The organism is Pseudoalteromonas sp. Ps84H-4 (assembly GCF_024124645.1).
In the GTDB taxonomy this organism is placed as follows: Bacteria; Pseudomonadota; Gammaproteobacteria; order Enterobacterales; family Alteromonadaceae; genus Pseudoalteromonas; species Pseudoalteromonas lipolytica_C.
The window spans coordinates 57,672-115,342 of sequence record NZ_JAMXSK010000015.1 but is presented as its reverse complement, the minus strand read 5'-3'; the positions used below and the strand labels follow the sequence as shown (position 1 = coordinate 115,342).

Sequence of the window (57,671 nt, the reverse complement as noted above, 5' to 3'; positions counted from 1 at the left end):
CGCGAAGGTCAACTTTGAGAACACACAATTGATGGAGTCACGATGAAAGTCCTCGTTCCAATTAAAAGAGTAATTGACTACAACGTCAAAGCACGCGTTAAAGCCGATAAAACGGATGTTGATCTAGCTAATGTAAAAATGGCGATGAACCCGTTTTGTGAAATTGCAATTGAAGAAGCTATTCGTTTAAAAGAAGCAGGGACGGCCACTGAGGTTGTTGCTGTGACTATTGGTAATAAATCATCTCAAGAGCAATTACGTACGGCCTTAGCACTCGGTGCCGATAAAGCCATTCATATTGAAACAGAAGAAAAGCTCGAGTCTTTACATGTTGCTAAATTACTGAGCAAGATTGTAGAGCAAGAATCACCTGAGCTAGTTATTTTAGGTAAGCAATCGATTGACTCTGACAACAATCAAACCGGTCAAATGCTTGCTGCTTTAACAGGTCGTGGCCAAGGTACCTTTGCATCTAAAGTAGATGTACAAGCGGGTACAGTTAATGTTACGCGTGAAGTGGACGGTGGTTTACAAACAGTCGCTCTTAAACTACCTGCTATCGTAACGACAGATTTACGTTTAAATGAACCACGTTACGCTTCATTGCCAAATATTATGAAGGCAAAACGTAAACCACTTGATGTAATTGCTGCTGATAGCTTAGGTGTAGACCTTACGCCTCGCGTGCAGCTGGTTGAAGTAAACGAGCCAGAAAAACGCAGTGGTGGCATTATCGTTGAAGATGTTGCGACATTGGTAGAAAAGTTAAAAACAGAAGCGAAGGTGATCTAAATGAAAACATTAGTGATAGCTGAACACGACAAAGGTGTTCTAAAGCCTGAAACCAATAAAACGATTACTGCTGCTGTAAAACTAGGTTTTGATGTAGATTTACTACTTGCAGGCGAAAACTTATCTGCAATGAGTGAGCAAGCAGCATCTATTGCAGGTGTTAGCAGCGTCCTGATTGCTGATGATGCCGCTTACGCACATCAGCTTGCTGAAAACCTAGCGGATCTGGTTTTATCTTTAGCAGATAACTATTCACACATTGTCGCGAGCGCTACAACAACGGGTAAAAACTTTATGCCACGTGTTGCAGCACTTTTAGATGTTGCGCAAATCTCTGAAATCATCGATGTGATTGATGCTGATACATTTAAACGTCCTATTTATGCAGGTAATGCGATTGCCACAGTTAAATCTCTGGATAGCAAAAAAGTAATCACTGTTCGTGCTAGTAGCTTTGATATTGCATCAGAGCAAGCACCGGTAGCTGTAACAAGCGTTACAGGTAAAGGCTCTGTTGGTTTGAGTGAGTTTGTATCAGAAGAACAAACTGAATCAGAACGCCCAGAGCTGACTGCTGCACCTGTGGTTATTTCTGGTGGTCGTGGTATGCAAAATGGTGAAAACTTTGCGTTATTGAATGGTATTGCTGACAAACTAGGCGCAGCAATTGGTGCTTCACGCGCTGCTGTTGATGCGGGTTTTGTGCCAAACGATATGCAGGTTGGTCAAACCGGTAAAATTGTTGCCCCAGACTTATATATTGCTGTAGGTATCAGTGGTGCGATTCAACACTTAGCGGGTATGAAAGACTCTAAAGTGATTGTTGCCATCAACAAAGACCCTGATGCGCCAATTTTCCAAGTCGCTGACTATGGTTTAGTTGCTGATTTATTTGATGTGTTACCTGAGCTTGAAAGCGCTCTGTAATTCATAACGATTCTGGTTGTTAAAAGCTGTTCACCTTTTAGGTGCGCAGCTTTTTTTATGATAATTTAAAAACACGAGCTGGAAAGGACGTTATACATAAACCGTTTTTCAATAAACCGATAGTTTAGAAGTTTTCATGCTTGCTTCATCTAACCTTTCGGATATTGGCTAAAGGGATTTTACATTCTAAAATTAAACTATAACTTCATAATCCAGAATCACATTTCAATGTTATTTTAAGGCAAGAACCATGTTCAAAAACCTTTTATTTTTATGTTTTTTATTCTGTCCTTTACTAGCCTTTGCTGGCAGCAGTTTTAGGTTATCTGATGGAGATCTTGTACTTAAAGATATGAGCAAAATCGAAGTTTTAGATAAATTAGGCACTCCCTTACTCAAAGACGTGCAAAGTTTAGGTATTGATACAGGCGGTAATATAAAGCCAGGTCAAAAGGTAGAAACTTGGTCTTATAAGCTTAAAGGCTCAATTGGCGGTGAGTATTTAGTATCTATCACCTTTGAAGGAGATAGAGTTGTCGATATTACATCTGTACAAAAGAAAAACTAAAAAGCCGCTCGAGAGCGGCTTTTTATTTGCTAGGCGATACTGATTAGTATGTCGCGCTGCCTTTAGTACGAGGGAAGGCGATAACGTCACGAACGTTGCCCATACCTGTTACATAAGCAACTAAACGCTCAAAACCTAGACCAAAACCAGAGTGAGGTACAGTACCGTATTTACGTAGATCACGGTACCAGCTGTAGTCTTCTTTGTTTAAGCCCATTTCTTCTAAGCGCTTATCTAATACATCTAGTCGTTCTTCACGTTGAGAACCACCGATGATTTCACCAATACCTGGTGCAACTACGTCCATCGCTGCCACTGTTTTGCCGTCTTCGTTTTGACGCATGTAGAACGCTTTGATATCACGTGGGTAGTTTTTGATAACTACAGGCGCGTTAAAGTGTTCTTCAGCAAGGTAACGTTCGTGCTCAGATTGTAAATCCACACCCCATTCAACAGGGAACTCAAACTTTTTACCACATGCTTTTAAAATTTCGATAGCATCAGTGTAATCAACTTGTGCGAAATCTTTAGTCACGAATTCTTCTAAACGAGAGATAGCTGTTTTCTCAACACGTTGTGCAAAGAATTCCATATCATCACGACGCTCAGTTAATACTGCTTTGAAAACATATTTAAGCATGTTTTCAGCAAGTTTCGCGATGTCTTCTAAATCTGCGAATGCAACTTCAGGTTCAACCATCCAAAACTCAGCTAAGTGACGAGATGTATTTGAGTTTTCAGCACGGAAAGTAGGGCCAAAAGTATAGATTTTTGACATTGCCGATGCGTATGTCTCACCATTCAACTGGCCAGATACAGTTAAGAACGCTTCTTTACCGAAGAAATCTTCACTGTAGTCAATCTCACCTTTATCTGTACGCGGTAAGTTTTCCATATCTAAAGTTGATACACGGAACATCTCACCAGCGCCTTCACAGTCACTTGCAGTGATGATAGGTGTGCTGATCCAGTAGAAACCTTGCTCGTGATAAAAACGGTGAATCGCTTGAGCTAAACAGTTACGTACGCGTGTTACCGCGCCCATAATGTTAGTACGAGGGCGAAGGTGTGCGTGTTCACGTAAATACTCAATGCTATGACGTTTAGCCGACATAGGGTAGGTGTCTGGATTCTCAACCCAACCTAATACTTCAACAGAGTTAGCTTGAATTTCGAAAGACTGACCTTGACCCGCTGAAGGCACAAGAATACCCGTGACAGATACTGAACAACCAGCAGTTAAACGTGTTACTTCATCATAATTATTGAGTGAATTAGGTACTACCGCTTGAATAGGATCAAAACACGAACCGTCATGAACGGCTAAAAATGAAATTCCTGCTTTTGAATCGCGGCGTGTACGGATCCAGCCTTTTACTGTTACTTGGCTGTCAACCGCAACCTTGCCTTCTAATAGCTCTGAAATCGCTAAATGGCTCATCTTCACTCCAATGATATAAGTTGCCTAATATAATAATGCTGTGCATTGCACTTGAATCGACTATCTTACCTTCGTAAATCAAATAAAAAAACTATTCAGACATACTCTTTACTAGTTTTTCTTCAATTGAACAAAATAACAGCGGTTTTTTGCGTAAAATTCGTGATAATTTAATTTCTCACTGCGCTAATTGGTTATTTTGTGGCATTATTAACAATTCTCAACAGGATAACTGTCCTTTAGTTTTTATTTTTTATTGTATTACAGGTGCTATGAAACAAGTTTTTATTCTTCGCGGCTTACCCGGCTCGGGTAAATCATATTATGCGCAAAGCCTAGCTGATGAGTTAGTTGCTGGTAACGAAAGTGAGTATGTCGTTTGCGCAACAGATGATTATTTTTATAACAGCGAAGGTGTGTATCAATTTGATAAATACAAGCTTCCTGAGTATCACAACTTAAACCTTGCGCGGTTTATTAATGCTTTAGCAGAAGAAATCCCATTGGTAATTGTTGATAACACCAATATTAAAAAGTGGGAGTTTATCGCCTACGCGCAAGCAGCTACAGCCCTTGGTTATCAAGTAAAAGAAGTGATTGTTGGTGAAATTAAAGATAAATCATTGCAGCATCTTTATGCTAAACGTTGTGAACACAATGTTCCTTTACGAACCATAAGTAAAATGGCGTATATGTTTGAATGGTAAAGTATGAATAAGAAAGGAAGCATTGGCTTCCTTTTTTAATGTCTTGTTTACTAGCGCGTGTTTGGCATTGATGCTGCGTTATCGCCTATTTATGTGGAACAACCACACTACATAGGCTCTGCCTTGCCTAAATACCAAACACACTGCTGCAAAATTAATCACAAAGGGTCAACACGCCCTAATACGCCTGTTGATCAATAGCTGCGAATATAGCATCACATAACTTAGTTAGGCATTGCAGATCACTTATATAAGGTGGCATTAGGTAGATAAGTTTACCGAATGGACGGATCCACACTCCTTGCTCTATAAAAAAGCGTTGAATTTTTGCTACATCAACATTACGTTTTAGCTCTACAACACCAATTGCACCTAGGGTACGAACATCTGCTACGTCATCAAGTTGTTTGCATTTAGCAAGCTGCTCTGTGAGTACATGGTTAATATGTGCTATTTGTTCTTGCCAAGGTTGTTCGAGCAGTAAATCAATACTGGCGCAGGCAGTTGCGCATGCTAATGGATTACCCATAAAAGTAGGGCCATGCATAAGCACTCCGGCTTCACCTTCACTAATACCAATAGCAACTTTGCTGGTGGTTAAGGTTGCAGAAAGTGTCATCATGCCACCCGTTAATGCTTTACCAATACACAAAATGTCTGGTTCTATGTCGGCGTGCTCAACAGCAAACAAGGTACCTGTGCGGCCAAAGCCTGTGGCGATTTCATCACAAATAAGTAAAACATCATACTTATCGCAAAGTATGCGTAGATGTTTTAAGTAATCGGGATGGTAAAAATTCATACCCCCAGCATTTTGCACAATGGGTTCAATTATAAATGCCGCAACGTGTTGGTGGTGAGCTGCAAAGTAGTTTTCTAGGTTTTCAGCCTCTGTAGAACTAAACTCACCGTTAAACTTAGCACTTGGAGCAGGAACAAAAACATGCTCAGGTAAAAAACCAGAGTACATACTGTGCATTGAATTTACAGGGTCGCAGACACTCATAGCAGCAAAGGTGTCACCATGATAGCCCTTAAGCGGCGTCATTAGTTTTTGTTTACCAGTATGTCCTTTACTCAGCCAGTATTGAAGAGCCATTTTTATTGCTACTTCAACACTGACAGAACCGCTGTCGGCTAAGAACACTTTTTCAAGTGAGGGTGGCGTCATACTAACGAGCTTTTTACACAGTTCAACAGCGGGCTGATGTGTTAGGCCACCGAACATAACATGGCTCATTTTGTTTAGTTGTGTGGCTATTGCTTCATTTAAAACCGGATGGCAATAACCATGAATAGCACTCCACCAAGATGCCATTCCGTCAATTAATACTTCACCGGTTTCTAAAAAAATGCGGTTAGCACGAGCATGACTTACCGGATAAACAGGCAAAGGATTAGTCATTGATGTATAAGGGTGCCAAATATGTTCGCGGTCAAAATTTAGATCGGTAGATTGTTTTTTGTTCATATGTAAACTTTAGTAGCCTCCTGTTCGTTGACAATGTTACGTCAACTCGTAGACTTAGCCAATCATACCGTCCCATTAATTTAAGAAAAGAGACTATTATGGAGCACGCTGTTGTCCGTCACGATTGGACCCACCAAGAAGTAAAAGCATTATTCGAAATGCCGTTCAATGATTTATTATTCAAAGCGGCCAGTGTTCATCGTGAAAACTTCAACCCAAATGAAGTACAAATTTCTACTTTATTATCGATTAAAACGGGTGCTTGCCCAGAAGACTGTAAATATTGTCCTCAGTCTGGTCATTATAAAACGGATTTAGAGCGTGAACGCCTAATGGAAGTTGAAAAAGTGGTAGAGCAAGCACGTGCAGCTAAAGAAAAGGGTGCAACGCGCTTTTGTATGGGGGCCGCTTGGTCTGATCCAAAAGATCGCGACATGCCATATATCGAGAAAATGGTAAAAGAAGTCAAAGAGTTAGGGCTTGAAACCTGTATGACCCTTGGCATGCTTGATAATGAAAAAGCCCATGCATTAAAAGACGCGGGTCTTGATTACTACAACCATAACCTTGATACATCACCAGAATATTATCAACAGATTATTACTACTCGTACTTACCAAGACCGATTAAACACCATAGATAACGTGCGTGATGCTGGCATGAAAGTGTGTTCAGGCGGTATTGTTGGTATGGGCGAGCAGGCAGCTGATCGTTTTGGTTTATTAATGCAATTAGCTAATTTGCCGCAACAGCCTGAAAGTGTGCCAATCAATATGTTGGTGAAGGTAAAAGGTACGCCACTTGAAGATGTTGAAGATTTAGATCATTTTGAGTTTATTCGTACCATTGCTGTAGCACGTATTATGATGCCAAAAAGCTATGTCCGTTTATCTGCTGGTCGCACGGCGATGAATGAACAAATGCAATCAATGTGTTTCTTTGCTGGTGCTAATTCAATTTTCTACGGTGATAAACTACTGACTACAGAAAACCCAGAAGCAGATGCTGACATGATGCTGATTAAAAAATTAGGCATGAACCCAGAAAGGCGTGAAGATTATTCTGATGAAGCAGTAGAGGCATCACTTTCATCAAAAGTTGCTGATAAAGCAACATCAGAACTATTTTACGAAGCGTAATATTTAAATGGCTTTTGATTTTATTGCCGAGCATCTTCTTAAGCGAGAAGCTGATGCATTACTGAGAAAGCGTCAGCTTGTTGAGCAAGCAAGCGGGCGCTATATAGAAGTTGCTGGTAAAAAGTATTTAAATTTTGCCAGTAATGACTACCTTGGCTTTGCTGATGATTTTATTGAAATACAAGCGCAGCAGCTAGGTAGCCACAGTTCTGCGCTAGTGAATGGTTATAATAAACCACAGCAACAGCTTGAACAGCGTTTATGCGAGTTATTAGGCTTTGAAAGCGCCATGTTATTTAATAGCGGATTTAGTGCTAATAGCAGTGTATTAAAAGCGTTGTTTCAAGATAAAAGCGTGGCGCAATCATCGGCAATCTTCCAAGATAAGCTTAATCATGCCAGCTTAATTGATGGCGGCCTTCATTCTTGTGCTGCTATGGTGCGGTTTAATCATAACGACCTTAAGCATTTAGAATCTCGGTTACAAAAATCAAAGGCAAAGCATAAGCTCATAGTAAGCGAGGGGGTATTTTCGATGGATGGCGATCAAGCCCCCATTGAAGCACTCTGTAAACTCGCTAAACAATACAATGCCTGGCTGATGATTGACGACGCCCATGGCTTTGGCGTATTGGGTGAGCAAGGTTTAGGCAGTTGTGAGGCAATCAAGCCTGATTTACTGATCATCACCTTTGGCAAGGCACTGGCAAGTAGTGGTGCTTGCCTGCTTGCATCAAAGCAAATGATTGATTACATGCTGCAGTTTAATCGTGAATACATTTATTCAACAGCAATGTCTCCGCTGATGGCTAGTTGTACTCTTGAACGACTCGAAAAGTTACTAAAAGCAGATAAGAGACGCTCTCAGCTTACAGATAATATTGCCTACTTTAGAGCGCTTGCCAAAGAGCATAACTTAGCATTAATGGAATCAACAACGGCTATTCAGCCTTTGGTATTGGGCGATGCAGAACACACGCTTGCCGTTGCTAATAAGCTTAAAGAAAAAGGCGTGTGGTTAACCGCTATTAGACCGCCCACGGTGCCTTTTAATACGGCACGACTTAGGGTAACCCTAAGTAGCGCGCATCAAGCTGACGATATAAAAAAACTGGTTGATTCGCTAGTGGAGTGTTTATGAGTGTTCAACTGCAAGTACCTTTAAGCTTTCAGGACAGTAATAAGCTAACAACACAAACTAAGTTCTCTAAAGCGGCTGCAAATTACGCGAGCCATGCTAATGTTCAAAAACAAGCGGCTGCGCACTTATTTAAAATGATGGCAAGTAAACATCAGCAGGGTACTTGCCTTGATCTAGGGGCTGGGCCTTTAGTTAACACGGCAATGCTTAAAACACATTTTGATACTGTATTGGCAATGGATTTAAGTCATTCCATGCTAAGCACAGAGCAAAACCCGCGTTGTTTAAAAGTATGTGCTGATATGGATAACCTACCGCTACAGCAAAACTCCCTTGATTGTGTGTTTAGTAATTTTGCAATGCAATGGTCTGCTGATTTAGAGGCACTACTTAAAAATCTTTTTTCCGCATTAAAAGCGGGCGGTAAGCTTTATTTAAGCTGCGTGGTAGATGGATCGCTCAAAGAGATCAAACAGGCTTTTGCTTGTTTAGACGAGCAAAACCATATTAATCAGTTTCATTGTGCTAGTCACATTATTGAGTATGCAAAATTGGCGGGGTTTAAACTGAATTTTGCAGCCGATAGATGTTATATAGACGCCTATAAGTCTCCCTTAGAAGCACTGCGCTCGATAAAAGCGATTGGTGCTACCTCATTGCAAACTAAGCAAAAGCGCCATGGGTTATTAACAAGGCAGGCACTTAATAGTGTTTGTAAGGCATACCCTCTGGTTGATGGGCATGCTAGAGTGAGCTATCAAGTTGTCCTTTTAGAACTAGAAAAATAGAATTAACTCAAAAATGAAAGAATTTTTTATTACAGGTACAGACACCGATGCCGGAAAAACCCATGTCACCAGTTTATTATTAAACTTACTAGCGCAACATAAACAGCGTGCGGTTGGTTTTAAACCCATTGCCGCAGGTGCAGAAGAAGCGTTTGGGCAACTAGTTAATGATGATGCATTAACCTTAATGGAAAGCTCATCAATTGGGGTTAAATATAACATTGTTAACCCCTTTACCTATGAGCCACCCATTGCACCACATATTGCTGCAGCCCAAGTAGGCGACAGGCTGACATTTGATAAGCTTGATGCTGCTTATGCGAACGTAAAAGCACTCAATACCGATTATATTCTTACAGAAGGTGCAGGTGGTTGGTGTTTACCTATCAACGAAACCGATTTACTCTGTGATTGGGTTAAATCACAAAATCTTAATGTAATTTTAGTGGTTGGCATGAAACTAGGTTGCCTAAATCACGCATTACTGACAGCAGCTCATTTTAAAGCGCTCGGTGTAAATTGTGTGGGTTGGATTGCAAATCATGTAGATCCAAATATGCGTGAACAAGACGCCAATTTAGAAACCTTAAAATCAGCATTACCTTTCCCGCTTTTAGCGATTAGTCCTTATACAGATGGCACCCCTAAATTAAAAATTTACAAAACCTTACTTGAAATTTTATCTATTAACCCATAATAATTGAGTTGTTACTTTTGACATACTCTGTCACAATTGGTTGCAATTAGTTCCTTGCAACCAATTGCATTAGCCCTAAACTAAGTTGGTAGTACGCCCAGATAATTTTATTAACTAACGATTTTTAACCATGTCGTTAGTTAATACAATTGGTATGTTTATTCTGAGGTTTTTATGAAGCGTGTATTTTTGTTTCTACTAACTAACTTAGCGGTAATGCTAGTGTTAGGTATTGTGTTGTCTATTGTGATGAGCGTACTGGGTATTAGCCATCGCAGTTTAGGCGGCATTTTAGTTATTTCAACCGTATTTGGTTTTGGTGGCTCGTTTATTTCGTTATTTATGTCGAAATGGATGGCAAAAAAATCAACCGGTGCACATGTTATTGAACAGCCTCGTTCTGAAACAGAGCAATGGTTAGTTTCTACGGTAGCAGCGCAAGCGAAAAAAGCAGGTATCGCGATGCCAGAAGTGGCTATTTACGATAGCCCTGAAATGAACGCATTTGCGACAGGCCCAAGTAAGAACAACTCGCTGGTGGCTGTGAGCACAGGTTTATTACACAACATGAACCAAGATCAAGCCGAGGCGGTATTGGCACATGAGGTGTCTCATATTGCAAATGGTGACATGGTTACGCTTACTCTTATTCAAGGTGTAGTGAATACCTTTGTTATCTTTATAGCGAAAGTATTAGCAGGTATTGTTGATAACTTCTTAAATAGTGATGAAGAAGAGGGTGGTAGTAGCTGGACTTACTTCTTATTCGATATGATTTTCCAAATGTTATTTGGTGTTCTAGCGAGTATGATAGTTGCTTACTATAGCCGTAAACGCGAGTTCTCTGCGGATGCGGGTGCAGCTAAGCTAGTAGGTGCAGATAAAATGCGAAGCGCCCTTGAGCGTTTAAAACAAAACCACCCATCACAACTAGAAGGTTCAATGATGGCGTTTGGTATTGCAAGCGGTAAAGGTGTTGCTGAGTTATTTTCATCGCACCCACCACTTGATGAGCGTATTAACGCATTACGCTAATTTTAAACACGAAAAAGCCAGCTTGATGCTGGCTTTTTTTATTGTTGGTTTTTCTCTCGCTCGAGCTGTTGCGGTAATAATACCTCAACAATTTCACGGGCTGGTAATGTATACCTTACGCCATCGAACATCACAGAAGTATGCTCATCAATGCTGGTGATCCCTGTTAAAGTCCAGCCTTCGCCGCGTTCTTTACAATACACTGTAGTGGTAGGTTGAATTACTTTAAACTCTTCACTCATCGAACTTAACCTAATTGCTTGTATTTGCCCTTATAGTAAGACAATAATGTCAGCTCATAAAGAAAAAGAAGTAATTACCGTGTCAAGCCACAATGACTTAGCCTTTGACTTACGCCCAATTCGACACAAAGATTGCCAAGCAATTTGGGATATTTTAAAAGATCCCCATGTTCAATCTTTTAATGATTACAGTGCTGACATAACCAAAGGTGACGTTTACGACTTTATTCAAGGCGACATAGAGAGTTTTTATAATCAACAAGGTATTCGGTTGGTTATCGTTTTGCGAAGTACTGGCCAAGTTATTGGTAGTGTTGGCATATTTAACATAATTAACGGGCAGGGTATTTTAGGATTTGAATTGTCATCGCAATACTTTGGCAAGGGGATAATGCAAAAGGTATTAGCCATGTTATTTGGAAAATTGACAACCTTTGTACCAGCGCCGCTAAACACTATTGTAGCTTTAGTTAACCCAAATAATAGTTCATGTATTAAGCTTTTAACAAAATGCGGCTTTCAACAGCATGACGCTCACTGGATAAAATATGTTACCTAATTACTATAATAGTACAATCTTGTTCTGCTAGAGTTGCTACTATAAAATAGCGCCTCATTTTTAAAAAGGAGCGCTTGCAACTATGGCAAAAGCCAAACCAATTACCAGTATTGAAAGTTACGGCATTTACAGTCATTGGGATGCAAAAGAGAAAGACCTGCCTCAAATCACCGAATTTACAACAGACGTTCCTGCACAGTTAGATATTGAATTTGGTTTTATTGTTAACATTAAAAAGGCCAAAGGACAAAAAATTAAGTTTTGCGTTTACCACCCAGATATCCCCGATGAGGATGGCGATATTATGCCGCCGTTTGAGGGTGAACAGTATGTTAAAACAAACGATTGGCAGTTTTACTTAGGTGATACTATATGGGCACCTGTTGATAATAAAGTAGGTATTTGGCGCATGACTATTGAGTTAAATGGCCATATAATTGCCGATAAATCCTTTAACTTATTAAAGGAAGCCGAAGGCACTGCCACTGATTTTTGGAAGCATCGCGGCTATTAAGCTTTAACCTTGTGAGGGACTATGTATAAAGGAAGTTGTTTGTGCGGCAAAGTAAAAGTAACGATTGTTGGTGGTATAGACTCAATTATTCATTGTCATTGCTCGTTGTGTCGTAAAAACTCTGGCACAGCTTACGCAACCAACGGCTTTATTCAACGAGATGGTTTTAACCTAACAGAAGGCAAGCAGCATCTAAGTGCGTTTGAATTTAAACCCGGTAGAATTCGCTATTTTTGTAGTAGCTGTGGCTCCCCAGTTTATAGCGAAAATAAAGATGACCCAAGCCGCTTACGTATTCGCCTAGGTTTATTAGATAGTGATATAAACGAACGTCCAATTAGTCACAATTTCGTGAGCTCTAAAGCAAACTGGGATACGTTTAACACAGAAATCCCATGCTATGATGGCTTTGAACCTAGTAGAGGGAAGTAATAGCATGATAGCGAATACACCAAAACCGCCTTATTACGCCGTAATCTTTACGAATACCTTATCTGACGATACCGCTGGTTATGAAGAGGTGGCGAATAGAATGGTGGAGCTCGCAGAACAACAACCTGGGTATTTAGGCATGGAGTCTGCTCGTGATGGATTAGGTATTTCTGTGTCGTATTGGCAAAGCTTAGAAGCAATTAAAGCCTGGAAACAAAACGTAGAGCACTTAAATGCCCAGCAACTTGGTAAAGACAAATGGTACAGCACTTTTACAACGCGCATTGCAAAAGTAGAACGTGATTATTCAATGTAGTAATAATTCGTCATATAAGAACACATCATACTGTATTTGACCTCATTATAACCTCAGCGTATCTTTAAATTTAAGTATATTGATAAACAAGATAAGTAGTTATAGAAACTCAGGCGTGGAATCTTCTCGGTTTATCGAATGCGGTGGTTTTTCTTGAATTTTTATGACAACATTTTAAATGTTAAACACCCTAAATACACACTTTTAAAAGTAACTTGGAAGGAATTCATAGGCTTTATGTTATATATCCTTGGCGGTCTACCCGCAACAGGTAAGACTGAACTTTCTAAGTTTTTAGCTTCTTCCTTGGGCGCAGTTCATATTCGTATTGATACTATCGAGCAAGAACTAAAAAACTGTGGTTTTAATAAGCTACATGACGAAGGTTACAAGGTAGCTTTTGCTCTTGCGTTAGAAAATCTAAAAAACGGCCTTTCTGTTGTAGCTGACTCAACAAACCCAGTTTTGGAATCTCGAGAAGGGTGGAAAAGCGTAGCAAATAAAGCTTCATCACCCTATATAGAAATTGAAGTTATCTGCTCGAATAAAGCCGAACATCGACAACGTGTAGAAAACAGGCAAACAGATATTCGAAACCTTTTACTTCCATCATGGGAAAGTGTGATTTCAAGAGATTATGACTTGTGGGAAACAGCACGTATTGTCATAGATACTGCGGGCAAAAATCCTGAGCAAAGTAAGAAAGAGTTGAGTGAGTTACTCAGTAGAAACAATGAAGCATAACAAGCAAGCTGGGTTAGTCAATAAAAGTGCATCAACGAAATGCTTGAAATTGATGTAACTAGAATCAGTTTATTGATTGGGGTTGCGACCAAAAAGCAAAATATTTGAGTTGTTCATTAATTAGAATATATAAAAGCCCACTAAGGTGGGCTTTATGTAAATGCAATTACAATGTGTAATTAAATCCGATGGCAATACCATCATCTTCGGTTTGTGACATCTGTGCTTCTTGCTCAGCATCTTTACTTGAAAAGTCACTAAAATCTTTACGTGCTTCGATGTATAAAATAGTGTCATCGCCCAAAAAGTAGTGCAAACCTAAAACAGCAAATTGTCGTTTAAACACATCATTAGGATCAGCATTAAAGTTTGGTTGAATCACGTAATCGTCACCAGCATCAAATATGTTGTAGGCTAAGAAAGTGCGGATATCGTTATCGAAACGGTAACTGACTAACGATTCAGAACCGACAGCTTCTTTAATTAACCGTCCTAAATTATCAGTATCATGGTTTTCATTTTTATTGATATTCGCTGATGCATACCAACCAGGTGTATTAAAATCACCATAGGTCATACCCACACCATAAATTAGATCTGTTACTGATTGTTTTCGCCCGCCAGCATACAGAATCTCGAATTGGCCTCGGTTTACACCTGCTGTAAATTTAAGTTCATCAGTTACATAGTAGGAGAGGGCAGCACCATAAGTTGAATTAAACTCAACTTTCTGAGCAGCATTATTACCTTGATCCCATAATGCCTGACATGATGCACGCGAAATATCGGCGATATCGCAGGTATAAAAGTCATCTGATTTCAATTGCGTTTGCAATGCTATATGGACATTTCCCCAGTTGTTACGATACTGCAGTACTTTATCGCCTCGACCAGTACCATTTACTGCTCCATCGTCTTTATTGTAGGTGTAGACCCCAGCAGCATTGCCATCCCATACTAGGCTGTAGTTTGTGTTATAAACCACGTCATACCAAGCACCCCATTGCTTACCTACAGTAATTCGTCCATATTTTTCGTGTTTTACACCAACATAACCTAAACGGTTGTATAAAAACTCGTCTTGCACAGTTTCAAAGCGATTATTGTAAACAATGTCACTATTACCTACAGGGTTCACTCCCCACTCTAGGAATGCCAAGGCTTGCCATTCATTTTTTAGCTGGCGTTTAAAATCCAAATTTATACGGGATACACCATTTACAATTTCAGTCTCACCTTGAGTGCTGATCACTCTGGCATCAATAAAGCCACCAACAGTGACACTGTTTTTATCATCTTTATATATCTCAATAGCATGACTGTTAATTGTGACCATGCTCATACTTGCGATTAATGTTGCTATGTAAGTTCTTTTCATAGAAATCCTTGTTTATACATCGTCCCTAATAAGTGTTATTTTGCAAAACTAGGAGATTATCAGAGCTAAAATAGGGTAAAAAGTGAAAAAAAATCAACAAAGATATCAGTTTTGAGGAATATTTATTCATTTTGAGTTCACTATACTGAATTATCAATAAGTTAGTGTAGCTAAAAAATGGACACCTTTTGACTTAATGTTTTTAGCATATCTTTTGTATTGGGTTTGTCTGAGCATAAACCGTGCAATAAGGTCATAAAATAGCAGTCTAGTAGAATGGCCGCTTTAACTTTATTAAAATGCGGTTGATCGGCAAAGATTAATGATTCCATCAATCTTATGTGCTGCTCCTGAAACGACTCACTAAACAAACGATCGCTGAAAAGAGGTTTGTAAAAATGATGGTGTGTACAATAGAATTGATAAAAATACTGTGCATAGTGGCTTATTTTTAAACGGGCAGGGCGGTGGATGTCTGTTTCTTTAGCATGCTCCAACACTTCTGCAAATCTGTTTTCTAAGCAGCCCTCTAAAATAGCAACTTTATCTGGAAAATAATTAAATAAAGTACCCACAGCAATATTACTGGCCGCAGAAATTTGTCTAGTAGAGGTGTCAGAAAACCCTTCTTTTACGAATAATGACCAAGCAGCATCTAAAATTCGCTGTTCTGTGTTATTATTTCTCATGCTAACAAACTCCTTGTTTTATAATGATTATTTGAAAGTTGAGCGCGCTCACATTCGTTTGTGAGCGTGCTCATTTTATGTGCAGTTCAGCATAGGTGCTGTATGTCATTTTGTAAAACTACTGAGTTGATTTATTTAAACTATCATGGCGTGCAAAGCGGCTTTAGTTTAAAATTGCATGCAGATTTGTTTTTACTTTTTACCCGCTGGAGGGTACCGCTATCATTAGTACAGCTAATATCACCATGCAATTTGGTGCTAAACCTTTATTCGAAAATATTTCAGCAAAATTTGGCGATGGAAACCGTTATGGTTTAATCGGTGCGAATGGCTGTGGTAAATCAACCTTCATGAAAATCCTAAGTGGTGAACTTGAGCCATCTTCAGGTAATGTCAGTACAGATCCAAACGAGCGTATTGCTAAACTAAATCAAGATCAGTTTGCTTATGAAGAGTTTTCTGTGATCGATACAGTTATCATGGGTCATAAAGAGCTGTGGGAAGTAAAAAAAGAACGTGATCGTATTTATAGCTTACCAGAGATGAGCGAAGAAGACGGTATGCGTGTAGCTGATCTTGAAACTGAGTTTGCAGAGATGGATGGTTACTCAGCAGAAGCTAAAGCCGGTGAGCTACTGATTGGTGTAGGTATCGGTACAGAGCAACACTACGGTCCTATGTCTGAAATCGCACCGGGTTTTAAACTGCGTGTGTTACTTGCACAAGTGCTGTTTTCTGATCCAGATATCATGCTACTGGATGAGCCTACCAATAACTTGGATATTTACACCATCAAGTGGTTAGAAGACGTGTTAAACCAACGCGACTGCACCATGATCATCATTTCGCACGACCGTCACTTTTTAAACTCAGTATGTACACACATGGCTGACATCGATTATGGCGAACTTCGTATTTACCCAGGTAATTACGATGAATATATGTTTGCAGCAACACAAGCCCGCGAGCGTTTACTGAGCGAAAATGCGAAGAAGAAAAGCCAAATTGCAGAACTACAGCAGTTCGTATCTCGTTTCTCTGCAAATGCTTCAAAAGCAAAACAAGCAACATCACGTGCTAAACAAATCGATAAAATTCAGCTTGAAGAAGTTAAAGCGTCTTCTCGTCAAAGCCCATTTATTCGATTTGAACAAGAAAAACAGTTATTCCGTAATGCCTTAGAGCTAACTAACTTAGCGCAAGGTTTTGATGACATGCTTTTCAGTGGCCTTGAAGGTTTAGTTGAAGTAGGTGAGCGTATTGCGATTATCGGTGAGAACGGTGTTGGTAAAACAACATTATTAAATACCCTTGCAGGTCGCTTAGCACCAAAACAAGGTGAATTTAAATGGTCTGATAATGCTAATATTGGTTATTACGCGCAAGATCATGCTGATGAGTTCGAACAAGACATGAACTTATTCCAGTGGATGGAACAATGGCAACAAGAAGGCGACGACGAGCAAGTTGTTCGTAGTTTCTTAGGTCGTATGCTGTTTTCACAAAACGACATTAAAAAGTCAGTAAAAGTGATTTCAGGTGGTGAGCAAGGCCGTATGTTGTTTGGTAAAATTATGATGCATAAACCAAACATCTTATTAATGGATGAGCCAACCAACCATATGGATATGGAATCTATCGAAGCGCTTAACTTAGCACTTGAAGCATACGAAGGAACTTTATTATTCGTATCACACGATAGACAATTCGTATCATCACTTGCTAACCGCATTTGGGAAATCAAAGACGGCAAAGTTATCGACTTTAAGGGTACGTATACTGAGTATCTAGCAAGTAAAGAAGCTTAATTCGTTTATGAGTGATTAAAAGCCATGCATGTCATGGCTTTTTTGTGCTTCTAGAGTCGCATCTTGATGTGAGTTAGGGGATATACCCAAGCCACATCAAGTTACAGAATTCAGCGTTTCACAGGTGCTTAATATCAAGGCGTTACTTTGTAGAAATGGCAGTCCCTTTTAAGAAGTAACAACGATGAGAGTGAGTGCTTGTGAAGCGCCCAAAGGGTTGGTTTAAAAGCGATTTATACTGCGTTATCGATTTTAACAATAGAACCACTATTATTTGCAGTCAATGCCTTGCCTAAATCGCTTTTAATTCCAACTGAAACTCGCATCTTGATGTGGTTTGGGTATATAATACCCGCCACAAAATAAGGACAAAAGTCCGCTTTTTAGAAAACAATTTACTGAGGTGTATTTATGACTGTTGGCATTATTATGGGTTCCAAATCAGACTGGCCAACGATGGAACATGCGGCGTTAATGCTTGAAAAATTCGGCATTGAATACGAGACTAAAGTTGTTTCTGCTCACCGTACCCCTCAATTACTTGCCGACTATGCAAGCACTGCAGCTGAGCGCGGCATTAAAATTATTATTGCAGGTGCCGGTGGTGCTGCGCACTTACCAGGTATGGCAGCGGCCTTTACATCACTACCAGTTTTAGGTGTACCCGTTAAATCTAAAACTCTTAATGGTGTAGATTCGTTATTATCTATATGCCAAATGCCTAAAGGTGTTGCGGTAGGTACTCTTGCTATTGGTGAAGCGGGCGCAGCAAATGCAGGCCTTTTAGCTGCACAAATTTTAGGTTGCCAACAGCCAGAAATTTTCGCAAAAGTTGAAGCATTCCGTAAAGAACAAACAGACACTATCTTAGCTAACCCTAATCCTGCAGAGTAATATGAATATTCTAATTTTAGGTGCGGGTCAGTTAGCTCGTATGATGAGCTTAGCGGGCGCACCCCTTGATTTAAATGTTGTTGCCTACGATGTGGGTAGTGAAAAAATCATTCACCCATTAACCGGTGAAGTTCATAACAGTACATTACAACAAGCTATTGATAGCGCAGACGCAATTACAGCAGAGTTTGAACACATTCCTGATGATGTACTAACACTGTGCTGTCAAAGCAACAAGTTTTACCCGGGTAAAGCGGCGATTAAAACAGGTGGCGATCGTGCACTTGAAAAAGCATTACTTGATAAAACAAATGTTGAGTGCGCGCCTTATCAGCTAATTACCGAAAAAGCACATCTTATTGCTGCGGTAGAGCGTTTAGGTAAGCCACTTGTGATCAAAACTTGCCAAGCGGGTTACGACGGTAAAGGCCAATGGCGCTTAAAATCAGATGATCAAATTGACCAAATTTGGTCAGAAATGGCAGATTTCATTGCATCTGGTACCGACAGTGCACCGCATTCTATTATTGCTGAGAAGATGATCCCATTTGACCGCGAAGTATCTATCATCGGTGCACGCGACAAAGCAGGTAACACAGTAATTTACCCATTAACTGAAAACCAACACACTAACGGTGTGCTTACACTTTCAGTTGCAGGTAAAGAAAAAGCTGCAATTCAAGAACAAGCTGAGCTGGCGTTTAACAAGCTAGCAAATGAACTTGATTATGTGGGTGTATTAGCAATTGAGTTTTTTGATGTTCAAGGTACGTTATTAGTAAACGAAATTGCACCGCGAGTTCATAACTCTGGTCACTGGACACAGCAGGGCACGCATTGCTCTCAGTTCGAAAACCACATGCGCGCTGTTGCAGGCTTACCATTAGGCAGTACAGAATTGCTTCGTCCTACTGCTATGATCAACGTGTTAGGACAGCCTTCAATTCCACACTCAGTACTTGCTACTCAAGATGTTACAAGCCACTGGTATGGTAAAACGGCTAAACCAGGCCGTAAAATGGGACACATCAACGTATCTGCCAATAATCTTCACCAATTAGGTGAGCGATTAGCTGCACTTGCTGAAATATTGCCAGAGCAAGATTACCCAGGTGTAGCTGCTACCAGCACCCAACTTATTTTAAACTAATCAGTTTAAATTCTTAAAAGCCGAGTTTATCTCGGCTTTTTAATTTTTGGCCTTACGCGCAAACTTCGCTAATTTTGTACCTCTTGTCTCAAAGCACTTGCGTCAGGTTTTTCTTCCTATAGACTAATATTTTTATATTAATATTAGCTTGTTATGTTACATCCTCGATTTAGAACAGTCGTGTTTGCCTTTTTTATGGCGCTGTTTATGTCTGGATTTATGTCTTTAGTGATCAGCATTTTTAACGTTGGTTTAATCGATAACATTACAACCATTTGGCTTAAAGCGTGGGCTTTTGCTTTTTGTGTGGCATTTCCTACCGTTATTGTTGTCGCACCTCTGGTACATAAATTAACCAACAAACTAATCAGAGTGCCGTTGTGATAGCTGAACGCCCAAAACAATTTCTTTTTATTACGCTTTTTTTAGCATCTGCTTTGCCATTTGTTGGTTCTGCTACGGCACTTATAGTCGGTGCACTATTTGCCATGACTTTAGGCAATCCATTTGCAGCTCAGTCACAAAAATTTAGTAAATGGATGCTAAAGTTAGCGGTTATTGGCTTAGGCTTTGCTGTTGATTTTAATCAAGTAATAGAAGTAGGGCGCAGTTCTATTGTGCTTACAATTGTCAGTATTACCGCTATTATTGGTCTTGGCGAAATTTTATCTCAGTTATTTAAGTTAAATAAAAACACCGGTGTACTTATCTCATTTGGTACAGCAATTTGTGGTGGCAGCGCAATTGCAGCTATGGCCCCGGTGATTAAAGCCAAAGATCACGAAGTGGCGATATCACTCGCTGTGGTGTTTTTATTAAACGCTCTTGGCTTAGTGTTGTTCCCGATGATTGGCCATTATTTTGGCCTAACCGAACAGCAATTTGGTGTTTGGGCGGCACTTGCGATTCACGATACAAGTAGTGTAGTGGGGGCTTCCGCTGCTTATGGCGCATCAGCACTTGCTATTGCAACAACTATTAAACTAACCAGAGCAATGTGGATCATACCTTATACAAGCATCGCGGGTGTGTTTTGGAAATCAGATGAAAAAGCAAGTATCCCATTGTTTATATTTGGTTTTTTAGCAGCTACACTGATTAATTCAAGCTTTTCTGAGTATCAAACACTTTGGCATGCACTCAATGTTGGTGCTAAACAAATTTTGGTAATGACCTTATTTTTGATTGGTAGTGGCTTATCTATTTCAGTCTTAAAACAAGCAGGTATTAAACCTTTTATCATGGCGATGATCTTATGGATCATTGTCAGCAGTATTATTTTACTACTTATAGTAGACGGATTTATTTCATGAAAAACGCTTTATTAACTTCTTCTTTAGCCCTGGCTGTAGGTGTATTTGCTAACAATGCAGTGGCTGCAGATTTACGTGTTGCTACCTTTAACGTGAGTATGGATGCAACCAACTATGCTAAAAAAGGCGAAGCTATTGATAAAGATGCTTTAAGCAAAGCATTAGCGAGCAACCACCAGCAAATTCGCAACATTGCCGAAATAATTCAGCGCGTAAGACCTGATGTTATTTTACTTAATGAGTTTGACTATATTGATGCTGATAAAGGCATTAACGTATTTCGTAAAAACTACCTGCAGGTATCGCAAAATAAGCAGGTTGCCATCGATTACCCATATTACTTTATCGCACCAGTCAACACCGGTTTACCTACCGAATTTGACTTAGATAACGATGGTGTAAAGGGGCATTACAAAGGTGACGCACACGGCTTTGGCTTCTTTGAAGGGCATTATGCAATGGCTGTACTTTCTCGCTACCCTATTGATTTAGATAAAGCGCGAACATTACAAACATTCAAATACAAAGATATGCCAAATGCACAAATGCCTATCGACCCTAAAACAGGTAAAGACTGGTATTCAGCAGAAGAATGGCAAGCAATTCACCTAAGCTCTAAATCATTTTGGGACTTACCGATTGATATAAAAGGCAAAACAGTTCATTTACTTGCGTCGCACCCTACGCCGCCGGTATTCGATGGCCCAGAAGACCGCAACGGTAAGCGTAACCACGATGAAGTGAGCTTAATTGCTGATTACATCAACAATGCTAACTACATTTACGATGATAAAGGCCAAAAAGGAGGCTTAAAAGCGAACAGCCGTTTTGTAATTGTTGGCGATTTAAATGCTGCGCCTGAAGGGGGCAAGGCACGTCCAAATACTACAGACCAGATTTTAAAAAACCCATTAGTGAATACCTCTTTTACGCCAACAAGCAAAGGCGCTAAAGAATCGTATAAAGAAGATTATGCTAAAAACTATACCGCTTATTGGCAAGCCAGAGCCGATTACGTACTGCCATCTAATTATGGTATTGAAATAAATGACGGCGGAGTATTTTGGCCAACAGAAAACTCTGAGTTATTCAGATTAATTGAGGATCGCAATGCCTCTTCTGATCATCGTATGGTATGGCTTGATATAACATTGAAATAAGCTGTTATTAAACGGAAAAGTTTGGCTGTTTATCCTATAAAAATTGCTATTTCATCAGTGCTTCTGCTTAAATAAGGCGAATTATAATTACCCTAAAGAAGCACTATGAATTTCAAAACCACTGCTAATAAAACGTTAGTGGCTCTCGCAGTCGCATCTAGCTTTATGCTAGCTGGTTGTCAATCAACCGCCTCAACGCCTTCTGAAGAACAAGTTACCAATGTAGCACCCGTTGTTGTTACTCCTGCTGACACAGGTTCCGCTGAAATCACGTTAGAGCAAGCAATGGCTCACCCTGATTGGTTAGGTCGTCAGCCTGAGCGTGCTTTCTGGAACGGTGATTCTAACAGCATCGTTTATGCACAAAAGCAACAGGGCAATGAGTTACGTGATTTATACGTTCAAGCAATTAACAGCCAATCTGCATCACAATTAGCGTTAGATAAACTACACACTGTAGGCGCTAAAAATGCTGTTTATTCAGCAGATAAAAAGCAACAGGCTTATGCATTTGAAGGTAATATCTTCGTTAAAAACTTAAGCACTGGGCAAATTACTCAAATTACTCACGATAGCGCACAGCAATCAAAACCACAGTTTTTAACTGATGGTAGCCTTGCTTTTCGTCAAGGTAATGCATTTTATAAAGTTGATTTAGCAACGGGTCGTCAAGTTGAATTAGTAAACTTACACCTAGACGATGCACCTAAAGGTGTACAAGAGCCTGACACTTACATTGCAAAAGAACAGCACAAACTAATTGATTACATTGCGCTGACTCACAAAAACAAAAAAGATCGTGAAGCGCGTAAAGCACAAATCAACGAACAAAACGACAGCATTGCTAACGCGCAGTTTTACTTAGGTAAAGGTAAACGTTTAGCAGATGTTCAGCTTTCACCAAATGGCCAAGCACTCGTTGCAGTAACCACTGAGAACCGTTCATGGCGTGACGAAGGCGATATCATGCCTAATTACATTGCCGATGATGCACGTGTAAAGGCTGAGAAAGTACGTCGTCGTGTTGCTGATGAAAAACCAATCAGCTCAGATGTTATCTACATCGACCTTAAATCAGGCGAGCAAACAACCCTTGCATTCGATACCTTACCTGGCTTTGATGAAGACGTACTTGCGGCTGTTAAAAAAGAAAACTACGCCCGCGAAGGCAAAACTTACAAGTCTGAAAAAGCACCGCGCGCCATCAATCTAATGATGGATTGGGGTTGGGACCAAAGTGCAATCCAATGGAACACAGATGGTTCACAAGTGGCACTTATGCTTGAAGCATGGGACAACAAAGATCGTTGGTTAGCCACTGTTGATACGCAAAACAACAAACTTGTTTCACAGCACCGTCTGCATGACGATGCATGGGTTAACTATGCATACAACGATTTTGGTTGGTTAAACAATTCAGATACGCTTTACTACTTATCTGAAGAGTCTGGTTACAGCCATATTTACAAAAAGCCACTTAACGGTAAAGCAACACAGCTAACTAAAGGCCAATTTGTTGTTTCAAACTTAACGTTAACAGCTGATAACTCAGCGATTTACTACAAAGCTAACGTTGAGCATCCAGGTCTTTACGAAATCTATCGTGTAAACCCTGCAAACGGTGAATCTGAGCAAGTAACCAACCTTGATGGTATGACTGATTACCAGTTAAGCCCAGATGAAAGCAAACTATTGCTAACTCATTCAAAAATTATGTCACCGCCTGAGCTTTACGTTGCTGATGCAAAAGCAAATACCCAAGCAACGCAGTTAACGCACACGGTATCTGATGAGTTTTTAGCGAAGAAACTAATCGCACCTAAGATTGTTGCTGTGCCTTCAAGCCACACTGATCAGCCAATTTACGCAAAAGTATATTACCCAGCTGATTATAAAGAAGGCGAAACAGGTAAAAACCGTAAAGCGGTTATCTTTAACCACGGTGCTGGTTACCTACAAAACTCACACATGGGTTGGTCTGGTTACTTCCGTGAGTTTATGTTCCACTCATTACTTGCTTCAGAAGGCTACGTAGTAATGGACATGGACTACCGTGCATCAAAAGGTTACGGCCGTGATTGGCGTACAGCTATTTACCGTCAAATGGGTACACCTGATATCCAAGATTTAGCAGACGGCGTAAGCTGGATGGCAGACAACGCAAACATAGATACACAAGCTGTAGGCACCTATGGTGGCTCTTACGGTGGTTTCATGACGTTTATGGCGTTATTCACACAACCTGATTTATTCAAAGCAGGTGCTGCACTTCGTCCGGTAACTGATTGGGCTCACTACAATGGTCCTTATACGTCGAATATCTTAAATCATCCAGATGTTGACCCAATTGCCTATGAAAAGAGCTCACCAATTTACTTTGCTGAAGGTCTTAAGAGCCATTTATTAATTAATGCGCCTATGGTTGATGATAATGTATTCTTCCAAGATTCAGTTCGCTTAGTACAACGTTTAATTGAGCTTGAAAAAGAAAACTTTGAAACAGCGATCTTCCCAGTTGAGCCGCATGGTTTTGTACAACCATCAAGCTGGTTAGATGAATACCGTCGTATTTATAAGTTGTTTAAAGAAACGCTTTAATCAATAGTGTAAATGAAAAACAGCCACTTAAAGTGGCTGTTTTTGTTTGTAATAGAATTTATCTCTATAGGGTTATTTGCAGTAAAATTTACTCACATCAAGTACTGCCTTACCTTCCTCTGAGTCGTTTTCAAAAATTAAATTATCACCCTCTAAACTCATTTTATAGTCTCTCATCCATGATATATTGGCTATTAATTCCAATTCATAGCGGTTAAACGAAGCAGGGCACTTTAAATACACATAATGGTGAGCAGTTCCAAAAGCTCCAGGGTCTGATGTGTAGACATAAAAGGTGCGATATTCAAATGCCTTTTCTTGGTGAACGTAATCAGTATTTGAGTTAAACATGATATTGAATAATATAAGTAAACCAATACCAAAGAACATTAAGCATGAATACAAAATACTAATAATAAGGGTCAAATGAGCAAAAATTTTATTTTTAAACGATTCTTTAACGATACTGTATTTTGCTAACAACAGACAAAACCCAATACAAATTGAGCAAAATACTATGGTGTAATAAATATTATCAAGACTTGCCATAAACGTTGCTGAAACAAATTTTAAATTTACCAATAGGCCAAATAGCCCGGCCAAGAGTGGTCCGTAAAGGCAAAATAGGATAATGCGAAGGTAAATATGTCCTTTATTTTCATTCATTTAAAGTTCCTTTTCGAGTTAAAAAGAGTTGTAAAAAGCGAGTAGGGCTACCCGCGATTTTTTATTATTTTTATAAAGACAGGTAAAGCCAACAGTGTGCCGCCAATTGCGCCGATAAAGTGGGCATCAATGGCAACATTAGAGGCGATTAGCTGACTCACCGATTCACTCGGGCCTGCTATTTGCTCCCAAATCACTTTTGCCCACGTACCCGCAAACAATAACCAGCCTGAAAACATGCCTGCTTGTGCGTCTTTAATTGCCCCCCAAATGATCACACCGTGCAGTAATGCGCTTAATCCGGTGTAAATATGGATATCAGGGCAAAATAGCCACACACCTAAACCACACCACAATGCAAGAATAGCAATATTCAATGCATAATGAGGTGGGCTTGTATGCTCAGCATGAAGAGCCCAAATTAATAAAATTCCGGCACAATTTAAGCCTAAGTGGGGCCAATTTGCGTGTACGAATTGACTGGTGAAAATACGCCAAAACTCACCATTTGCGACTAACTCACGGTTAAATTCGAGATATTCATTTAAGTTGAAAAGTGCAAACAAGGAACTTAGTAGTATTAAACACAATGGGGGCAGAATATATTCTAGTTTCAGGGGCAGGTTTATCATGTTATTTTTGTTGTATCTGAGATTGTGACACTATTGTGCACGTTTAATTTTAAGATGCCAAATACACTACGGGATTAAGTATATTTATGTTATTCAAAACCAAAGCTTTGTTAGCTCTTTCCACTTCATTTATCTATTCAACGGCTCTTTTAGCGACTCCTGCAAAAGTTGAAATACGCGAACCCGAAGCTGCAACCGGCTTTGCCCATAAACAGGTTGTTGAAGGCGATAAGTACATGGTCGCAGCGGCAAACCCTTATGCTGTAAAAGCAGGTCAAAAAATGCTTGAGCTAGGTGGCTCTGCGGTTGATGCTGCTATTGCTACACAATTAGTACTCACACTGGTAGAACCGCAATCGTCGGGCATCGGCGGTGGTACATTTATGATGTACTTCGACAACAAAACCAAAAGCCTAACCAGTTTTGATGGCCGCGAAACCGCACCAAGTAACGCTGATGAAACACTGTTTTTAGATAAACACGGTAAAGCCGTTAAGTGGATTGAAGCCGTGGTAGGTGGTCGCTCTGTTGGTGTACCGGGTATTTTAGATGCCTTTGCTTCAGCACATAAGCGTTATGGTAAGTTAGAGTGGCAAACTTTATTTGGCCCTGCCATTGAATTGGCAGAGCAGGGCTTTATTGTGTCACCACGTTTGCATCAATTACTTGCCAAAGAGTTAAACCCAGGAGTTACAAAGCTTCCTGTTATTCGTGATTACTTTTTCCCTGATGGTAAACCGCTTGCTGTTGGTACGGTGAAAAAGAACCCTGAACTTGCCGCGCTTTATAAAGATATAGCGAAACAAGGCATTGATGCTTTCTATAAAGGTGAAAACGCCAAAGAACTTGTGCATGCAGTGCAAAACTCAGCGGTAGCACCGGGTACTTTATCTGTTGAAGACTTAGCGAATTATAAAAGCAAAGAGCGTGCTCCAGTATGTGTTGATTATCGCCAATACGAGGTTTGTTCAATGGCTCCGCCAAGTAGTGGTGGTGTTGCTGTATTACAGATTTTAGCCTTACTCGAACATAAAGATATGGCTAAACTAAAACCAAATTCAGTACAAGCGTTGCATTACTTTACCCAAGCATCACGTTTAGCTTTTGCTGATCGTAACGTGTATATGGGCGACCCAGATTTTATGCCAATCCCTACACAAGGATTACTTGATAAAGATTACCTTGCAGGTCGTGCAAAGCTTATCTCTGAAAAAGATGCTCACGCAGAAGCAGGTACTCCGCCAAACTCACTTGCTTATGCACAAGATGATGCTTACGAGCTACCTTCAACAACCCATATATCGATTGTTGATAGCCAAGGTAATGCGGTTTCGATGACCAGCTCTATCGAAATGGCGTTTGGTTCAACAGTAATGGTGAACGGGTATATTTTAAACAATCAGCTTACAGACTTTGCTTTATCACCAACAAAAGATGGCAAACCTTTAGCTAACCGCGTTGAAGCAGGTAAACGTCCGCGTAGTTCAATGTCGCCAGTGATGGTGTTTAACAAAGACGGCAGTTTACGTTTAGTGGTCGGTTCACCGGGTGGTAGTCGTATCATTGATTACGTTGCTCAAGTGGTAGTAGGTGTGCTTGATTGGAACTTAGATGCGCAAACTGCCATTAATTTACCGCGTATTACTAATCGCAACAATTATACAAGCCTTGAAAAGGGCACTGAACTTGCAAACTTTGAAGCTGATTTTGTTAACCGCGGGCACACAGTTCGTATCCTAGATTTAAACTCTGGTTTACATGCTGTTGAAGTAAAAGACGGTAAACTTTATGGCGCAGCCGATCCGCGCCGCGAAGGTATCGCTTTAAGTGATAAAAGCCACTAAAAACAAGCTCAGCAGCCTTAAAGCTGCTGAGTTTTCATGTATACTATTCGTTGTGCCGTTTAGGGCATAAAATTCATTTTCTTCAATGGTCTGACAAGGTGAATTGTCATTGCAATTTCGCCTTTAAGAGTAATAATGTCAGGTCATAATTATGACGCATCAAAGCTTGGAAATATGACTACAAATACCGATCCAAATTATCTTTATATTCCTTATTCAGGCCCAGGTCTGATCGAAACGCCACTATTAAACAAAGGCAGTGCTTTTTCACAAAAAGAAAGGGAAAGTTTCAACTTAGCCGGTTTACTGCCACCGCGTTATGAAACAATTGAAGAACAAGTTGAGCGTTGTTACCAACAGTATTCAAGCTTTAGCGATAATTTAAACAAGCACATTTACCTTCGTGCAATTCAAGATAACAACGAAACACTTTACTACCGTTTAGTACGTGATCATCTTGAAGAAATGATGCCAATTATCTACACACCAACAGTAGGTGATGCCTGTGAAAAGTTTTCAGACATTTACCGCAGTGCCCGTGGTCTATTTATTTCTTACGAAGATCGTTTCCAAATTGATGATATTTTACGTAACGCTACTAAAGGCAAAGTAAAAGTTATCGTTGTGACTGACGGTGAGCGTATTCTTGGTCTTGGTGACCAAGGTATTGGTGGTATGGGTATTCCAATTGGTAAATTGTCACTTTACACAGCGTGTGGTGGTATTAGCCCAGCTTATACATTACCAGTGATGATTGATGTTGGTACTAATAACGAAAAACTGCTTAACGACCCTATGTATATGGGTGCTCGTCATAAGCGTATTTCGCAAGAAGAGTACGATGAATTCTTAGACCTATTCATCAAGGCTGTTAAACGTCGCTGGCCAAGTGTTTTACTTCAGTTCGAAGACTTTGCACAACCAAATGCAATGCCATTATTAAAACGCTACCGTGATGAAATTTGTAGCTTTAACGATGATATTCAAGGTACTGCTGCGGTAACTGTAGGGTCTTTATTGGCTGCATGTCGTGTTAAAGGTGCGAAACTTTCAGAGCAAAAAGTGGTATTTGTTGGTGCAGGTTCAGCAGGCTGCGGTATTGCTGAGCAAATTATCAGTACTATGGTTGCTGAAGGCATTAGCGATGAGCAAGCTCGCTCACAAATCTTCATGGTTGACCGTTTTGGTCTACTAACTGATGGTATGGAAGGTTTACGTGATTTCCAACAAGCGCTTTGCCAATCTAAAGAAGGTTTAAGTGAATGGACATATAGCGGTGAGTACGCATCACTATTAGATGTAATGCACTGTGCACAACCAGATATCTTAATTGGTGTATCTGGCCAACCTGGTTTATTCACAGAGCAAGTTATTCGTGCAATGCATGCATCTTGCCCACAACCGATTATCTTCCCGCTAAGTAATCCGTCTAAGCAAGTAGAAGCACTTCCTTCAGATGTTATTGAGTGGACAGAGGGTCAAGCGATTGTAGCTTCGGGTAGCCCATTTGATCCAGTTGAGTATAACGGCCAAATTTTCCCAATCCCACAATGTAACAATAGCTACATTTTCCCGGGTATTGGTTTAGGTGTTATCGCAGCTAAAGCTACTCGTATCACTGATGCAATGCTGATTGTATCAAGTGAAACATTGGCAGAGTCTTCACCTCGTGCAAACACAGGTAAAGGCAGCTTGCTACCAGCGTTAACCGAAATCCAAGCGTTAAGTAAACGTATTGCCTTTGCAGTAGCGAAAAAAGCGATGGAAGAAGGTGTGGCACTTGAGTTAAGTGATGAGGCTTTATGGGCTGCAATCGAGAAAAACTACTGGCTTCCAGAATACCGTAACTATAAGCGCCGTAGTATCTAAACTATATCGCTTTGAGTGGTTAAAAAAACAGGCTTTTAATGCCTGTTTTTTTATATCTGAATAATAGGGGTTGTTCATATTGAATTAACCCTTTAAGGTGATAATGAACGGAGTTTTTAATTAAGGAACAGTATTATGCGTAAGTTAGTTTTTACCGCTATGGCCGCCGCACTTAGTTTTAATGTGTTAGCACAAGCAACACCAGATGCGCCGCATATTTATATCCAAGGTAATGCAACGGTTAAAGCAATCCCTGATAACGTTAAGTTGACTGTAGGTATTGTTGAAGTAGATAAAGATTTAATTGCCGCTAAAAACAAAGCTGATGCAACCATGGCCAAAGCCATTAAGCTTGCTAAAAGCCAAGGCGTAGAAGAAAAGGGCGTTTATGCGTCTAATATCTCAATTCAACGCCAAACAGAATACAACCGTGAAACAGGCAAACAGGAATTTATAGGGTACAGAGTATCGCGTAGTCTGTCTGTTACTCTAACAGATATTAAAAAGTACCCAGTTATGCTTCAGCAACTAGTGAATGCGGGTATCAACGAAATTAATCAAACGCAATTTGTATCGAGTCGCTATGAAGAGCTACAAAAGCAAGCGCAAAAGCTAGCCATTAAAGATGCGCGTGCTGCTGCGAAAGAGTTTGCCAGTGATTATGGGGTTGAACTCAAAGGCCTTTATACTGCATCAAGCAGCCCACTCGATACAGGAAGCCAACCTTACATGCGCGCTAGCAAAATGGTAATGGCAGATGCTGCACCAGAAAACTATGTACCTGATGCATACAATGGTGGTGAGCTTACTATTAGCGCAAGCAGTTATGCAGTTTATTTTATCGAAAATTAGTCTATTGATTGTTGCTGGTAAAGCGCGCCAGCAACTTTTCACCCTGTTGCTCTGAAATACGGGCAATCGCTTTTAGCATATTAGTAATTTGTTCACGGTCGTACTCATTACTAATATGCGTATCTATATCTTCAATAATCGCCCCTAAGTAAATAAACAAACTCTTAGTCGCTTTTTCGTTATCAGATGCTCTAAACAATATGTTTTTAAACGCCTCAAGTACGTTAACCATTACATAGGCGTCATTTTTTGCATAATTGCGAATAGGTGTGAAGTTATCATGCAGCAGCTCATCGAATGATGTTTCATGTAAAAACAACTTAGGATGGTTATCATCGCATTGTTTAAGCGAATAATTCACATCATAAATGTCTAATCGCAAAATGAGTAAAATACTCAGCATATCAATAGCTTTTACTGCAGTACCTGGATCATTAATGCCCGGACTCATTGCCTTAACAGCAATCTCAGATATTTGCGTCATTCCATATCGGTAATGATCGCTAACATATTCTTCAATGTAAAAAATAAAGCATGCAAGTAGCTCATCAATGAGCTCTGGTTTGTCAGTTAAATCAGTATCGCACTTTAAAAATGGGTAACCTTTTACAGTAAAAAAACCTTGTTTAACAGAGATATAAATTTTAATGTCGTGCTCTTTACAGATAGCGCACAATTTATCGCTATGAGCGCCTTTAAAATAACCTTCCGTTTTACTTTTTATGCTGTACCAGTCGTCAAAGGTCGGAAAATCATCAACAGGATGTTCATGCTGCATAGCTTTAATACTGTTAAGTTCACTTTTAGTATTTTTGAATAAGTCATTCAGTACATTATCTACTTGGATAGCTCTGGATATAGAGTGAATAAAATAAACAAAGAAACCCAGTGAAATTAAGCCAAGTACCAGTGATATAAATATACCCAGTGAAGGGATGCCCATATTACCATTTCCTATGGTACGAATATTGATGAGCATTAGAATGGTGTAAATTATACTGCCTAAATAAAAGCCTAAAACTAGTTGATGAGATTTACGAGTTATAAGTCCGGGTAATACTCGAGGAGAAAGGCTGGCGCTGGCGCTATTTAACACGACCATAACCATAGAGAAGCTAAATACAGTTAACGAAATAATGCTTCCGGCTAAAGTACTGAGGATGGTACGTGCATTTTCTTCACTGTCTACTAGCAATACACTTAAGACTTTCTTAACACTCATTGCTGGATCAGAATACTCAACAGCTGTTGTAATTAAAGCAAAAGTCAAAAATAAAACAGACAGCATAGACGGATAAAATCCTATGCTGCTGATCATTTCACGGTAATTATCGGCTATTTTTCTTGGCGTAATCATGCACTTCCTTAAGAACTGTTAGACTTTAATTAGGATTTTGAGCTAACCTAGCAAATTATATGTCAGCCTAGCAATAAACAGTGCTAGGCGTCTAACTTTAAATAATAAATGGAATAAATTGTGATAGTTTCAACTTTTGCTGCTATTTTGGCTATTTTGTATATTCAACTTAGCTTTCGCGTTATTAAAATCCGTAAAGCTAAGCGTATTTCTTTAGGAGACGGTGGTGATGCAAGTTTACAAGCCGCGATCCGCACCCATGCTAATTTTATAGAATATGTGCCATTTTCTTTAATTCTGCTATTTTTATTAGAGTATCAAGGGTTACCCAGCCATTTTACTTATATTTTAGGTGCGATGTTATTAGTAGGTCGTTTTTGTCATAGTTATGCATTAGCAGATGAAAAAATGCAGCTACGCGTCGTTGGCATGGTTTTAACGTTTTTAATGATCTTCATAAGTTCGGTTATGTTATTAATAACACAGGTTTTTTAATATGATAAGAGTTGTATTTACGATTGCATTCGTATTTGTTTCGAATCAAGTTGCCGGCAGTACAGAAGATACAGCTCATGTCAAAAAATCAACTATTCCACCAAAAGTTTTAAATATAATTTATCCTAAAACCTTGCCCAGTTTAGTTGAAGAAGTTTATTACCCACTTATTTTGTTGGATACAGCACTAAAACGCAGTGGCTACAAATACAAATTAACTGCTGCACCAAAGTTATTAGGTCAAAATAGGGTATTAAAAGAAATTGAACATGGCGGTGATATCGATGTCACCTGGACTATGACTAACAAAGTAAGAGAAGACAAGTTACTGCCGGTTCGTGTTCCTATATTTAAAGGCTTGTTTGGTTGGCGTTTAATGTTCACAACAGAGCCGAAACTACCTTATTTAAGCCGACTAAAAACCCTCGACGATTTAAAGAAAGTTTACTTTGTACAAGGACAAGATTGGCCCGATACCCAAATATTGCGTGACAATGGCTTGGTTATATCAACGTCAGGAAACTTTGATTCGTTGTTTGTTATGCTCGACAGAGGCCGGGGCGACTTATTCCCACGCTCTGTGCTTGAAATTGAAGATGAACTAGCAGTTTTTAAGCAACAAATGCCTCTGGTTGTATTGCCTCATTTAATGTTGAAATACACCAGCCCAATCTATTTCTTCTTCAACAAAGACAACACCGCAGTTGCAAAAGCAGTCAATAAAGGCTTACGCATAATGATAGAAAGCGGTGAGTTCGATGAAATCTTTTTTAAATACAATGGTAAATTAATAGAAAACGCCCATATTCATGACAAGATTATTGTAGAATTAGAAAACAAAGAACTACCACCGCTAACCCCAGTAGGCGATAAGTCCTTATGGTTACCGATCCAAAAAGTTAAATGAACAACAAAATATTTATTATTGGCCTACCTCGCACAGGCACTACCAGTCTGTGCCATAGTTTTTTACAATTGGGCTATAAAACGGCCCACACAGCGTATACCGAAACAGCCTTAAAAGAAGCAGACGTTATTGCTGATACTCCTGTTTTTAGCGAATTCCCGTTATTAGATGCGCACTTTGCTAATAGCCGCTTTATTAACCTTGAACGAGACTTGTCTAGATGGGTACCTTCGATCCGTCAACTGCTGGCCCGAATGCACACCAATTTAATGCGAAGTGACGGAGGCTTTAACACGCATTTAAAGCGTTGCTACTTTGAGACATTTGGTAAATATTCGTTAGCAGATATTCAGTCTGATGAGTATTTGATTAACTGCTATGAGCAACATCAACAACGTGTCTCTAATTTCTTTAAAGACAAAAAAGCCAACCTATTAACGTTAAATGTTGCACAGCCACACAGCGCTAAAGCGTTACAGACATTTTTAGGTACAGATGCAGATATACAGTTCGAGCAGCTAAATATGGGTGGTAAAGTAACGGCTTGGAATGATATTAAACACCCCGATAAAATTGCCTCCACCAGAAACGGCAAAATTGATAAGTCACTTGGTTACAATCACAAGATTTTATAACAGAAATACGCTAAAATCGCCGCCATTGTTAGTTAAGTAGTTCGTTATCATGTTTGAATTAAAATATCACACTCCATTTGAGTGGACAGAAGGTGTCTTGGCAGATTTTGATACCTTTTTACAAGATCATGCCGCTGCTGAGAAGAAAGCCTCAGGTATGGCAATGTCAATGCTATCGCATTATCCTGACCGTCGTAAGCTTGTAAAAGCAATGACAGACTTAGCTCTTGAAGAAATGATACATTTTAAACAAGTACTTAAGTTATTAATGGAACGTGATGTTTCACTTGGTAATGACCAAAAAGATCCCTATATCAAACAAATTCGTGCGGTATTTAGAAACGGTCGTGATGAGTTTTTAATGGACCGCTTACTCGTTGCAGGTGTAATTGAAGCTCGAGGCCATGAACGCTTTTCATTGGTCGCTGAAGCATTGCCACCGGGCAAAGAAAAAGAGTTTTATGTTGCAATTGCAAAGTCTGAAGAAAAGCACAAAAACCTATTTGTAGAGTTAGCGTACGAGTATTTTGATAAACACGAAGTGGATGCCCGATTAGAAGAAATTCTTGTGGCCGAAGCTGAAATTTGTAAAAAAATTCCGTTTACCGCGGCACTACATTAATTTAAATACTTATGTATTAGGTTGTAAAACCTAATACATAAAATAGGTACTTATAAAACAATAATTAAGTATTTTGTAAATACTTACAACCAGCCAAATTGATTAAATAAACGGTAAATCATTCATATTATCTCCTATAGTTATAATAGAGCTTTTAACAGGGATAGAAGTATGAAATGGATGATGACTCTTACAACCCTTTCATTAATTGGGATTGTTTTTACAGGTAACTCGATTTATACAGAGCTAAAACTATATAAATCGAATAAAAAACCGACTGAAATCAGTGCTAGTATGTATCGTTCGCTAATTTGGCACAGTGATGTATATAAAGATAATGTGTTTTTATATACCGCTGAACAGTATTTTAGTGATGGTATCATTGACACCAGTGAATATATTAAATTAAACCGCTTAGCAAAAGAAACCTCAGGGCCACTTATATTTATTCAGCAAGATAATGAGCAATTATGGCATGCTCGTTTGGCCTATAAACAATATCTTGAAGTACATGCATTAACACAGGTTGCAACCTTAGACTGAATTTAGCTGCATAAATGCTTTAATGAGTGGTTTAAGTTCAACAATGGTAGGCTTGCCACTCAAATAATGAGTATCTATATGATAAGTGTTGCCAAGCCAATAAGGTTCAGCAGTGGTGTTATGGCCATGCACAGAAAAGTCTATGCTGGCATTTTTCTTTGTTATCGTTTGTTTCACAATTGTGCGATCCCACAACAACGATGCCGCGGCATATGGTTTATGCTCACTAGGAGCTTGCCAATTCCAATCTGCAGATACTGTGTGCGACAACCCTATTCGCATACCAGCATAGTCAAGCAAATAAGAAAGAGGGCACTGTAAAAGCTGCTCAGTTATCGCTTTTAATTCATCATCGGTTGCTTGAGTATGCCAACGCCCACCATTTTCAACCCATAGTGAATAGTAGCTATGATCATCGGCAAGTAGCGACTCAAGCATCATGTGCTCATGATTACCCAGTGTCATATAAACACCCAGCTCTTTAAAACGTGATAACAACGCAAAATTGTCGTTGCCTCTATCTATTGCATCACCAAGTGAAAATAAAACATCGTTGCTTTCATCAAAATCGACAGCGACTAAAGCTTGCTCAAACTTAGCTAAATTAGCATCGAGATCGCTGATAATAAATACACGTTTATTTTCGTTTATCTTAAGTTTTATTTGCGTTGGGTTATTGGCTATCGCTTGACAGTTAACGTGCTTCAAAATCCTTTCCTTTAATGCAATATCAATGAAACCCTAACATAAATTGTTGCCAATTTAATACTAACTGGCTAGTATAAAGGGCATAATTTTAGGAGTAATAGCCAACATGAACAACTAAACCTGTTATCCATTTTTACATTTTTCTTTGGAACAACAGGGCTAGTAGGCGTTGCTCACTCTTGTCAGTAGTATAAATCAATTACCATTTTGGTGGTCATACGCTTAGTTCAATTCGCTTTATAATTAAACGAATTGTATCACTGTCCCTGTATAACAGGAGGCAGTATGCCAAAATTACAAGCAGCCAACTTATCTTATCAACACGCCAATGGCGGCCAAGTTCTGAATAATATTTCAGTGTCGTTAAATGCTAAAACAACAGCTTTAGTAGGGCGAAATGGTGTAGGGAAGTCAGTATTAGCATCGCTACTTTGTAATCGCCTTATCCCGTCGTCGGGTAATGTTGTTTGCAATGGTCAACTTGGTTTTTATGAGCAACTAGTTGATAGTCACACATTAAAAAATAAAACGATTATAGACGCACTAGGGCTTAACCACTATTTCAAAGCATTACAGCAAATAAATAACGGTCATTTTACAGAGCACGAACTTAACTTACTTGATGGATTTTGGGATCTGCCCGAGCGATTTTATGCTGAGTTAACTCGTTTAGGCATTTATGGTATTAATGCGAACAGCTGTGCAACAGCATTAAGTGGCGGTCAACTAAGCCAACTCAGATTATGGGCGCTATTTACCATACACCATGACATTATAATCCTTGATGAACCTTCTAATCATTTAGATAAACAAGGTAAAAGCTGGCTTTTAAATCACATAGAACAATTCACTGGGCAGCTACTTTTAATAAGTCATGACCGTGAAATACTTCAAGTAGCCGATGAAATATGGGAACTCACATCTATGGGGTTATCAGTGTTTGGCACCGGTTTTAGTGATTACGTTACCCAAAAAAACTACCAGGTAGCAGCGCTTTAAAATAAGCTATCTCATACTACTAAAGAGCAAAATAAACTGCTATTAGAGCAGCAGCGCAGCAAACAAAAAGCAGCAAAAAGAACCGCTAAAGGTGTAGTAACAAGAAAATCTGGTAGCCAACCTAAAGTGCTTATGGATGCTAAAAAAGATAAAGCGAGCGCTAATTTATCTTCGCAAAATAAAAATACCGCAAAGCGAGAAGAGCTACTTAATAGTAATAAAAAACATATAGTTAGCCAGCTCGAACAAATAAAACAACAGCAGTTTTACTTTAATAATCCTGACACTAAACAACGAAACGCACTAAATCTTGAAAACGTAATTTTACAATATGGGTCGCAAACCCCCATTAACCTACAGATATTCAATAATAAAAAAATACACTTAATTGGTGTAAATGGCGCAGGAAAATCGACGCTACTAAAAACCTTAACAGATGAGTTAAAAATGAGAGCAGGGCACATACATAGGAATAGCCCGTTGTTGTATTTAGATCAGTACTTTTCCTTAATTAAGGCAGAGCTAACTTTGCTTGATAACTTAAAATCCTACTGTAAGACCCTTGATGAAAGCACCGCACGTACATTATTAGCAAGCTTAGGCTTTAGAAAACATGACGTATTCAAGCAAGCGACACATTTAAGTGGCGGTGAAAAAATGAAGCTTGCCATGTGTATCGTCAGTAATATTGAAAGCACCGCATTTTTGTTACTCGATGAGCCAGATAATCATCTAGACCTTGAATCAAAACAGCTCTTGGCTCAATCATTACAAAACTTTAAAGGCGGATTTATCCTAGTAAGTCATGATAATTACTTTGTAGAAAGCATCGGCTGTAATAGGCAAATTGTTCTATAAAATAGTCATTTAAAAATATGCGTACTAGGGTGGTTGTAGGTAGATTACAAGGAATGACAATGAAATTTAAAGCCACTAACCATGTTTTTATTGCTTCGGCTTTTACCCTTGGTTTACAAATTACCAAGAAGTCGCCGTTACACAATAAATTATGTATTGATTACGTTAAGATAAAACTTATCAAAACTTTCTCCAAAAGGACGTAAGAATGATCAAGTTTATAGAATGTGCTTTGATCATTAGCGGCTATTTACAGCCACTAATTACAATGCTCATTGGTTGTGCAGCGATTTACATAAGTGTTATAACTTTTAAAAATGCTAAAGAAACAAGGTTACATAATGAGTTTTTAGAATTAAACACACTTAAAAGAGATGCAATAAAGCTGATTTCAGAAATGACAGCTGATCAAACCATTTCGTCTAATCGAGTTAGAGAGCTTTGCAATGAAGCTTTTTATTAGATCTTGACGAACATGAAGATTATGAGTTCATAAATGCTGAAGCTGAGAAAATCCTCGAAGAACACCTCGTTGATTATAATGATGTTAAAACAAACCTAGAGCATTTAATTTCTGTCATTCACAAATCAACAAGTATAGATAATGTGATCAATACAATTCATAATCTTGAAGAAATAAAGCTCAAAAATAAAAGTGAAACTGATGCACTTTATAACGAATATAAATTTAGATTTAAGTTAAGAGTTAAACAATTTGAAGTAGCCAAAAAAGAAAATTGCTTATGTAGAAGCTAATAATAAACCTAATCTTTGAGCTATTAAGTTAACCATAATTAATACAGACTTTGCTGTATTTGCTGCTATTAAGAAAGCTACAAACCATCTAACAATTTGTATGTCAGTAAAATGATCTCGTAATATGCTCATGGAAATGAAGTAAGTCAGGCTCAGGGTGATAGATTTACGAAATAGAAATAAGCATTTTATAGAAACAAAGAAATCGTGAAAAACCAAATTAAGCAAAAAAGGGGCTAAAAAACCTTAAAATCTAACGATGTAAATGGCACTTTAAGATTGGATCAGTTCTACTGATTTTAAAGGTGTTTTTTTGAGTTTTGACTGGATCACTTTTTTAAAAATGACACCATAAGACAGGATCCAATGTGTTTTTTAAATGATAACGCTGGATCCTACTTAAAATAACCTAGAAGCCACGTAAATAAGGGGCTGCAAGAAAATAGATGAACAGAGATATAATATATGAAAATGCTAATAATGTCGAGTTTTTAATCAGTGCTCACGAACTGTTTTAAATAAGCTTTTTATTTCTTTCTTGGGCTTTTTCTAAAACAGTGTAACCAACAGCTTTGTAACCGTTAGCTCGCTTTTTCCACATTCGTTGAAGCATTGGCAAATCATCTACAAAATCATATACAGTTACTTCTGATTTGCCTGGATGATGTCTTTGGATACGGCCAGCATATTGCGCAACCGTACCCTTCCATGAAATGGGTAAGGCGAGAAAAAGAGAATCTAAATATGGTAAATCAAAACCTTCGCCAACATATTTCCCTGTAGCGATGACGACGGTCTTGTTCGGTAAACCTGCTTGCATATCAGCAATTCGCTGCTTACGAATTTTTGGAGTTACACCGCCGTGTAGCTCAATGGCTGAGATACCTTTTGCTTTCAATAATTTCGATATAATACTGATATGTTCTTTGCGCTCACTGAGTACTAAACATTTTCTATCCAGTTGAACCACTTCAGATATTTGATTCGCAATAAGAAGACTACGTTCTTCATGATCTTGCAAGTACTGATAGACCTGTGTGATCTTGATTGCCTCGGAACCATCCAACCAGGTTTTAGGAAAAGACGTACCCGTATCACATCGATATGCCATTTGTGAAAATTTCACGCTATCTGGTTTTGATTCAAATAGCACATCTCCTAATTGAAAGTACATAAGCTTCTCTAAGCCATCTTGGCGCTTAGGCGTTGCTGTGAATCCAAGGATATATTTTGGTAATACGTTCTTTAGTAATGTCTCGTAGTTTGATGCAGGGATATGATGGCACTCATCAACAATGATTTGGCCGTATTGATAAACTTTCTCATTAATATCGACGCCATTCCGACCGATAAGGCTTTGATAAGTAGCGACATCCAATAACCCCGTGAGTTTATCTTTACCACCGAGTAAAGAGCCCATCTGAAATTCATTTAGGAAAATTTTACACCGTTCTATCCATTGTTCTGCAAGCGCTTTGTTATGAACCAAGACTAATGTGTTAACTTCACGCTTGGCAGCTAATGCCAAAGCAACAACAGTTTTTCCAAATCCGGTATTTGCAATAACCAACCCTGTTTCATTTGCCATTAACGCTTTTAATGCTTTGGTTTGCTGAGCACGAAGCACACCCGTAAATTTGACCTCTGACAAAGATTGACCGTTCTGCCGTTTATCCTGATAAGAAACAGAGCACTCTTGTTTATCCAGTAAGTTTTCAACCTGAGATTGCAATCCACGAGGTAGTTGTAAGTAGCCCGATTCAATATGCGCTGCACACAAATATCGCGGGACACCAATGGTTGAAAAGCGCATTGCTTGGCGTTTAAAAAATTCAGGATTACCAAATACGGCTAGTTTTTTGAGACTTGCGATCAGTTGGCTGGGAAGTGGATCGGTAGCGATGTATAGCTTGTCAGCCAGTATTATTTCTATTGAGTCAGGGCAACTTTGTATTTTCGTTGAAATAGAAGGCGATTGTTTTTCCCATGGTTTACTGTCTAGCTCTTGTGGTTCAATGGTGATGTATTCTTTAATTCGCTCAAGCAATGTGAGCATGACATCCGCAGTAATTTTGTCTGTACTTGCCAACGCCTGCCATTGATCACCAATCACTTCTCCATTCTTATCTATAAATGAAGCATTACCTAGCATACGTGGTTGTTTCTGCAAAGGTAGGGCGATGAGGTTACCGAAACCACCTTCAGGTAATTCATCTTGGTTGGGAAACATTCGATCAAAACAATCAAAATTAAGAGTCGGATAATTATCCATGGTCAGATTAAGCAGGGCTGTACCTAGCTGCCGAGCAGTTTTAGCATTTGTTGCTGCTTCGAAGAACAGCCAAAGATGGCCACCGTGACCACTTCGTGATTTTTCAACTAAATTCGGAATGTGTAACGAATCACATACTTGGCGTAAGGCGGTTATCGCATCAAACCAATCAGCTTTATCGAAATCAAAAGCTAGAAAATAGCATTGGTTTTGCTCAGTTAAAGGATAGATACCAATTGTTCGTTGCCCACGCAGATGCGCGTTTATGGCATTTTCATCTAATGGATGAAAAGCTTGATGATGACATTCAGAACAGGCAATTTTAGGTTTGTTGCAGACTCCAGCTTTCCATTCGTTGGCACATGATGGAGAGTAGCCCGATTTACCTTGTTTTGATTCCCAACGAAACGGATAGATATTATTCCGACCGCGAAAGTAGTTTTGAAATAAGGCAAGCTTAGCTCTCGGATCAGCGTATTGGTTAAAGTAGTGAGCCTGTTCAGCTGTCAATTGCTGGGTCAGTAGACGGCTTTCCTCAAGTAACGCCGCTTTACGAGTTTCAATATCTTCCAGTTCAGCTTTAATATTTGCAAGGCGCTGCTCTGGGGTGCTCATGATATTGACCTTTTTATATTCTTCACTAAATTAGGCCGTTAACTTGATGCTTAAAATCCATGATTCCCCGTCGTTATTCATCGAATAACGATTCAGCCCCAATCAACGGGATAAGCCGTAACAAAACATCTTCCATTACACCATTTTCAGCTGTGGTAATTTTTTTCGCACTACGATCTTTCCACGAAAGAGTTTGGATCAAACTGGAAGCTACAACACTTGGTTTATCGAGGTTATTTACTGGTACTTCAGTAGCTTGACCTCGAATACTGGTACTAATAGGGCAGCAAATTAACAACCCCGTTTGCTGATTGTATTCTTTACTTGAAAGGACTAATGCAGGGCGATACTTCCCAATCTCTTTACCTTTCACTGGCTCAAAATCTAGCCAAATAATTTCATTTCGTTTAGGTACATACTGAGCCATTACTCACCCAACTCTTTCCCCGATACTAACGCCAGCTCATCAGCATGAGCTGTATGAGCATCTAAACCATTTAATAACTCTCGCTCACTGAACGGAAAGCGCTTCTTTTGACGTTTGATTGGTTCAATAATAATTTTCTTTCCATCGGCTTTAACCTCAATGTCAGCCCCTTCAACTAAGCCGAGTTGTTTGATGAAAGCGGCAGGGATTATATTGCCAAGACTATTACCGATTTTTCGTACTTGAGTGCGCATATTTCACCTCTTAAGTAAGTATATTGTTATAACATGATTTATTGTACGCCACCTATCTTCAGTGTCAACTTTGTTATAACAAACAAGCTCCTTTGCTAACTATTCACCCGATATAACAATTTACCAGCAAGGATTAACTTCATTAAAAGCCAGATTTGCACATGGTTATTTTAAATTCCCATAGGTGTAGAAATACACCCACCAAAATCTGCCAGTTATAAATTTACATATATATTTCAATATATTGATTAATTAAAGTTGGTTGGTATGATGTTTGATAATAAAGGAGTGTTATTAATTAAAACAGAGGAAGTGAGATGGCGTTATTGAGATACGCAAACTTAGGAATTCACAGGCCAGACATCCTGCTTAGTAAAGCAGTGAGTGGTCTTGGTGACTTTTATAAGTATTTAGACACCACTCGAAAATACCTAGAAAGTACGAAGGCTGTTAAAGCGATAGCTTGGGAAAAGCTGGACGATGCTCAAAGTGGAGTATGGATACAATTAGTTGAGCCTGCCGATAACTGCGGTGATTTCGAAAAGAACTTAAAGCTCTTTTTAGATGAAAGTACCGACACGGTATACGAAGCAAGCCCCGCTAGATGGAAAGCCGTGGGTAGTGCCGCTAGAGAATGCCCAAATTGTAGAAGTCACGGTAAAGCTAAAATGGCTTATGCAACTGAGGAGCACGCGGACGAAATTGCGAGTGAATTAGGCAATGGGCTGTCGTCGTATGAGTGTCCAGACGGTTATGGTTGGCATTTGACTGGGAAATCACAAAGCAATGTTGGATTCAATAAATCCAACGCAATTTCAGTCCTAGACAGAAATGTAGAGAATGACAGCTTGTTATTGGATCGTTTACCTGACCACGACTATTTGGTTATTCGTCCAAACACATACCAGTTAAAGTGTCAGATTAATGCATTACAAAGCTTACAAGACACCCCTTCTATTCACCATCTTCCGCTATTGAGGCTGTTTGAAGGTAAGGATCATGCTAAGTGGCCGAATGTTCCTTATGATGAGCACTTTTTTAACGATGACTACTACGTTCTTACCGATGGTGCAAGAGAGGGAACATCTCAGCAGCGTGAGTTTGTAAATATTGCACTCAATACACCAGACTTTGCCTTCCTTGAAGGCCCCCCAGGATCTGGCAAAACTACAGCCATTTGCGAACTGATTCTTCAATTCATAAAGCGAGGTAAGCGGATCTTACTTTGTGCATCAACACACGTTGCTGTTGACAATGTTCTTGAACGAATGATGTCTGAAGAAAATATTTATCGCGACATGGTGTTACCTGTACGGATTGGAGATAAATCAAGTGTTTCTCAAAAGGCAAAGCCATGGCAATTGGAAGAGTTTGTTAAAACTGAACGCACAAGATTGCTAAAACATCTTCAGCAACAACCGCACATTTCAGTTAGTCAGAAGTTACTTAAAAGTAAGGTCGGTGAAGGTAAACATATTGTTGAGCGTCTTGTTCTTGAAGCGGCGAATTTAGTTTGCGGGACGACTATTGGGTTGCTTCAGCATCCTGATATCAAAAATAAACAATCAACATCGCCAATCTTCGATGTGATGATTATTGATGAAGCATCAAAAACAACTTTTCAAGAGTTTTTGGTGCCCGCGGTACTTGCTAAGCGCTGGATCATGGTGGGAGACCCAAAACAGCTTTCACCTTATGTTGATGATGAAGCTACCGAAGTAAATTTGCAGCCATGTTTACAGGATAGTTATCAGCGAGAAGCATGCGCAGATGTTTTCTCAGCTCGACAAATCAATATTCAGAAACGAGAAGTATCCTTGGTTTGCACTGACGATGAAAAGACAATTGAATTTTATCATCAGCAAGCAAAGGCCAAAAATGTATTAGTTGCATCATCTAAAGGACCGAAGACAGATCTCCCTTACGCATCAGTAGTCCTTGGTTCGTCAGCGTTCATCGCTCAGAATGCTAATCACCTTCCCCTAGATTTGACGACCATAAGGGGACTGCCTGCGTTACCGAAAAAGTTAGAAATGCGACTTGAAGCGCATTCGAGATTAAGTCGTACAAAAATCAAGACCGAGTCCGATAGCTGGGAATCTCAGTTAGCGTGGCGACTGGCTCGTATGTACGAACAGCGCCTAAATACAGAATCTAACGGAAGTTCTAAAACTGCTAACAAGTTAGAGGAAGATATCAAAGCGCTACTACCATTTGACTCAGAAAAAGATACGTTCACTGCAATAGACAGGGTACGTAGGATAGCACTGCCTTCTATTCTTGAATCACTGCAAGTTGGATTTGAACGAACAGAGTATCAGAAACAAGGCACCGCTCTGTCTGATGGACTTCCAGCCAGTGTTTTAAATCAACGACAAATACGGCTTAGTTATCAGCACAGGATGCATCCAGACATTGCCGAATTTTCCCGAGTACATATATACCATGAAAAAGCACTGCAAAGTCCTGATGGCCAAGCTGAAAAGCGGGACTGGGGATACCGAAACGGCTCACATCGTTGTATATGGCACGATGTAAAAGGCCGAAAAGGCAAAGAAGGTGAAATCACCGCTGAAGTAGGAGAAATATTAAAAGAATTAAGTCGCTTTGATTCTTGGGCAAAATCAAACCCAAATGTTGAGAGAAACCAACAAAAGCCTTGGGAAGTTGCTGTTTTGGCTTTCTATCGGGCGCAAGAGCGAGCTATACGTCGAGCTTTACGAAAGTGGACGGGAAATCATCATGGAGTAAGGCATTTCTATCGAGGTGAGAAATCCTCACCGTATATTGATATTCAGATATGTACCGCAGACCGTTTTCAGGGACATGAGGCTGACTTTGTCATGCTTAGTTTCGCAAATAATCATCCCACGAGTTTTCTCGAAAGCCCAAATCGCTTGAATGTGGCAATTACGAGAGCCAAGCATCAGCTCATTGTGTACGGAAACCGCTCTGCAATGCAAAAGGCATCGGGTGTGTTAGGTACTTTTGCTAGCAATTCTTACTGGTCTACAACAATCAAGACTGAATCACAGGAGGCACTATGAGCCATGACATCATACTAAAACGAGAAATCAAAACTGAAACTTGGCTCATACAGGGTGAAATCGCGCTGGCAGATAGCCGTCCAGAAATAAACTGCGTGCTGCAATTCCTTCACGATTATCCGAATGCGAGTTCAGCTGAGTGTTCCGAGCATTTATTTGGAGACAAAATCGGACGTCGTGTCGTTGCTGATAGATTACTAAATATATGTCAGTTATATGGGCTTGCTGAGTCTAGTCGAGACCAATACAGGCTCACTGAATCAGGACTGATTGCTCTTGAGAAAGATCAAATCCTCGTGCCAGAAGATGGATGTTGGAGCATTTGCGTTTGTCATGAGCCTTTATTACCTCATCCACTTCTTACTATTGAAGCGCACACAGAGCCTAGTGCAGCGTCAATCGGACTTGGAAAAAACAGAAACGAGTTAAATGAAAGAGCAAAGCGACTAGTTGAGGTTCCTCAACTAGTTAAAGACGTTCGTGGCCAGAAGGTTGAACCAATAGGTGGTGGCTCGGAAGTACGCGTTGACAAAATTGAATTCAAAGGTGAGCGCATCTCACCTCAAGGAAAACCGTATTACATCGAATGGAATGTGACTGATGGCAATGTCGATGTGAAGCGAGGAAAAGATCTTATTTTTTCACGTCGGGTTGAACCAATCAGTCGTCAGCAAGTTTTGAAAGTACTTATGCATAGTGAGGGCTTGCTTGAACAATGGGATGAGCAAATGGAAATCTTGTCAGTGGTTTTTGAAAATACTACTGAATCTGAGCGAATCAATATGAAACGCTCGGTAAGTGTAAAAAGACCATCTGTTCACAAGTCGGGCTCGTTTGATGCGATGAAGTTACACAATATTTCTATATCAGCATTGACTGAATTGGATGCTAGAAAGTGGGCTGAATGGAGATTAGAGAAAAATATCAATATGTATGCCACTAATAGCAAATACCGAATTTGGAGAGAGAAAGCACTCGAACCTTTTAGAGATTGGAATTTTACACTACCTGATAGGGCTGAACTAGCAAATCAGTTTTGGATTGAAGAAGACCAGCAAAATCAGCATACCTGGCATGTAATTGCTGCCCATGATTGGAACCTATAAGGAATAATAGTGATGAATCTAATTGAAAAGTTTACTAAGACAGAAACCAAGATTGTTGATCAATCAAATACCAAATTGCCCCCTGTGCTTTTGCCTGTTTTACCTAAACAGGTAACTGAACCACAACCTATTAATAGCTCTTTGTTCTGCAATGAGCTGCAATCAAGAGTTGTCGAATTAATCGATAATGCCGAGCACTCGGTTATTCTTAGTACGTTTTTGCTTGCGGATGAGAATGTCGAATCGGCTGTCCTAAAAGCTGCAAAGCGCAAAGTTCGTGTGTATATACTATTGGCATGTGAGACTCGTCTTGATGGCGATGTGCCTGATGATGACTTTGGTAAAAAGTGTCTTGTGCAGCATAAGCAAATGTTAAACAAATTGTCCGGACATGTTCACTTTGCATCTGCACCACATTTTCACGCAAAGGCTGTTGTCATAGACGCATTGCATGAAACCAGTAATGCGAAAGGGTTACTGTTAACGGCAAACCTTACAGAAGAAGCACTTAAACGTAATGAAGAGTTAGGTGTCTCGCTTTCTCAGCATCAAATAGATGAGATCGTGAAAGTGTTTCGCTGGGCAATCTTCGAGAGTGCGCAGCACCATATGACAAGTCCTGGTGAATTTTCAGCATACAAGTCGCCAGGCAATGTAGGATATCCAAGGGAATTAACTGAAATACTGGTCACATCTAGTGAAGGCGCTCGAATTAGGGAACACGCATTAGCGTTGATCAATCAAGCGGAAAAAGAACTCATCATATCCAGTTTTGGATGGCAAGAAGACCATCAGCTTGTAAAAACAATTTGTGAACGTGCTAAGTCGGGGCTAAAAGTCACCATTCTATCTCGCCAAAGACCCGCAGCCATGCCAGCGTTGTTGGCTATGAAACAGGCTGGTGCATCGGTGATGTGTTTTAAATGGCTGCATGCCAAGGCGATTGTAGTGGATGGTATGCATGGCATGGTGATGTCGGCCAATTTTCAAGCGCATGGTATGGATCAAGGCTTTGAGTTAGGCGTAAAACTCACCGGTACTCAGGTAAAAGAGCTGATGAACTGCTTAGATGTGTTTTTAACTAATAGCCACAATGAATTGAATATAGATATGAATCTAGGGATTATTTCTGGTGGTTTTGAAGCTTGGGAAAATAATGCATTCAAGAGGTATTCAGTTAGCGAAGTAGACGTTGTTGAGTTATCGCCTATAAAAGCAGATTGTCTGTCTGATATGGATAAACAACCAAACATACCTAATGCAAACTGGCGGGAAAATACCTCTCACAAGATTGAGTATAAATGGCGAATAGAGCCGCCTGTTATCACTAACAAAAGTTCAGAGTATTTCAGACCACCAACAGCTAAGGATGAAACTTCCAAAAAGCAGGATACAGGCTCATCCAGAAAAAGTTATGAGCCAAAGGTTGTTCGACTGACAAAAAAACAGCTAGCTATTACTGTACGCAAAGAGTCTGACTTTGCCTTAGCAAAAAGTCTGAAGCAAATTGAATTGCCAAATGCCCGAATCGTATTGGAGGCGTAACTGTGGATATGATAAACACGCTACTTTGTTGGCACTCAAAAAGAGCTGGAGTTGAAGTATTAGATGAAGCGTTAAAGCGGCTTAAAAACCGTAAAGTTTCTATTAATAAAGTGATAGTTCTAACTCAGTCAGCTGATGATAACAGCCACTACAAAGAGCATGAGTTTGGCGATATTCAGATTAGCTTTCGAATTGTAGATCTTGAGAACCCAGCTGATCACAAAGAAATTTATCACGCAATAGAATCTGAGATCATCCCAACACTAAAGCTTGAGCAGCACCTTCATATCAATATTTCGCCGGGAACTCCGGCCATGCATGCAGTTTGGTTGATTTTTCATGCAAGGGGGCATTTCCCACATGGAACAATCCTCTGGTCATCACAATATAACCCCGATACAAAAAGAACGAGCATTGCAAAAGTTGATTTCAGCGTAAACACGTATTTGGCAGAGATCACCGCCATTTCAAATTCGGAGGGCGGTTACGCCCTTTACGATTTAGACCCTAAATCAAAAGCAAGACAGGATGCACTACAAACGTTAAAACAGTTCTCTAGCGTCTCTAAAGCTCCGTTACTTGTATTGGGGGAACGTGGTATAGGGAAAACGAGGTTAATAGAGACTGTTGTTGGTAAGGTGAAGCACAAGCAGGTTGTTACGCTTGCATGTGGTGGGTTAGATTCTCAGGTGGTTGATAGTATGTTGTTTGGCCACGTAAAAGGGGCATTCACTGGCGCGGAAAAGGATCGCAATGGGCTTTTGAAAGAAGCAAATGGAAAAGTATTGTTCTTAGATGAGATTCAAGATTTACCAACTTCGGTTCAGCGAAAGCTGGTTCGAGTGCTTCAAGATAACCATCACAGTTTTCGCCCTGTTGGAAGTGACACTGAGGAAGCATCAGACTTCGAGCTAGTTTGTGCGAGTAATAAATCACTTGAGCAATTGGCAACGATACTCGATGCTGATTTCTTTGATCGTGTATCAATGCTGACAATATCAATACCTCCACTTCGTGCATGCAGAGAAGATATTCTGTCGGATTGGCAAAGAATCTGGCAGGAAGTTAATGTTAACCCCAATCTGCCTGCGGAAGCTCCGGTGTCAAATGAATTAATCCAGTTTTTTAACTCGGCATATTTACCAGGTAACTTACGTGACCTAAAAAAGCTGGCATACATGTCTTGTGCGTTTTTGAGCTCTCAAACTACAGAGTCGGCAATCTCTAGCTCATTAGCTGCGTTGGGCGAGCCTGTTATCCAGGAGGATAGTCCTGACACAAGGTTTGCATTTGGTGATTTAACCAAGACAACTAAGGATGAGTTAACGAAAGCGTTTCATAAGGAATTTGCAATAGCAGCCAAAAAGCAATTCGGTACATGGGTTAAAGCCGCAGAAGCATTGAAGGTGGATCCAAAAACCCTACAAAAGTATATGCGAGAAAGTCGTTGATTCGTTTTTATTAGACTAAGTCAAACTGTAATGAATTACAGTCTGATTTAACTAACTGAATCGACACCATAAACTAGACACACGATTGACTCATAACAATGAAAAAAAGCACTATTAATGACAATATCCGACGTAATAGTGTAAAAAGCAATATTATGGCGAGCCAGTACAGATATGACACCCTATGTTTAAGCGCAGAAACATAAAAGTATTTTAATTAAATTGATTAGTCTAAAAAATTAGTGACACTTCTGAGATTTTAGTGACACTTCCGAGCAATTGGAAACACTTCGCGCTAATCTATAGTAAAGATAACTAAACTTTGATTGCCTTATGTCTAACACCTTATAATCAATCGTTGAATTAGGCACATAACAAACGCTTCTGAAGGAAATCGAGGCTACGGCAATAGGAGGGTAGGGATGTCAGTTAAGAAAAAGGATGATCGACAACAAAAATTCTTTACCTTTCTACAGAAAAAGCAAAACGCTGGACAACTGTTTAGTCGTGAAGATGTAATTGCTGCCACCGGTTGGGAGGCAAATACATTTAAGACATATTTAAACAAGCGTCAGATATCACAATTCTTGGTTGAGGTTTCGGCTAATAAGTTTGAGGCAATAAATACCGTTGGTATTACGCTAACTGAGTTTAAGAAGCGGTTATCTCAAAGCAAGCACTTTCAAGAACTTGGGCATAAGTGTAAAAGCAATCTAGCCAAGGCTCTACTTAAAAAGTCTAAAGATAATATGATGCTGGCATTAGAGTTGTATAACAGACCCTCATTGGAGAATAAACTCGATGGCTTTGTGATGTTGTTCTGTACAGCATGGGAACAATTATTAAAAGCTAAACTAATTGAGAGAGATGGTGAGCACAAGATATACGAAAAAGTTAATGGTAAGAAAGGATTGAAACGCACGATACCGTTACGTGTGTGCTTAGACAGGATCTATGAGCAGAAGAATAATATTCGCCGCAATATTGAAATTATAGCGGACTGGCGCGATGAGCTGTTCATTTATTAATGCCAGAGATTCAATCGATTGCGTCCAGAATATTCCAGTCAGGCGTACTAAATTTTTCAGCTGAGTTTGAGTCATTCGCTGAAGTGCCATTTATTTCTTCCCAACATACAGGCATGTTATCTCTGGTTGGAGATTTCCAACTACCACCGGCGTCACTATTAAAGTCACTTTATGGCTCCGCCGCAGATCAAATATTAGAATTAGCTAGCCAATTAGAACAAGATATCGAAGCAGCGGATGACATTACGTTTGCCATACCGATTAACGTGTCTTTGATGTATACGCAGGATCAGAATGGAACACAGGTGATACTTGCCAAGGCCAATGGCAAGAAAGAAGACATTGAGAATCTCAAGAACGTACTGATGGTAGAAAAAGCGGTAAACCCTGAAAAGTCTCATTCATTTACACGAAGCAAATTGCTGTCTAGCGTTTTAGAGAAGCTGCAAAAGTATGATGACGTAAAACTAGGGCGTTGCTTAGTGTACACAGCTGGTGCAAAACCATCTTTGAACACCAACTGTATCGACGCTTGTATTCATAAGTTGAAATGGAAATCCAACGACAACGAGTATCATCATTACATTAAAGTATCAGACAGACACCTTTATTCGATGAGTGCGGTCGATGAACTTGGAAAGAGAATTACAGAAAACGAAAACTTTGTAAGAGAAGCTAAAGAGAAATACAACCGGCGTAATAAAAAGTGAAAGTTATGACGCGCTACGTAAATAAATAGGCGTTGGTGCACGCATTTAAATTTAATTCACGTAGCGTCGCGTTATTAGCATATACAAATAATGTCAGTTTTCAGCCATCAAATGGCAGAATTGTTCAAACCAAATCCCAACAAAGGGATCCAGCGTTAAAATATCAAAATTTAAATTCCTTAAATCTAATGTATGTGTAACCAGTTGAATAGTGGTGTGAATTTTTGACACACAAGACTGGATCGATCCAGAGTTAAAGTGCTAATTACAACGACTAATGAGGCTGCTTATAAAGATAAATACTTTATTTAACATAATATAAATTATAGGAAGTGATACATCTATAGATAACCACACCTATACTCTGCGTGCGCTAAGTCCAATACTAGACGGTATCGGACATTGCGGTAGTGTTTTATCAACTTATTCATTTAATTCGTGGCTGTTTCTTGAGCTTAGCTACTCCATAGCATATATTAAAACTATCAACTTGAGATGTAACGATAAGATGTAAACGATATGGAATTTGTGAAACCGTTAGAGCCAATTTTGATAATTGATGATATGCAAGATATCAGAGATTATTTAAATCAAATTTTAACTGGTCTGGGTTTTGACGATATTTTAGAAAGCCGAGATTTTGAATCAGCAAAAACTGTTATTGAGGAAAAGTCTCCAAATGTTATCTTTCTAGATATTGAGCTTCCTAATACAGACGGCACTGAGATCCTTGAATACTTAAATGACCATCACCCACATACTCATGTTGTTATGTGTTCCGGCCATAATAGTCTTGAGAATGTGCAAAATACTTGGGAACTTGGTGCTAAGGGTTTTATTGCAAAACCATTTAATGCCAAAAAAGTCGATACTGTCATGAAGCGCCTAGAAATGATGGAAACCATCGCAAGTTAAGTAGTTTATGAACTCAACAATCAATCTTATTATAGATGACCTATCTACTGTTATTCTTGGTAAACAACAACAAATTAAACTTGCTCTAGCTTGTTTGTTTAGCGAAGGCCATTTATTAATTGAAGATTTACCTGGGATGGGAAAAACCACATTATCTCATGCACTTGCGGCAGTCTTAGGGTTATCTTACCAACGTATTCAATTCACCAGTGATTTACTTCCATCAGATATACTAGGAACAAATATTTTTGATGCAAAGGAACATGCGTTTTCTTTTCATCAAGGCCCTGTTTTTAGTCAGGTTGTGTTAGCAGATGAAATAAATCGCGCGGGACCTAAAACACAAAGTGCGTTACTTGAAGCCATGGAAGAAAAACAAGTTACTGTTGATTCGGTTAAACATGCCCTGCCTTCTCCATTTTTTGTTATCGCAACACAAAATCCAGTAAATCAATCAGGTACTTACCCGTTACCTGAGTCACAATTAGATCGTTTTTTCATGCGTATTAGCTTAGGCTTTCCTGATAAACAAGCAGAAAAAAGCTTAATTTTAGGTTTGAATAACCGCAATTATGATGAATTACCAGTTCGCATTACCCCTGAGCAACTTGCTGTTATTCAAAAAGAAATATCTTCAGTTACATTGAGTAACGCGGTTGTTGATTATATTTTAGAACTGGTTGATTACACACGCCAAAGCTCTCATTTTGTTAATCCTTTATCGCCAAGAGCCAGTATTGCTATTTCGCGTGCAGCGAAATCATGGGCTTATATTGAAGGACGTGACTTTGTGTTACCTGAGGATGTTCAAGCTGTATTTAGCAGTGTGACTGATCACCGCCTTGGTTTGAACAATCAAGATAGTGGCTATGCATTAAATCATGTGCCTGTAAGCTTATAAGCATGTTAAAGCGCCCTGCTTTTATTATTTCTGAAATTGGCCAATCCATTTTCAATAAATTTTTGAAGAATAAACATAACGTTAATGAGATCTCTCTTCAACATAAAAACATTTATGTATTACCTTCTAAATTAGGCATGAAGTTTTTACTCATTGCACTGCTTAACTTTGTGATGGGCATCAATTATCAAAACAATCTGATCTTGGCGATGGCCTATTTGATGGTAGTTATTTTGGTGTTCTCGATTCTCACTGGTTATAAGAATATGCGCGGTTTATCTGTTAAGTATCTTTTTGCTATAAATAGTTATGCTCCAAAATCTCAATATGCGCGTTATCAGTTACAATCAACCTCTAGTAGCCAACAAGTAAAATTAATGATATCTGGCTCAGAGTCAGAGACTATATCGCTGGATAACTCGGACAAAAAAACCATTGAAATAGCACTTAACTGTACTAAACGTGGTGTTTACGGTCTTGAAAAAGCAAAAATAATAAGTCACTTTCCATTTGGTTTAGTGTCTGTGTGGAGTTATATTCAGCCGAGTGATGTGATCTATGTTTACCCTACTCCTAAATTAGCAGAAAACTTAGATATTGAGTTACATGAAGAGCTGAACGATGCAGGTGATAATGCACAATCTAGAACAGGTTCTGATGAGTTTTATCAATTAACACCTTTTATTAAAGGCTCAGCTTTGAATAAAGTATCATGGAAACACTATGCAAAAACACAGCAATTGTTGAGCAAAGAATTTACCAGTGATACGACTCAAGAGTTAGCGCTTAATTTTAATATGCTAAGTGGTAATACAGAGTATCGCTTAAGTCAGCTATGTTTTTTAGTTAATCAACTTACAGAACAACAAATCGCTTTTTCATTAACTTTGCCAAAAAAGAAAATTTCAAAAGCGTCTGGTGATGTCCATCAAACAGCTTGTTTAAAAGCCTTAGCGGAGCATTAGTTGTGAATTTATCGCTTATTAATGCCGTTTTATCATTCCTATTTATAGCAATCAGTGGCTTATTATTTAGTGAGATCCCTAGTTCGTTTTTATTCATATTAGTCGGCTTAAGTTTTTTTAATCTCGTGTTAGACCGGTTTTATAAAAAACTCACTGCACTGATGGCAAATATCCTTGCGGCACTGTGTTTAATTGCACTGTTTGTAACTGTAGGGATTAGCGATACAGTTAAACTGTTTGTATCTATGATGTTACTCGCTAGTACTTTTAAATTGTTGCAAGCTAAAGCTGTAAAACACTATCAAACCGTATGTTTACTGGTATTTTTTAACCTTTCCACGGTATATTTGTTCTATCAAGGCATTTTAGAGACCCTGCTTGTCAGCTTGCTTTACATCATTAACTTTGCGGTTCTGGGTTATTTATCAAGCCCTAAAAGCTTCAAGTCTGCCAATAAGCAAAGTATTAAAACAGTTTTACTCGCATTACCAGTATCGGTTTTTTTAATTATATTTTTACCTAAACTCCCTGCATTTTGGCAACTTCCGGGGCCAAAGCTTGCAAAAACTGGCTTATCTGAACAAGTTGACCCTTTTGCAATTGCCAAGCTTGCAGAGTCTGATGACCTTGTGTTCAGAGTTGAAGAGCAGCCGAACTCGACCTTACAAGCGCCCTATTATTGGCGCAGTTTAATTCATGATGCCTTTGACGGTCAGCAATGGTTAGTATCGGACATTTTGAAGTCTCAACAATTTAACGACAATCGTAGTGTCAATATTGAAGAACCTAACGTTGAATATAATGTTATTGCCGAGCCGTCATCATCGAACTGGCTTTTTGCGTTAGGGTTTGCCACGAGTAGTCATAATAATGTGGCAAGCACATACAACGGTTTACTAAAACGTAAAGGCAATCTAAATAAAAATATTAAATATGCTGTGCAAAGTACGCAAGTAAGTTATAGCCTAACTCCTTTTGAGCAGCGGCTTTATACACAACTTCCCGTTGAAAGTAACCCCAAGACTCGTGAGCTTGTAAATAATTTAGCCAATAAAAATACTACCGCACAATCGTATTTCAATGCTCTATTAGGCTATTTTAATACGCAACAATTTAGCTATACCCTAACTCCTACTCCTATGCTTAATAAAAACACCATTGATCAGTTTGTGTTTGAAAATAAGAGTGGGTTTTGTGGCCACTACGCCAGTACAGCAGCTTTTATGTTTCGTGCGGCAGGTTATCCAGCACGCGTTGTATCAGGCTACTTAGGTGCGGAACGACAAGGCACAACCCTTAATATTTACCAATATGATGCACATGCATGGGTTGAAGTATTTTACGATGAGCGTTGGCATGTTTTCGATGCAACTGAAGTTGTTGCACCTGAGCGTCTCAACGGTTCGTTGTCAGAGTTTCAAGCGTTGAGCGAACGGTTTAATGATAATTTAAACTTTGGCTTAAAGCGCTGGAGTCACTTAAAAGCGATTAATTGGCTTCGTATTAAATTAGAAGAGCTTGATTACAAGTGGACAAATTGGGTTTTAACTTTTGACGAGCAATCGCAACAAAACTTATTTAAAGCGCTTTTTGGTAATAATGCATTTTGGTTAACTCCATTGGTAATTATGGTAACTCTCGCACTTTGTTTTACCAGTTACTTTTTATACAACAAGCGTTTACCTCGCAGTTCTGAACCACTTGTTTTTGAACTGATGCAGCTTTATCGCTGGGCTGAAAAACAACAAATTCACTACGATAAAACAAACACTCCTTTGCAAAATATCGCTTTGATGAAGCGCTCAAAGCCAACAGTTGCCAGCAAACTAGCTAAATTTGAACAAATATTCATCGAAGTACGTTATCAGCAACAGGCTTTTAATCAAAACCGCAAAAAGCAGGTACGACTTCTGTTAAACTCCATCAAAACAGCAAAATAGAGAAAACCATGAATGCAGTAATTATTGGCGTTATTTTGATGCTGGTACTAACTCTTTGCCGAATTAACGTTATTGTCGCAATGACACTGAGTGCGATTGTGGCTGGTCTAACTGCCGGGCTTGGTCTATCAGAAACACTGAATGCATTTAATGACGGGCTCTCTGGTGGTGCAGAAATAGCATTAAGCTATGCCATGTTAGGGGCATTCGCTGTGGCTATTTCAAAATCAGGATTGACCCGAATACTTGCTTCAACCCTGTTAAAACAGGTGAATGAGCACAGCCATAAAGGCGAAACAACGCTAAGTTATTTTATTTTAGTTATTATCTTACTTTGCGCGATCTCTTCGCAGAACCTAATCCCAGTGCATATAGCCTTTATTCCCATATTGATCCCACCGTTGCTAGTGATATTCAACAAACTGCGCTTAGATAGGCGTGCTATTGCGTGCATTTTAACTTTTGGTTTGGCAACCTCGTACATGGTTTTGCCCTATGGTTTTGGTGGAATATACCTATATTCAATTTTACATAAAAACTTAACCGATAATGGTTTAGAAATTGTGAATACCCAGGTGCCCATGGCAATGATCATCCCTGCACTTGGCATGGTTGTAGGTTTGTTAATCGCAGTGTTTATTAGCTATAAAAAACGCCGTGACTATGCTCCACACCCGCTTACTGAAACACCTCCAAATGTTGTTATCGAACAACCTAAAAAAGTACTTATTGTGGGAATTGCAGCTGTGCTTTGCTCGTTAGTAGCTCAAAGTGTTAGCAATTCGATGATATTAGGTGGACTAGTTGGTGTAATGATTTTCAGTTTATTTGGAGTTGTTAAATGGGAACAAAATAGTGATGTTTTTAGTAAAGGCGTTGCTATGATGGCGATGATTGGCTTTATTATGATTTCTGCACAAGGGTTTGCTTCGGTAATGCAAGCAACAGGTGATGTCACCTCCCTTGTTAGTTCAGCAGCTGGCCTTATGGAAGGGAATAAACCACTTGCTGCTGCATTAATTTTACTTGTTGGGTTACTAATAACGATGGGCATTGGTAGCTCATTTTCGACGGTGCCTATTATTGCCACCTTATTTGTACCGCTGGCATTAGAACTAAACTTTTCAGTAATGGCCACTGCGGCGCTTGTTGGCACTGCAGGGGCATTAGGTGATGCAGGCTCCCCCGCATCAGATTCTACACTTGGGCCAACATCTGGTTTAAATGCAGATGGGCAACATGACCATATATGGGATTCTGTGGTACCGACATTTATTCATTTTAATATTCCGTTGCTGATCGCCGGTTGGATTGCAGCTATGGTATTGTAAAAGGCCCTTCGGGGCTTTGTTACTGACTAAATAGCACCCTCAAAGCCCTATTTAAATCATGAAAGCGAATCGGTTTAGTTAATACTTTGTTCATTCCCGCATCTATACAGATTGCTTTATCTTGATGCGAAGCATTGGCTGTTAACGCTACTATGGGTAAGGTCATCTTTAATTCATCACGAATGTATTTTGTTGCGGTTATACCATCCATAACGGGCATCATCATGTCCATAAGAACTAAATCAAAGTGTTGTTGTTGTAACTTTTCAATTGCTTGTTGGCCATGATCAGCCAATGTGACATGGTGATTAAGCTTTTCTAAGAAAGCTTTAATCAACACTTGATTGGTCTTATTGTCTTCAGTTACCAAAATAGCGATAGGCTCTAATGTGTTTTCGTCGTCAACTACTTTGGTATCAGCACTTACAACCGTATAGGGGATCTGAATAGTAAACTTAGTACCTACATTTTGTTCACTAACAACTTTAATATCCCCTTTCATTAGATCAACAAGGCTCTTTGTTATGCTTAAACCAAGACCAACCCCTTCAATCTGCCGGTTTACACCATAGTCATGTTGTTTAAAGGCATCGTAAATTGAATCAATATGTGAAGGAGATATTCCCTGCCCGGTATCTGATATTTCAAAGTGTAGGTATTGGTCAGTGTAATCTGCTACAAAATTAACTGTCCCCACTTTGGTAAACTTAAAAGCATTATCAAGAATATTAAAAAGTATTTGCCCTACTCGCGCACTATCAATATTTATTTTATCCGGTAAGCCGTCTTTGATTTGTGTAGAAAAAACAACGTTAGTGCCTTGTGTTATCTCTAAAAACTGTGATGCAATATTCTTCACCAAGGCATTGATGTCGGTTGCTTTAATGTCTAAATCTAATGAGCCACTTTCAATTTTAG

General features: G+C 39.3%; 54 protein-coding genes and 1 pseudogene (1 of these 55 only partly in view). 42 read left to right on the top strand and 13 right to left on the bottom strand.

Features of this window, described 5'->3' with window-relative positions; genetic code table 11:
* Window positions 1-42: 42 nt before the first annotated feature.
* From NH454_RS13985 to NH454_RS13975, 3 genes are all read left to right on the top strand, one after another.
* A complete protein-coding gene (locus tag NH454_RS13985; RefSeq protein ID WP_119851781.1) occupies window positions 43-792 on the top strand; it encodes an electron transfer flavoprotein subunit beta/FixA family protein in 750 nt (249 codons plus the stop codon).
* The gene (locus NH454_RS13980) at window positions 793-1,719 is read left to right on the top strand and encodes an FAD-binding protein (RefSeq protein WP_235382155.1); all 927 of its coding nucleotides are present in this window, start codon (window positions 793-795) and stop codon (window positions 1,717-1,719) included.
* Between the two features lie 250 nt (window positions 1,720-1,969).
* Window positions 1,970-2,287, top strand: coding sequence for a DUF2845 domain-containing protein (locus NH454_RS13975; RefSeq protein ID WP_138556921.1), 318 nt, complete (start codon window positions 1,970-1,972; stop codon window positions 2,285-2,287).
* Window positions 2,288-2,330: 43 nt separating this feature from the next.
* Here NH454_RS13975 and asnS read toward each other — a convergent pair whose 3' ends face one another.
* Window positions 2,331-3,728: an asparagine--tRNA ligase gene (gene asnS, locus NH454_RS13970; protein ID WP_135924437.1), complete on the bottom strand. Its 1,398-nt coding sequence runs from the start codon at window positions 3,726-3,728 to the stop codon at window positions 2,331-2,333.
* Between the two features lie 272 nt (window positions 3,729-4,000).
* Here asnS and NH454_RS13965 point away from each other — a divergent pair, with 272 nt between their 5' ends.
* Complete coding sequence (locus NH454_RS13965) at window positions 4,001-4,435, top strand: ATP-binding protein (protein WP_135924440.1); 435 nt, start codon at window positions 4,001-4,003, stop codon at window positions 4,433-4,435.
* A 178-nt stretch (window positions 4,436-4,613) separates the two neighbouring features.
* On the opposite strand, the gene bioA is transcribed toward NH454_RS13965, so the two are convergent.
* Window positions 4,614-5,906: an adenosylmethionine--8-amino-7-oxononanoate transaminase gene (gene bioA / locus NH454_RS13960; protein WP_235382154.1), complete on the bottom strand. Its 1,293-nt coding sequence runs from the start codon at window positions 5,904-5,906 to the stop codon at window positions 4,614-4,616.
* A gap of 98 nt (window positions 5,907-6,004) precedes the next feature.
* On the opposite strand from bioA, the gene bioB reads away from it, so the two are divergent.
* From bioB to htpX, 5 genes are all read left to right on the top strand, one after another.
* Window positions 6,005-7,045, top strand: a complete 1,041-nt coding sequence (gene bioB, locus NH454_RS13955; RefSeq protein WP_135924446.1) for a biotin synthase BioB — start codon at window positions 6,005-6,007, stop codon at window positions 7,043-7,045.
* Window positions 7,046-7,052: 7 nt separating this feature from the next.
* Complete coding sequence (locus NH454_RS13950) at window positions 7,053-8,186, top strand: 8-amino-7-oxononanoate synthase (protein WP_235382153.1); 1,134 nt, start codon at window positions 7,053-7,055, stop codon at window positions 8,184-8,186.
* A complete protein-coding gene (locus NH454_RS13945; RefSeq protein WP_235382152.1) occupies window positions 8,183-8,974 on the top strand; it encodes a methyltransferase domain-containing protein in 792 nt (263 codons plus the stop codon). Before NH454_RS13950 ends, NH454_RS13945 begins: the two co-directional genes overlap by 4 nt.
* 13 nt (window positions 8,975-8,987) lie before the next feature.
* Entirely contained in the window at window positions 8,988-9,671 is a 684-nt protein-coding gene (gene bioD / locus NH454_RS13940; RefSeq protein WP_235382151.1) for a dethiobiotin synthase, read from the top strand.
* Window positions 9,672-9,845: 174 nt separating this feature from the next.
* Window positions 9,846-10,706 carry a protease HtpX gene (gene htpX / locus NH454_RS13935; RefSeq protein WP_135924457.1) on the top strand — a complete coding sequence of 287 codons (861 nt, stop codon included), beginning with the start codon at window positions 9,846-9,848 and terminating at the stop codon, window positions 10,704-10,706.
* 38 nt (window positions 10,707-10,744) lie between these two features.
* On the opposite strand, the gene NH454_RS13930 is transcribed toward htpX, so the two are convergent.
* Window positions 10,745-10,948, bottom strand: coding sequence for a hypothetical protein (locus tag NH454_RS13930; RefSeq protein ID WP_054561447.1), 204 nt, complete (start codon window positions 10,946-10,948; stop codon window positions 10,745-10,747).
* A gap of 46 nt (window positions 10,949-10,994) precedes the next feature.
* Between NH454_RS13930 and NH454_RS13925 the strand changes: the two genes are divergently transcribed.
* From NH454_RS13925 to NH454_RS13905, 5 genes are all read left to right on the top strand, one after another.
* Window positions 10,995-11,507 (top strand): GNAT family N-acetyltransferase, encoded by a 513-nt coding sequence (locus tag NH454_RS13925; protein WP_199526523.1) that lies wholly within the window; start codon window positions 10,995-10,997, stop codon window positions 11,505-11,507.
* Between the two features lie 82 nt (window positions 11,508-11,589).
* Window positions 11,590-12,021, top strand: coding sequence for a DUF3859 domain-containing protein (locus tag NH454_RS13920; protein ID WP_135924463.1), 432 nt, complete (start codon window positions 11,590-11,592; stop codon window positions 12,019-12,021).
* A 21-nt stretch (window positions 12,022-12,042) separates the two neighbouring features.
* Window positions 12,043-12,453 (top strand): GFA family protein, encoded by a 411-nt coding sequence (locus tag NH454_RS13915; RefSeq protein WP_135924466.1) that lies wholly within the window; start codon window positions 12,043-12,045, stop codon window positions 12,451-12,453.
* A gap of 4 nt (window positions 12,454-12,457) precedes the next feature.
* Window positions 12,458-12,769, top strand: coding sequence for an antibiotic biosynthesis monooxygenase (locus NH454_RS13910; protein ID WP_235382150.1), 312 nt, complete (start codon window positions 12,458-12,460; stop codon window positions 12,767-12,769).
* A gap of 237 nt (window positions 12,770-13,006) precedes the next feature.
* Window positions 13,007-13,513, top strand: coding sequence for an AAA family ATPase (locus NH454_RS13905; RefSeq protein ID WP_235382149.1), 507 nt, complete (start codon window positions 13,007-13,009; stop codon window positions 13,511-13,513).
* 166 nt (window positions 13,514-13,679) lie between these two features.
* Here NH454_RS13905 and NH454_RS13900 read toward each other — a convergent pair whose 3' ends face one another.
* On the bottom strand, window positions 13,680-14,891 hold the full coding sequence (locus tag NH454_RS13900; protein ID WP_235382148.1) for a porin: 1,212 nt from the start codon (window positions 14,889-14,891) through the stop codon (window positions 13,680-13,682).
* Window positions 14,892-15,061: 170 nt separating this feature from the next.
* Window positions 15,062-15,580 (bottom strand): TetR/AcrR family transcriptional regulator, encoded by a 519-nt coding sequence (locus NH454_RS13895; protein ID WP_235382147.1) that lies wholly within the window; start codon window positions 15,578-15,580, stop codon window positions 15,062-15,064.
* 221 nt (window positions 15,581-15,801) lie between these two features.
* On the opposite strand from NH454_RS13895, the gene NH454_RS13890 reads away from it, so the two are divergent.
* The 7 genes from NH454_RS13890 to NH454_RS13860 all read left to right on the top strand — a co-directional run bounded on the left by NH454_RS13890 (window position 15,802) and on the right by NH454_RS13860 (window position 24,503).
* Window positions 15,802-17,388 (top strand): ABC-F family ATPase, encoded by a 1,587-nt coding sequence (locus NH454_RS13890; RefSeq protein WP_135924478.1) that lies wholly within the window; start codon window positions 15,802-15,804, stop codon window positions 17,386-17,388.
* Window positions 17,389-17,799: 411 nt separating this feature from the next.
* On the top strand, window positions 17,800-18,282 hold the full coding sequence (gene purE / locus NH454_RS13885; RefSeq protein ID WP_138556934.1) for a 5-(carboxyamino)imidazole ribonucleotide mutase: 483 nt from the start codon (window positions 17,800-17,802) through the stop codon (window positions 18,280-18,282).
* A 1-nt stretch (window position 18,283) separates the two neighbouring features.
* Entirely contained in the window at window positions 18,284-19,432 is a 1,149-nt protein-coding gene (locus tag NH454_RS13880) for a 5-(carboxyamino)imidazole ribonucleotide synthase (protein WP_235382146.1), read from the top strand.
* 153 nt (window positions 19,433-19,585) lie between these two features.
* Window positions 19,586-19,816: a DUF2798 domain-containing protein gene (locus NH454_RS13875; protein WP_135924483.1), complete on the top strand. Its 231-nt coding sequence runs from the start codon at window positions 19,586-19,588 to the stop codon at window positions 19,814-19,816.
* The gene (locus NH454_RS13870; RefSeq protein ID WP_253039385.1) at window positions 19,813-20,745 is read left to right on the top strand and encodes a putative sulfate exporter family transporter; all 933 of its coding nucleotides are present in this window, start codon (window positions 19,813-19,815) and stop codon (window positions 20,743-20,745) included. The genes NH454_RS13875 and NH454_RS13870 overlap by 4 nt, the downstream gene beginning before the upstream one ends.
* Window positions 20,742-21,905, top strand: a complete 1,164-nt coding sequence (locus NH454_RS13865; RefSeq protein WP_235382144.1) for an endonuclease/exonuclease/phosphatase family protein — start codon at window positions 20,742-20,744, stop codon at window positions 21,903-21,905. Before NH454_RS13870 ends, NH454_RS13865 begins: the two co-directional genes overlap by 4 nt.
* A gap of 105 nt (window positions 21,906-22,010) precedes the next feature.
* The gene (locus tag NH454_RS13860) at window positions 22,011-24,503 is read left to right on the top strand and encodes a prolyl oligopeptidase family serine peptidase (protein WP_253039383.1); all 2,493 of its coding nucleotides are present in this window, start codon (window positions 22,011-22,013) and stop codon (window positions 24,501-24,503) included.
* Window positions 24,504-24,575: 72 nt separating this feature from the next.
* Here the strand turns inward: NH454_RS13860 and NH454_RS13855 are convergent, their stop codons facing one another.
* Together NH454_RS13855 and rrtA are read right to left on the bottom strand one after the other, a co-directional pair.
* Window positions 24,576-25,169, bottom strand: coding sequence for a hypothetical protein (locus NH454_RS13855; protein ID WP_235382142.1), 594 nt, complete (start codon window positions 25,167-25,169; stop codon window positions 24,576-24,578).
* A 47-nt stretch (window positions 25,170-25,216) separates the two neighbouring features.
* Entirely contained in the window at window positions 25,217-25,801 is a 585-nt protein-coding gene (rrtA, locus tag NH454_RS13850) for a rhombosortase (protein ID WP_235382141.1), read from the bottom strand.
* Between the two features lie 86 nt (window positions 25,802-25,887).
* Here rrtA and ggt point away from each other — a divergent pair, with 86 nt between their 5' ends.
* From ggt to NH454_RS13835, 3 genes are all read left to right on the top strand, one after another.
* Window positions 25,888-27,645, top strand: a complete 1,758-nt coding sequence (gene ggt / locus NH454_RS13845) for a gamma-glutamyltransferase (RefSeq protein ID WP_253039381.1) — start codon at window positions 25,888-25,890, stop codon at window positions 27,643-27,645.
* Window positions 27,646-27,819: 174 nt separating this feature from the next.
* Window positions 27,820-29,514 carry an NAD-dependent malic enzyme gene (locus NH454_RS13840; protein ID WP_135926277.1) on the top strand — a complete coding sequence of 565 codons (1,695 nt, stop codon included), beginning with the start codon at window positions 27,820-27,822 and terminating at the stop codon, window positions 29,512-29,514.
* 135 nt (window positions 29,515-29,649) lie between these two features.
* Window positions 29,650-30,366 carry an SIMPL domain-containing protein gene (locus NH454_RS13835; protein WP_138556942.1) on the top strand — a complete coding sequence of 239 codons (717 nt, stop codon included), beginning with the start codon at window positions 29,650-29,652 and terminating at the stop codon, window positions 30,364-30,366.
* A gap of 1 nt (window position 30,367) precedes the next feature.
* On the opposite strand, the gene NH454_RS13830 is transcribed toward NH454_RS13835, so the two are convergent.
* Window positions 30,368-31,723 carry a DUF2254 domain-containing protein gene (locus NH454_RS13830; protein WP_253039379.1) on the bottom strand — a complete coding sequence of 452 codons (1,356 nt, stop codon included), beginning with the start codon at window positions 31,721-31,723 and terminating at the stop codon, window positions 30,368-30,370.
* Between the two features lie 120 nt (window positions 31,724-31,843).
* Here NH454_RS13830 and NH454_RS13825 point away from each other — a divergent pair, with 120 nt between their 5' ends.
* From NH454_RS13825 to NH454_RS13805, 5 genes are all read left to right on the top strand, one after another.
* Complete coding sequence (locus tag NH454_RS13825; protein WP_135924515.1) at window positions 31,844-32,218, top strand: MAPEG family protein; 375 nt, start codon at window positions 31,844-31,846, stop codon at window positions 32,216-32,218.
* Between the two features lies 1 nt (window position 32,219).
* Complete coding sequence (locus tag NH454_RS13820; protein ID WP_138556944.1) at window positions 32,220-33,125, top strand: transporter substrate-binding domain-containing protein; 906 nt, start codon at window positions 32,220-32,222, stop codon at window positions 33,123-33,125.
* Window positions 33,122-33,760, top strand: a complete 639-nt coding sequence (locus NH454_RS13815) for a sulfotransferase (RefSeq protein ID WP_253039377.1) — start codon at window positions 33,122-33,124, stop codon at window positions 33,758-33,760. Before NH454_RS13820 ends, NH454_RS13815 begins: the two co-directional genes overlap by 4 nt.
* A gap of 49 nt (window positions 33,761-33,809) precedes the next feature.
* Window positions 33,810-34,382, top strand: coding sequence for a tRNA-(ms[2]io[6]A)-hydroxylase (locus tag NH454_RS13810; protein WP_135924522.1), 573 nt, complete (start codon window positions 33,810-33,812; stop codon window positions 34,380-34,382).
* Between the two features lie 171 nt (window positions 34,383-34,553).
* Window positions 34,554-34,925 (top strand): hypothetical protein, encoded by a 372-nt coding sequence (locus NH454_RS13805; RefSeq protein WP_135924525.1) that lies wholly within the window; start codon window positions 34,554-34,556, stop codon window positions 34,923-34,925.
* Here the strand turns inward: NH454_RS13805 and NH454_RS13800 are convergent.
* On the bottom strand, window positions 34,917-35,633 hold the full coding sequence (locus NH454_RS13800) for a metallophosphoesterase (protein WP_168246732.1): 717 nt from the start codon (window positions 35,631-35,633) through the stop codon (window positions 34,917-34,919). The genes NH454_RS13805 and NH454_RS13800 overlap by 9 nt on opposite strands.
* A gap of 285 nt (window positions 35,634-35,918) precedes the next feature.
* On the opposite strand from NH454_RS13800, the gene NH454_RS13795 reads away from it, so the two are divergent.
* From NH454_RS13795 to NH454_RS13785, 3 genes are all read left to right on the top strand, one after another.
* Complete coding sequence (locus NH454_RS13795; protein WP_235382136.1) at window positions 35,919-36,632, top strand: ATP-binding cassette domain-containing protein; 714 nt, start codon at window positions 35,919-35,921, stop codon at window positions 36,630-36,632.
* A gap of 132 nt (window positions 36,633-36,764) precedes the next feature.
* Window positions 36,765-37,490 (top strand): ATP-binding cassette domain-containing protein, encoded by a 726-nt coding sequence (locus NH454_RS13790; RefSeq protein ID WP_253039375.1) that lies wholly within the window; start codon window positions 36,765-36,767, stop codon window positions 37,488-37,490.
* Window positions 37,491-37,698: 208 nt separating this feature from the next.
* Window positions 37,699-37,953, top strand: a complete 255-nt coding sequence (locus NH454_RS13785) for a hypothetical protein (protein WP_235382134.1) — start codon at window positions 37,699-37,701, stop codon at window positions 37,951-37,953.
* An 807-nt stretch (window positions 37,954-38,760) separates the two neighbouring features.
* Here NH454_RS13785 and NH454_RS13780 read toward each other — a convergent pair.
* The 3 genes from NH454_RS13780 to NH454_RS13770 form a co-directional block, all read right to left on the bottom strand.
* Entirely contained in the window at window positions 38,761-41,133 is a 2,373-nt protein-coding gene (locus NH454_RS13780; protein ID WP_253039373.1) for a DEAD/DEAH box helicase, read from the bottom strand.
* A 73-nt stretch (window positions 41,134-41,206) separates the two neighbouring features.
* Window positions 41,207-41,560 carry a type II toxin-antitoxin system PemK/MazF family toxin gene (locus tag NH454_RS13775; protein ID WP_235382131.1) on the bottom strand — a complete coding sequence of 118 codons (354 nt, stop codon included), beginning with the start codon at window positions 41,558-41,560 and terminating at the stop codon, window positions 41,207-41,209.
* The gene (locus NH454_RS13770; protein WP_175078322.1) at window positions 41,560-41,814 is read right to left on the bottom strand and encodes an AbrB/MazE/SpoVT family DNA-binding domain-containing protein; all 255 of its coding nucleotides are present in this window, start codon (window positions 41,812-41,814) and stop codon (window positions 41,560-41,562) included. The genes NH454_RS13775 and NH454_RS13770 overlap by 1 nt, the downstream gene beginning before the upstream one ends.
* A gap of 317 nt (window positions 41,815-42,131) precedes the next feature.
* Between NH454_RS13770 and NH454_RS13765 the strand changes: the two genes are divergently transcribed.
* The 10 genes and pseudogenes from NH454_RS13765 to NH454_RS13715 all read left to right on the top strand — a co-directional run bounded on the left by NH454_RS13765 (window position 42,132) and on the right by NH454_RS13715 (window position 56,753).
* Complete coding sequence (locus NH454_RS13765; protein ID WP_235382130.1) at window positions 42,132-44,861, top strand: DEAD/DEAH box helicase; 2,730 nt, start codon at window positions 42,132-42,134, stop codon at window positions 44,859-44,861.
* Window positions 44,858-45,967 (top strand): hypothetical protein, encoded by a 1,110-nt coding sequence (locus NH454_RS13760; protein WP_253039371.1) that lies wholly within the window; start codon window positions 44,858-44,860, stop codon window positions 45,965-45,967. Before NH454_RS13765 ends, NH454_RS13760 begins: the two co-directional genes overlap by 4 nt.
* A gap of 12 nt (window positions 45,968-45,979) precedes the next feature.
* Window positions 45,980-47,512, top strand: a complete 1,533-nt coding sequence (locus NH454_RS13755; RefSeq protein WP_235382128.1) for a phospholipase D-like domain-containing protein — start codon at window positions 45,980-45,982, stop codon at window positions 47,510-47,512.
* Between the two features lie 8 nt (window positions 47,513-47,520).
* Entirely contained in the window at window positions 47,521-48,963 is a 1,443-nt protein-coding gene (locus NH454_RS13750) for a sigma 54-interacting transcriptional regulator (protein WP_253039391.1), read from the top strand.
* 422 nt (window positions 48,964-49,385) lie between these two features.
* Window positions 49,386-50,701: pseudogene (locus NH454_RS22440) on the top strand (DUF3644 domain-containing protein).
* A gap of 519 nt (window positions 50,702-51,220) precedes the next feature.
* Window positions 51,221-51,616 carry a response regulator gene (locus tag NH454_RS13735; protein WP_135924536.1) on the top strand — a complete coding sequence of 132 codons (396 nt, stop codon included), beginning with the start codon at window positions 51,221-51,223 and terminating at the stop codon, window positions 51,614-51,616.
* A gap of 7 nt (window positions 51,617-51,623) precedes the next feature.
* Window positions 51,624-52,517 carry a MoxR family ATPase gene (locus tag NH454_RS13730; RefSeq protein WP_253039369.1) on the top strand — a complete coding sequence of 298 codons (894 nt, stop codon included), beginning with the start codon at window positions 51,624-51,626 and terminating at the stop codon, window positions 52,515-52,517.
* A gap of 2 nt (window positions 52,518-52,519) precedes the next feature.
* On the top strand, window positions 52,520-53,482 hold the full coding sequence (locus tag NH454_RS13725; RefSeq protein WP_253039367.1) for a DUF58 domain-containing protein: 963 nt from the start codon (window positions 52,520-52,522) through the stop codon (window positions 53,480-53,482).
* 2 nt (window positions 53,483-53,484) lie between these two features.
* Entirely contained in the window at window positions 53,485-55,422 is a 1,938-nt protein-coding gene (locus tag NH454_RS13720) for a DUF3488 and transglutaminase-like domain-containing protein (RefSeq protein WP_235382123.1), read from the top strand.
* A gap of 8 nt (window positions 55,423-55,430) precedes the next feature.
* Entirely contained in the window at window positions 55,431-56,753 is a 1,323-nt protein-coding gene (locus tag NH454_RS13715) for a Na+/H+ antiporter family protein (protein WP_235382122.1), read from the top strand.
* A gap of 19 nt (window positions 56,754-56,772) precedes the next feature.
* Here NH454_RS13715 and NH454_RS13710 read toward each other — a convergent pair whose 3' ends face one another.
* Window positions 56,773-57,671, bottom strand: partial view of a response regulator gene (locus tag NH454_RS13710; RefSeq protein WP_235382121.1) — the final stretch only. It continues 1,075 nt past the right edge of the window; 899 of the gene's 1,974 nt are visible here — the last part of the coding sequence; its start codon lies beyond the right edge, outside the window; it ends in the stop codon at window positions 56,773-56,775.

Coding starts and splice junctions, on each gene's coding strand:
- NH454_RS13945 (WP_235382152.1), top strand. CDS start 8,183: ATGAGTGTTCAACTGCAAGTACCTTTAAGCTTTCAGGACAGTAATAAG.
- NH454_RS13750 (WP_253039391.1), top strand. CDS start 47,521: ATGATAAACACGCTACTTTGTTGGCACTCAAAAAGAGCTGGAGTTGAA.
- NH454_RS13910 (WP_235382150.1), top strand. CDS start 12,458: ATGATAGCGAATACACCAAAACCGCCTTATTACGCCGTAATCTTTACG.
- NH454_RS13810 (WP_135924522.1), top strand. CDS start 33,810: ATGTTTGAATTAAAATATCACACTCCATTTGAGTGGACAGAAGGTGTC.
- NH454_RS13965 (WP_135924440.1), top strand. CDS start 4,001: ATGAAACAAGTTTTTATTCTTCGCGGCTTACCCGGCTCGGGTAAATCA.
- NH454_RS13780 (WP_253039373.1), bottom strand. CDS start 41,133: ATGAGCACCCCAGAGCAGCGCCTTGCAAATATTAAAGCTGAACTGGAA.
- ggt (WP_253039381.1), top strand. CDS start 25,888: ATGTTATTCAAAACCAAAGCTTTGTTAGCTCTTTCCACTTCATTTATC.
- NH454_RS13815 (WP_253039377.1), top strand. CDS start 33,122: ATGAACAACAAAATATTTATTATTGGCCTACCTCGCACAGGCACTACC.
- NH454_RS13735 (WP_135924536.1), top strand. CDS start 51,221: ATGGAATTTGTGAAACCGTTAGAGCCAATTTTGATAATTGATGATATG.
- NH454_RS13770 (WP_175078322.1), bottom strand. CDS start 41,814: ATGCGCACTCAAGTACGAAAAATCGGTAATAGTCTTGGCAATATAATC.
- NH454_RS13985 (WP_119851781.1), top strand. CDS start 43: ATGAAAGTCCTCGTTCCAATTAAAAGAGTAATTGACTACAACGTCAAA.
- NH454_RS13875 (WP_135924483.1), top strand. CDS start 19,586: ATGTTACATCCTCGATTTAGAACAGTCGTGTTTGCCTTTTTTATGGCG.
- NH454_RS13930 (WP_054561447.1), bottom strand. CDS start 10,948: ATGAGTGAAGAGTTTAAAGTAATTCAACCTACCACTACAGTGTATTGT.
- htpX (WP_135924457.1), top strand. CDS start 9,846: ATGAAGCGTGTATTTTTGTTTCTACTAACTAACTTAGCGGTAATGCTA.
- NH454_RS13730 (WP_253039369.1), top strand. CDS start 51,624: ATGAACTCAACAATCAATCTTATTATAGATGACCTATCTACTGTTATT.
- NH454_RS13715 (WP_235382122.1), top strand. CDS start 55,431: ATGAATGCAGTAATTATTGGCGTTATTTTGATGCTGGTACTAACTCTT.
- NH454_RS13900 (WP_235382148.1), bottom strand. CDS start 14,891: ATGAAAAGAACTTACATAGCAACATTAATCGCAAGTATGAGCATGGTC.
- NH454_RS13790 (WP_253039375.1), top strand. CDS start 36,765: ATGGATGCTAAAAAAGATAAAGCGAGCGCTAATTTATCTTCGCAAAAT.
- bioB (WP_135924446.1), top strand. CDS start 6,005: ATGGAGCACGCTGTTGTCCGTCACGATTGGACCCACCAAGAAGTAAAA.
- NH454_RS13980 (WP_235382155.1), top strand. CDS start 793: ATGAAAACATTAGTGATAGCTGAACACGACAAAGGTGTTCTAAAGCCT.
- NH454_RS13880 (WP_235382146.1), top strand. CDS start 18,284: ATGAATATTCTAATTTTAGGTGCGGGTCAGTTAGCTCGTATGATGAGC.
- NH454_RS13915 (WP_135924466.1), top strand. CDS start 12,043: ATGTATAAAGGAAGTTGTTTGTGCGGCAAAGTAAAAGTAACGATTGTT.
- NH454_RS13840 (WP_135926277.1), top strand. CDS start 27,820: ATGACTACAAATACCGATCCAAATTATCTTTATATTCCTTATTCAGGC.
- NH454_RS13975 (WP_138556921.1), top strand. CDS start 1,970: ATGTTCAAAAACCTTTTATTTTTATGTTTTTTATTCTGTCCTTTACTA.
- NH454_RS13865 (WP_235382144.1), top strand. CDS start 20,742: ATGAAAAACGCTTTATTAACTTCTTCTTTAGCCCTGGCTGTAGGTGTA.
- NH454_RS13805 (WP_135924525.1), top strand. CDS start 34,554: ATGAAATGGATGATGACTCTTACAACCCTTTCATTAATTGGGATTGTT.
- NH454_RS13785 (WP_235382134.1), top strand. CDS start 37,699: ATGATCAAGTTTATAGAATGTGCTTTGATCATTAGCGGCTATTTACAG.
- NH454_RS13830 (WP_253039379.1), bottom strand. CDS start 31,723: ATGATTACGCCAAGAAAAATAGCCGATAATTACCGTGAAATGATCAGC.
- purE (WP_138556934.1), top strand. CDS start 17,800: ATGACTGTTGGCATTATTATGGGTTCCAAATCAGACTGGCCAACGATG.
- asnS (WP_135924437.1), bottom strand. CDS start 3,728: ATGAGCCATTTAGCGATTTCAGAGCTATTAGAAGGCAAGGTTGCGGTT.
- rrtA (WP_235382141.1), bottom strand. CDS start 25,801: ATGATAAACCTGCCCCTGAAACTAGAATATATTCTGCCCCCATTGTGT.
- bioD (WP_235382151.1), top strand. CDS start 8,988: ATGAAAGAATTTTTTATTACAGGTACAGACACCGATGCCGGAAAAACC.
- NH454_RS13760 (WP_253039371.1), top strand. CDS start 44,858: ATGAGCCATGACATCATACTAAAACGAGAAATCAAAACTGAAACTTGG.
- NH454_RS13905 (WP_235382149.1), top strand. CDS start 13,007: ATGTTATATATCCTTGGCGGTCTACCCGCAACAGGTAAGACTGAACTT.
- NH454_RS13895 (WP_235382147.1), bottom strand. CDS start 15,580: ATGAGAAATAATAACACAGAACAGCGAATTTTAGATGCTGCTTGGTCA.
- NH454_RS13920 (WP_135924463.1), top strand. CDS start 11,590: ATGGCAAAAGCCAAACCAATTACCAGTATTGAAAGTTACGGCATTTAC.
- NH454_RS13725 (WP_253039367.1), top strand. CDS start 52,520: ATGTTAAAGCGCCCTGCTTTTATTATTTCTGAAATTGGCCAATCCATT.
- NH454_RS13950 (WP_235382153.1), top strand. CDS start 7,053: ATGGCTTTTGATTTTATTGCCGAGCATCTTCTTAAGCGAGAAGCTGAT.
- NH454_RS13755 (WP_235382128.1), top strand. CDS start 45,980: ATGAATCTAATTGAAAAGTTTACTAAGACAGAAACCAAGATTGTTGAT.
- NH454_RS13835 (WP_138556942.1), top strand. CDS start 29,650: ATGCGTAAGTTAGTTTTTACCGCTATGGCCGCCGCACTTAGTTTTAAT.
- NH454_RS13925 (WP_199526523.1), top strand. CDS start 10,995: ATGTCAGCTCATAAAGAAAAAGAAGTAATTACCGTGTCAAGCCACAAT.
- NH454_RS13795 (WP_235382136.1), top strand. CDS start 35,919: ATGCCAAAATTACAAGCAGCCAACTTATCTTATCAACACGCCAATGGC.
- NH454_RS13765 (WP_235382130.1), top strand. CDS start 42,132: ATGGCGTTATTGAGATACGCAAACTTAGGAATTCACAGGCCAGACATC.
- NH454_RS13775 (WP_235382131.1), bottom strand. CDS start 41,560: ATGGCTCAGTATGTACCTAAACGAAATGAAATTATTTGGCTAGATTTT.
- NH454_RS13855 (WP_235382142.1), bottom strand. CDS start 25,169: ATGAATGAAAATAAAGGACATATTTACCTTCGCATTATCCTATTTTGC.
- bioA (WP_235382154.1), bottom strand. CDS start 5,906: ATGAACAAAAAACAATCTACCGATCTAAATTTTGACCGCGAACATATT.
- NH454_RS13860 (WP_253039383.1), top strand. CDS start 22,011: ATGAATTTCAAAACCACTGCTAATAAAACGTTAGTGGCTCTCGCAGTC.
- NH454_RS13820 (WP_138556944.1), top strand. CDS start 32,220: ATGATAAGAGTTGTATTTACGATTGCATTCGTATTTGTTTCGAATCAA.